This is a genomic window from Georgenia sp. TF02-10, from assembly GCF_022759505.1.
Lineage (GTDB): Bacteria > Actinomycetota > Actinomycetes > Actinomycetales > Actinomycetaceae > TF02-10.
Window position 1 is genome coordinate 2,344,834 of sequence record NZ_CP094289.1, and the last position, 54,668, is coordinate 2,399,501.

Genomic DNA, 54,668 nt, shown 5'->3' on the forward strand with positions numbered 1-54,668 from the left:
TACAACCTGGCCGGCAACGGCCGCAGCCAGATCCTGGGCACCAGCGGCTTCGTGAAGCTGGTCCGCCAGCAGGACGGCCCCATCGTCGGGGTGCACATGCTCGGCGCGCGTGTCGGGGAGCTCATCGGCGAGGCGCAGCTCATGGTCAACTGGGAGGCCTACCCGGACGACGTCGCCTCCCTCGTCCACGCCCACCCCACGCAGGACGAGGCGCTGGGCGAGGCCGCCCTCGCCCTGGCCGGCAAGCCGCTGCACGTGCACAACTGACCTGAAGGAGACACCAGGACAATGTCTGAGTCCGTGAAGATGCCCGCACTGGGCGAGTCCGTCACCGAGGGCACCGTCACCCAGTGGCTCAAGGCCGAGGGCGACCGCATCGAGGTGGACGAGCCCCTGCTGGAGGTGTCCACCGACAAGGTCGACACCGAGGTCCCCTCCCCGGTCGCCGGCGTGCTGGAGAAGATCCTCGTCCAGGAGGACGAGACCGTCGAGGTGGGCGCCGAGCTCGCCGTCATCGGCGACGGCAGCGGTGCCGGCGACGGCGCGGCGGAGACGGAGAACGCCCCGGCCACCGACGGCGAGCCCGACACCGCCCCGGCGCCGCAGTCCGCCCCCGCCTCGGAGACGGTGGAGGCGGCGCAGCCGGCCGCCGAGGACGCCAAGCCGGCCGCGGAGGCCAAGGCCGAGGTCACCGGCGACGGCGGGACGGCCGCCGACGGCGGGACGGCCGGCGACGGCGAGCCCGCCGGGCAGGCCGTCACCATGCCCGCGCTCGGGGAGTCCGTCACCGAGGGCACCGTCACCCAGTGGCTCAAGGCCGAGGGCGACACGGTCGAGGTCGACGAGCCCCTGCTCGAGGTGTCCACCGACAAGGTCGACACCGAGGTCCCCTCGCCCGTGGCCGGGACCGTGCTGAAGATCCTCGTCGGAGAGGACGAGACGGTCGAGGTCGGCGCGCAGTTGGCGATCGTGGGCGAGCCCGGCGCGGCACCGCAGGCACCCGCACAGCCGACGGCGGAGCCGGCCCAACAGGCGCCGGCCCAGCCCGAGCAGCCCGAGGAACCGGCCCAGCAGGCGCCGGCCCAGCCCGAGCAGCCGGCCCAGCCCGAGGAGCCGGCTCAGCCCGAGCGCCCCGCCCGGGCGGAGCAGCCGGCCCAGGCCCAGCAGCCGGGCCAGCCCGAGCAGCGGGAGCAGGCGCGGGCCGAGGCGGAAGCTCCCGAGGCCGTCAAGCCCGCTCCCGTCCCGCCCGGTGCCCAGACCCAGCAGGCCGCCGCGCCGAAGGCCGAGGCAGCCGGCGCCGGGTCGTACGTCACCCCCCTGGTGCGCAAGCTCGCCGGCGACCTGGGCGTAGACCTCGCGTCGGTCACCGGGACCGGGGTCGGCGGCCGGATCCGGCGGCAGGACGTCGAGGCAGCCGCCGAGCGGGCGGCAGCGGAACGGGCGGCAGCGGAGCAGGCCGCCCAGCCGGCCCCCGCGGCCGCGGCGCCCGCCGCACCGGCCCGCAAGCCGGTCGAGCCCTCCCCGCTGCGGGGCACCACCGAGAAGATGTCCCGGCTGCGCAAGGTCATCGCCAAGCGCATGGTGGAGTCGCTGCAGACCTCGGCCCAGCTGACCACCGTCGTCGAGGTCGACGTCACCCGGATCGGCGCGCTGCGCAGCCGGGCCCGGGACGCCTTCCAGGCAGCGGAGGGCACGAAGCTCACCTTCCTGCCCTTCTTCGTCAAGGCGGCCACCGAGGCGCTCAAGGCGCACCCGAAGGTCAACGCCACGATCGAGGGCGAGACGGTCGTCTACCACGGCTCCGAGCACATCGGCATCGCCGTGGACACCGAGCGTGGGCTGCTGGTCCCGGTGATCAAGGACGCCGGCGACCTCAACGTCGGCGGCATCGCCAAGCGGATCAACGACCTGGCGGCCCGCACCCGGGACAACAAGGTGACCCCCGACGAGCTGTCCGGCTCGACGTTCACCATCACCAACACTGGCTCCGGCGGGGCGCTGTTCGACACGCCGATCATCAACCAGCCCGAGGTGGCGATCCTCGGCGTCGGCACCATCGTCAAGCGGCCCATGGTGGTCAAGGACGCCGACGGCAACGAGACCATCGGCGTCCGGTCGATGGTCTACCTCGCCCTGAGCTACGACCACCGCCTGGTGGACGGGGCCGACGCAGCCCGGTACCTCATGGCGGTCAAGGCCCGGCTCGAGGAGGGCGCGTTCGACGCGGAGGTCGGCCTGTGACGATCGCGGCGCCCGACCGGCGCTGACCTCCTCGTGGGCCCCGTACCGCACGCCGGTACGGGGCCCACGTCGCTCTTGTCGCGCCTCACCGTGGCCTGCCGGCCACCGCGGACAGCTCCCCGCCGCCGGCCGACAGCTCCCCGCCGCCGGCGGACGGCGGGCACGGTCGCGCCTCCTGGACCCGCCACGGCTCGGGGCCCACCAGCGTCAGCCGTGCGCAGCGCTGCCCGGTCGCCGGCACCTCCCGGACCCCCTCGCCGACGAGCCGGTAGGGCCCCTGCCGAGTCACCACCTGCACCACGGCCGTCGCGCTACCGCCGCCCGCCGCCGCGCCGTCCCCGGTCGGCGCCTCGACCAGCGCCACGTCCACGAGCTCGGTGCGCAACCCCTCGACCCGCTGCCCGTCCAGCCGCTCCCACAGCCGGGTGTCCTCCAGCGCCGCCGGTGACCCGGGCACGGTGAGCCCGGCGAGGGCGTCCCGGTCGCCCTGGGTGATGACGGCGTCCCGGCGCTCCAGGAGGTCACCGACGGTCTGGCCGTCGGGAGGGTCGACGGCCGCCTGGCCGTCGGGAGCGTCGGCGGCCGTCTGCCCGTCCGGAGCGTCGGCGGTCGCCGCGTCCTCCTTGGTTCCGTCGGGCTGCTCGTCAGTACCGGCCTCCTCGCCGCTCTCCCGGTCTTGCGAGGCGCGCTCCTCGCTCGCTCCACCCCCCGCACCTGGTCCGCCGCCCTCACCAGTCCCGCTCCCCCGGCCGGGGTCGGCGCCGCCGGCGGCGGGCAGCAGGTCGGCCAGGCTGACCCGGCCGCCGTCGGACGCCCCGACGACGACCCCGCCGGCGACGGCCAGGGCGACCGCCGCGACGATCCCCCACCGCGGCCGTCGCCGCTGCGCGCGGCGCCGTGGGCGGCCGCCGCCCTGCCGCCGGGTCGGCTCGAGCCCGGCGCCCGCCCGCAGCTGGGCGCTGGCGAGCTGGGCGCCCTCGGGCAGGTGCACCGGTTCGGCCGCGGCCAGCTCCAGCGCACGGGCGGCGAGGTCCCGGGGCGAGGGCCGGGCGCCCGGGTCGGCGGCCAGCGCCGGCGCCACCGCCCGGCGCACGTCTGGGTGGTCGTCGGTGGCCCAGAGCAGCAGGCGGGCCAGCGCCCACACGTCCCCGGCCGCCGAGGCGGGCTGCCCAGCGGCCCGCTCCGGGGCGACGAACCCGGCCGTCCCCCGCTCGCCGGTTACCTCGCCAGCGAGGTCCACCAGGACCGGGACCCCGCCGGGGGCGAGCAGGACGTTGGTGGGCGCGACGTCGCCGTGGACGACGCCGCGGGCGTGCAGGTGCCCGAGGGCGGCGCCCACCGCCGCGAGCACGGTGGCGGCCTCGGGCGGGGTCAGCGGGCCGCGGGCGGCGTGCACCGTGGCCAGGCTCGGGCCCGGGACCACCTCGCTGACCAGCGCGCACCGGCCGCCGTCCAGGCCGACGACGTCGCGGACCCGGGGCAGGTGGGGGTGGACGACGGCGCGCAGGGCCCCCAGGCGGCGCAGCTGAGCGGTCCCCCGCTCCCCCGGCGCCAGCGCCAGGAAGGCCACCGCGACGGCCCGGCCGGTGGTGTCGGTGGCGGCCCACACCGCCCCGCCCGCACCGAACCCGACGGGCGCAGTGAGCCGGTAGCCGGGCACCTGCGGCGCCCGCCCCTGCCGGCCGGCCGACTCCATGGCTCGCAGCCAACCAGGTCGCCGCGGCGCCCGACGGCGTCATCCACAGGCCGCCGCTGTCATCCACGGCCGGCCGGTGTCATTCACGGCCGGCCGGCGTTGGCCGCTCCGCTCCCCCGCCGCACGCCTCCCGACGATCCGGTCCGGCAGGACGGGTGCCAGACTCGGCGTATGGCAGACAGCACCGGTCACGACGGCGCGCCGACGCCTGGCCAGGACCCGCCCGCGAATCGCTACGGTTCGCTGCCGGCCTGGCGAGCCGTGGACGACTACTTCGTCCGCTCCCTCGTGGCGGAGGACGAGGTGCTCGCCGCGGCGCGCGAGTCGGGCCGGTCGACCACCATGCCCGGCGCGGAGGTGACCCCCAACCAGGGCGCGCTGCTCGGGCTCATCGCGCAGCTCGCCGGCGCCCGGCGGGTGCTCGAGCTCGGCACGCTCGCCGGCTACTCGACGATCTGGCTCGCGCGCGCCGTCGGGGAGACCGGCAGGGTCGTGACGCTGGAGCTCGAGGAGACGAACGCCGCGATCGCCCTGACGAACCTCGAGCGGGCCGGGCTGGCCGACCGGGTCGACGTCGTCCGGGGGCCGGCCGCGGAGTCCGCGCGCCGGCTGGTCGAGGCCGGTACCGAGCCGTTCGACCTCGTGTTCATCGATGCGGACAAGCCCAGCAACCCGCGCTACCTCGAGGCGGCTCTCCGGCTCACCAGCCCGGGCGCCGTCATCGTCATCGACAACGTCGTCCGGGACGGGGCGGTGATCGACGCCGACAGCGACGATCCGCGCGTCCGCGGTGTGCGGCAGGTCGTCGAGGACATCGCCGGTAACCCCGAGCTCGACGCGACCGCGGTGCAGACGGTGGGAGTCAAGGGGTGGGACGGGTTCATCGTGGCCAGGCGCCGGTCGGCAGGGTCGGCCAGTGGCGCGTGAGCTGCCGTTCCCCACCCCGTCCCGGCCCGCGGCCCGCCCGCAGGACGTCCCGCTCGGGTACCTGGACTACTTCCGGTCGGTGCTGGCGGCCAAGCTCGACGGCCTGTCCGAGACGGAGTTGACCAGCAGCCGGCTGCCGTCGGGATGGACCCCCCTGCAGCTGCTCAACCACCTCATCCACGTCGAGCGGCGCTGGCTGGAGTGGCGGTTCGAGGGGCAGGACATCCCCGAACCGTGGGGCGAGAACCGGGGCGGGTCCTGGCACACCGGCCCGGCCCAGACCCTGCCCGTCCTGCTGGCCGAGCTGGCGGACCAGGCCGCCCGCAGCCGGGCCATCGTCGAGCGGCACGACCTGGCCGAGTTCGGGCGACCGAGCGAGCGCTGGGACGGGGAGGGACCGGCCCGGCTGGACCGCATCCTGCTCCACCTGGTGCAGGAGTATGCCCGCCACCTCGGCCACCTCGACATCGTCCGCGAGCTGGCGGACGGCGTCGTCGGCGAGTGAGCCTGCCGGCGGAGGGGCGCAATCTCCTGTCCGGTCGGGCGGCACGCTCTCCTTCCTCTCCCTCCCCGGTCCTCGGCGCCGCCCGCGCCGCGGGCGACGTAGCATCGGCCTCGTGCACTTCGAGCGGGTTCGCCTCGGGTCGGCTCTCGTCGACTACCACTGGGCGTGGGACCTGCAGCGACGGTGGCACGCGGAGGTCGCCACGGGTCAGCGGCCGGACACCGTCCTCCTCCTCGAGCACGCGAGCGTCTACACCGCCGGCAAGCGCACGGCGGCGCGCGAGCGGCCCACCGACGGCACACCCGTCGTCGACGTCGACCGCGGCGGTCGGATCACCTGGCACGGACCCGGCCAGCTCGTCGGGTACCCGCTGGTCCGGCTGGCCGAGCCGGTCGACGTCGTCGCCTACGTCCGCGCCCTGGAGGCCGCGGTCATCGCCGTCGCCGCCGGGTACGGGCTGCCGACCACCCGGGTGCCCGGCCGGTCCGGGGTGTGGGTGCCGGCGGACGATCGCGGCCCGGACCGCAAGCTGTGCGCCATCGGCGTCCGGGTCGCCCGCGGCGTGACGATGCACGGGTTCGCGCTCAACGTCGACGTCGACCTGAGCGCCTACGCGCGGATCGTGCCGTGCGGGATCAGCGACGCCGGGGTGACCTCCCTGGCCGCGGAGACCGGCCGCACCCTGACCCCGCTCGCCGTCGCCGACGCGGTTCAGGCCGAGCTGACGACGGCGCTCGCCCCGCTCACCGCTGGCCGCGCCGCCATCCGGCCGGCGACCCCGACGCGCGCCGCCCCGCTGCGCACCGCCGTCGACCCCGCCGCCCCGGTGCCGGCCGCCGTCGGCCCCGTCACCCCGGTGCCGGCCGCCGTCGGCGTCGCCGCCCCGCTGCCGGCCAGCGTCGGCGTCACCATCCCGGTGCCCACCGCCCGGGCCGACGCCCCGGTGCCGACCGCCGTCGGCCCCGCCACCCGGACGGTCCCCGCCGTAGGATCGCCGCAGGTCCAGCCCCAGCCCCAGCCCAAGCGAGAGGTGCCCGCGTGACCATCGCCCCTGACGGCCGCAAGATGCTCCGGGTGGAGGCCCGCAACGCCGCCACCCCGATCGAGAAGAAGCCGGCCTGGATCAAGACCCGGGCGACCATGGGCCCGGAGTACCGGGACCTCAAGCAGCTCGTCCACGGCGGCGGCCTGCACACCGTGTGCGAGGAGGCCGGCTGCCCCAACATCTTCGAGTGCTGGGAGGACCGCGAGGCGACGTTCCTCATCGGCGGATCCCAGTGCACCCGGCGCTGCGACTTCTGCCAGATCGACACCGGCAAGCCCTCCCCGCTGGACGTCGCCGAGCCGCGCAAGGTGGCCGAGTCCGTGCGGACCATGGGCCTGCGGTACTCCACCATCACCGGCGTCGCCCGGGACGACCTGGACGACGGCGGCGCCTGGCTCTACGCCGAGACCGTCCGGCAGATCCACGCCCTGAACCCCGGCACCGGGGTGGAGCTGCTCATCCCGGACTTCGACGCGATCCCCGGCCACCTGGCCGAGGTCTTCTCCTCCCGGCCCGAGGTCCTCGCCCACAACGTCGAGACGGTGCCCCGGATCTTCCGGCGGATCCGCCCCGGCTTCCGCTACGAGCGGTCCCTGTCCGTCCTCACCGCCGCCGCCGAGAACGGCCTGGTCACCAAGTCCAACCTCATGCTCGGGATGGGCGAGACCACCGAGGAGGTGCTCGAGGCGATGCAGCTGCTCCGCGACGCCGGCTGCGACCTGCTCACCGTCAACCAGTACCTGCGCCCCTCGGTGCGCCACCACCCGGTCGAGCGCTGGGTCCGGCCGGCGGAGTTCGTCGAGCTCGCCACCGCCGCGGAGGAGATGGGCTTCCTCGGCGTGATGGCCGGCCCGCTGGTCCGCTCGAGCTACCGGGCCGGCCGGCTGTGGGGCCAGGCCATGGCCCGCAAGGGCTGGCCGGTGCCCGACCACCTGGCCCACCTGTCCGAGCCGCGGGTCTCCCGCCAGGAGGCGGCCACGCTCGTCAGCTGATGCCGACCAACCCGCTCCGCTCCCTCCGGCACTACCGCGAGCTCCCCGGCATCCTCGGCCGCTCCTTCCTGCCCGTCGCGTTCGTCGCCCGGCTGCCGACGGCGATGGTGGTGCTCGGCGTGCTCACCCTGCTCGCCGCCGCCACCGGCTCGGTGGGCGACGCCGGGGCCGGCTCGGCCTCGCTCGCCGTGGCCACCGCCGTCGCCGGCCCGCTGGTCGGCCGGTGGACCGACCGGCGCGGGCAGCGCCTGCCCCTGCTGCTGCTCGTCCCGGTCAACGTCGCCGCGCTGGCCGGCCTGGTCCTGGCCGCCCGGGCCGGCGTCCCGTTGGCCGCGCTGTGCCTGCTGTGCGCGGTGGTGGGCGCCACCTCCGTCCCGGTGGGCTCCCTCGCCCGGGCCCGGTGGCTCGCCCGCCCGCTCACCCCGGCCCAGACCCAGGCCGCGCTGAGCTATGAGTCCATGGCCGACGAGCTGGTATTCGTCCTCGGCCCGGCCCTGGTGGGCGTGGCCGCCTCGGTCCTCACCCCCGCCGTGCCGCTGATCCTCGCCGCCGCCCTGGTGGCGGTGTTCGTCACCGCCTTCGCGCTGCACCCCTCGGTGGCCGGGACGGCGTCGCCGCCCGCCGCCACGCCGCGGCCCGGCGCCGCTCCGGGCACCCCGACCGTCCCCGGCGCCACGACCGTCCCGCCCGCCGTCCCACCGACCCCCGCCCCGCGGCGCGGCGCGGCGCCGCCGCTGCCCACCGTGCTCCGCGCCGTCGCGGTGCCGGCGGCGGCCATGGTCGGGGTCGGGATGTTCTTCGGCGCCACCCAGGCCGGGGTGACCGGGGCCGCCGCCGCGGCCGGCGAGCCGGACCGGGCCGGGCTGGTCTACGCCGCCATGGGCGTCGGGTCCGCCCTGCTCGCGCTCGCCGTCGTGGCCCTGCCGGCGGGCTTCGGGCTGCGCGCCCGGGTGGTGGTCGGCGGCGGCGGGATGGCCGCGTGCGCCGCGGCGATGACGACGGCGGGCGGCCTGGGCACGCTGGCCGGGACGGTCGCCGTCGCCGGCTGCTTCGTCGGGCCGACCCTGGTCACCCTCTTCGACCTGGCCGAGCGGCGCGCGCCGGCCGGCGCGACGGCCGTGGCGATGACCGTGCTCAGCTCGGCGAACGTGGTCGGCGTGGCCGCCGGCGCGGGCCTGGCCGGGCGCCTCGCCGACGCCGACGGCGCCCCGGCCGCCTTCGTCGTCAGCGCCGTGGCCGCCGTCGGCGTGGCGGTGGTGGCCGCGCTCGCCCCCGCCGGCGGACCGGCCCGCCGGGGCGGGCCGGTACCCTGATCCATCATGGCCCGGAAGAAGAAGGACGGCGTCGAGGGCGCCCCCGCGGAGAAGAAGCAGCGCTGGTACCACAACATCCGGGATGCCTACCGCCTGACCCGGCGGGCCAACCCGAGGATCCCCTGGATCCTGCTCGGCGTCTTCGTCCTCGTGCTCGGCCTCGCCCTGGTGGTCGGGTTCCTCTGGGGCCACCCGTGGTACATGGCGTTCTTCGGGGTCCTCCTCGGCCTCGTCCTGGACATGGTCATCCTGGCCCGGCAGACCCAGAAGGCCGGCTACGCCCAGATCGAGGGCCAGCCCGGCGCCGTCGGCGCGGCCCTGGGCACGATCCGGCGCGGCTGGACCGTGGAGGAGCAGCCGGTCGCGATCAACCCGCGCACCCAGGACCTGGTCTTCCGGCTGGTCGGCCGACCGGGCATCGTGCTGATCTCCGAGGGGCCGCCGCACCGCGCCCAGCGCCTGCTCGAGGACGAGCGGAAGCGGGTCGCGTGGGTGGCGCCCAACGTGCCGGTCCACCTCATCCAGAGCGGCCGGGAGGAGGGGCAGGTCCCGCTGCCCCAGATCGTCTCGCGGGTGCAGAAGCTCAAGGGCCGGCTCACGACGGCGGAGGTCGCCCAGGTGAACAAGCGGCTGCAGGCCCTCGGCGGGGCCCGGATGCCCATCCCCAAGGGCGTGGACCCGATGCGCGTCCGGCCGGACCGCAAGGGGATGCGGGGGCGCTGACCCGCCGGCCGCCTCGGCCGAGCTCGCCGGGGCGGCGGGACCGGGCCGGCGGCCCGGGCTCACCCGGTCCCGGGCGACCGTCCTCACCGCGTGCGGCGGCCGCTCCCGAGTCCGGCTGCCGCTGACTGCCCGCGGCCGTTGCTCATTCGCACGGCTGGCGCCCACCGTCCGCGGCCGTCGCTCAACGTCCGCGGCCGTCGCTCAACGCCCGCGGCCGTCGCTCAACGCCCGCGGCTGCCGCTCGCCGTCCGCGGCTGTTGCTCACTGCACCCGGGTGATGGTGGTGCCGGCCCACATGTCGTGCAGCCCGCGCCCGCCCGGTCCCCACACCACCGCGGGGATCACCAGGCAGAGCGCGACCGTGCGGACCAGCGCCCGCCACGGCCCGGGCCGCCGGCCGTCGAGGGTGCGCACCGCGAGCCCGCACACCGCGTGCCCGATGCTCGCGCCCAGCGTCGAGAGCATCAGCCACGTCTCCAGCGCGAACACCGCCAGGGTCGCCCGCTCGTCGAAGCCGAAGAACCCCGCGCTGATCGCCGAGGCAATCCCCCAGTCCAGGAACAGGGCCAGCACGCGCCGGCCGAGCGGGGCGACGGGCGGAGCGGCCGAGGGGGCAGGGACGGTCGCGGGCACCCTGGCAGGGTACGCGGGACGACGGCGCCCGAGCGCCGCCGTCGGGCCGTGCGGTGGCGCCGGCGCGCCGGTGCCCGCCCCCGGTGCCGCCGTCGTCCCGGGCCGTGGCGCCGCTGCTGGGCCGAGCCTTGCCCCGGGATGGTGCGCCGGCCAGGCTCTGGCCCGGTCCCACCATCTCTGTAGTCGTTATGGCGCATGTCTGTAGTCGTTGTGGCGGCTTGCCGGCGCCCGCAAGCCGCCACAACGACTACAGAGTTGCGCGTCGGGGTGTAGCACCTGGGGCGTCCGGGGGCGTAGCGGGCAGGCCAGCGGCGGCGCCTCCGCTCCGCCCAGAACCCCGCCCCCGGACCAGGCGGCACCGGCGCCGACCTGGCCCGGCACGCACGGGCCCGTAACACGCCCGACACATCGCAGTGACACCGGGGAAACCGCCGGACCGTAGCGTCGGCCGCGTTCGCTACCACCAAACCCGAGGAGCACGATGTTCGCCAGCGCCGAAGAGGCGATCGCCTTCACGCGGAACGAAGGCGTGCGGTTCGTCGACGTCCGCTTCTGCGACCTGCCCGGGGTCATGCAGCACTTCAACATCCCCGTGGAGGCGTTCACGCCGGACGCGTTCACCGAGGGCCTCATGTTCGACGGCTCCTCCATCCGCGGCTTCCAGGCGATCCACGAGTCGGACATGAAGCTCGTCCCGGACGTGAGCAGCGCCTTCGTCGACCCGTTCCGCAAGCAGAAGACGCTCGTCGTCAACTTCTCCATCGTCGACCCGTTCACCGACGAGGCCTACTCCCGGGACCCGCGCAACATCGCGGCCAAGGCCGAGGCGTACCTGGCCAGCACCGGCATCGCCGACACCGCCTACTTCGGCGCGGAGGCCGAGTTCTACATCTTCGACGACGTCCGGTTCCAGACCAGCCAGCACTCCAGCTTCTACTACCTCGACTCCGCCGAGGCCGCCTGGAACACCGGCCGCGAAGAGGACGGCAAGAACCTGGGGTACAAGACCCGGTACAAGGGCGGGTACTTCCCGGTCTCCCCCAACGACCAGATGGCCGACCTGCGCGACGACATGGTCCGGGTGCTGCACGAGGTGGGCCTCGACGTCGAGCGGGCGCACCACGAGGTCGGCACCGCGGGCCAGCAGGAGATCAACTACCGGTTCAGCACGCTGCGCGGCGCCGCCGACGACCTGATGAAGTTCAAGTACGTCGTCAAGAACGTCGCCTGGCAGGCCGGGAAGTCGGCCACGTTCATGCCCAAGCCGCTCTTCGGGGACAACGGCTCGGGTATGCACTCCCACCAGTCGCTGTGGAAGGACGGCAAGCCGCTGTTCTTCGACGAGCGCGGCTACGGGGGGCTGTCGGACATCGCCCGCTGGTACATCGGCGGCCTGCTCACCCACGCCCCCGCCCTGCTGGCCTTCACCAACCCGTCGGTGAACTCCTACCACCGGCTCGTGCCGGGCTTCGAGGCGCCGGTCAACCTGGTCTACTCCGCCCGCAACCGCTCCGCCTGCATCCGCATCCCGGTGACCGGCTCCTCCCCCAAGGCCAAGCGGATCGAGTTCCGGGTGCCGGACCCCTCGTCGAACCCGTACCTGGCCTTCTCGGCCATGCTCCTGGCCGGCATCGACGGCATCCGCAACCGGATCGAGCCGCCGGAGCCGATCGACAAGGACCTCTACGAGCTCCCGCCCGAGGAGCACGCCCAGATCGCCCAGGTGCCCGACTCCCTGCCCAAGGTCCTCGAGGCCCTCGAGGCCGACCACGACTTCCTCACCGAGGGCGACGTGTTCAGCCGGGACCTCATCGAGACCTGGGTGGACTACAAGCGCACCAACGAGATCGACCCGCTGCGCCTGCGCCCGCACCCGCACGAGTTCGAGATGTACTACGACCTGTGACCATGTCAGGCCGCTGACCTGGGAGAACGCCCGGCAGGGCGGCTGCTGGTCCCCAGCGAGTCCGCACGATCGGCCGGCGCAATCGCGCCCGCCGTGCGTGCGGGCTCGTCTGCGCTCGGGGCCAGGTGACCGGGCACGTCCGGCCGTCCACCCGTACGACGGCGGCCGAGCTCGTCGGTCACGACGGCGGCCGAGCTCGTCGGTGACGATGTCCCGTGCCCCTCCCCTGCGGTGTCCTGACCCGCAGGCCGTGCGGCGCCCGGCCTCCACCGCCACACTGGGCCGCGCGCCGCGTGGACGGCGGTCAGCAGTTGGCGGAGCGTGAGCGGACGGAGGCACCAGGTGGCGGGTCCGGCGGGCGGAGGTCAGATGGCGGAGCACGAGCGACGGACCGTCGTCGTGAGCGGGGCAGGCGGCCGGATCGGCGGATACCTGCGCCGTGCCGACGGCGGCCTGGCCGCCCGGGGGTGGCGGCTGCACCTGCTCGACGCCGCCGCCCCGGCCGACCTCGGCGCGGACGAGCCGTTCACCCAGGCCGACATCTCGGTGGAGGAGTCGACGGAGGTCCTGGCCGCGGCGATGGCCGGCGCGGACGCCGTCGTCCACCTCGCCGGCATCCCGAGCGAGGACGCCTGGACCCGGATCCGACGTACGAACATCGACGGCACCTACCGGGTGCTCGAGGCCGCCCGCCGGACCGGGGTGCGGCGGGTGGTGCTGGCCAGCTCCAACCACGCGGTCGGGTTCTACCCCACCGGCGAGGTGGCCCGCACCGACCGGCCGGTCCGCCCGGACTCCTACTACGGCGTCTCCAAGGCCGCTATGGAGGCGCTCGGCAGCCTCTACGCCGACCGGTACGGGCTCGAGGTCGTCTCGCTGCGGATCGGGCTGTGCGCGGACCGCCCCGCCACCACCTTCGACCTGGGGATCTGGCTCAGCCCCGGCGACGCGGTGCGGCTGGTCGACGCCGCCCTGCGCGGGCCGGTCGACGGGCCGGTGGTCGCCTACGGCATCTCCGCCAACACCCGCGCCTGGTGGGACCTGAGCACCGCCCGGGCCCTCGGCTACGCCCCGGAGGACGACGCCGAGCGGCTTGCCGACGAGGTCGAGGAGTACGCCGGCCCCGACGGCGTCCTCGGCCACACCATGGTCGCGCAGGAGCCGACCCCGTAGCGCCGGGGTGCGAAGCGTCATGCAGGCCAGACCGCCCAGCGTCATGCAGCGCAGACCGCCCAGCGTCATGCCGGCCAGACCGAACAGCGTCATGCGGGCCAGGCTGCCGCCCGTCCCTGTGGTACTTGTGGCGGTCGCAGGCGCCGTGGGACCGCCACAAGTACCACACGGACGCGAGCCTGCCGACGGTGCGGCGAGCCTGCTCCGAACCGCTCGTCAGCAGCGACGAGCCTGGCCCGAGCCGCACGTCAGCACCGGCCTGCCCATGCATAGTCATGCACCCGTACGTATACACTGGTGCGCGTCCCGCGGCGGACCGCCCGCCCCGGAGCACCCTGGCGCCCCGCCGGGAAGCGCCACCGTCCCGCCCGGCACCGCCGGCCCGCCCGAAAGGCCCACCATGCGCCCCAGGCCCACCACGCGCCGCCTGACCCTGCTGCCCCTGCTCGCCGCCGCCGGGGCGCTGACCCTGGCCAGCTGCACCAACGCCGCCGAGACCGGCGGCGGCGGCGACGGCGGCGGCGACGGCACCGACAGCCCGGTCGCGGAGGAGACCGCCGAGGCCGTGCCGAGCTTCGACGCGTCCAGCGTGACCACCGTGGACGAGATCGCCGCGATGCTGCCCGCGGACTTCGACGGCACCCTCACCCAGGGCGTGAACCTCGCCTACGCGCCGGCGGAGTTCCGTGACGAGAACCAGGACCCGGTCGGCTACGACGTCGACCTCGCCCGGGCGCTCGCCAACGTCCTGGGCGCCGAGCTCGAGGTCTCCCACGCCGAGTTCGCCTCGATCATCCCCGGCATCGGCACCCAGTACGACATGGGCCTGTCCTCCTTCTCGGTCACTCCCGAGCGGCTGGAGCAGGTCAACATGATCACCTACCTCGAGGCCGGCTCGACCTTCTCCGTCCAGGCCGGCAACCCGCAGGACCTGGACCCGGAGAACCTCTGCGGGGCCACCATGGGGGTGCAGACCGGGACCATCCAGGACGAGCAGTCCGCGGAGATGGCCGCCCAGTGCGAGGCCGACGGGGAGGAGCCGCTGGAGGTGCTGCGGTACAACTCCCAGGCGGACGTGACCACCAACCTCGTCGGCGGCAAGATCGACGTCATGTACGCCGACTCCCCGGTGGGCCAGTACGCCGCGCTGCAGACCGACGGCCAGGTCGAGCAGCTCGGCGAGGTGACCGACGCCGCCCCGCAGGGCATCGTCGTCGCCAAGGACGACGCCGAGCTCACCGCCGCGCTCCAGGCGGCGATGCAGCACCTGATGGACGAGGGCACCTGGGCGGAGATCCTGGACGCCTGGGGCATCACTGGCGCGCTGAGCACCGCCGAGCTCAACCCGGCGCTCTGATGGACCGCCGGCAGGCCCGGGGCACGGACGACGGCGGCGCGCCCGAGCTCATCCGCGCCCACCGCGTCCGCCGCCCGGGCCGGCTGGTCTCCGCCGTCGTCGTCGTGGTGCTGGCGGCGATGGCGGCCAACGCGCTGATCACCAACCCCAACTTCCGGTGGGACGTCGTCTGGCTCTACCTCCGCGACGTCACCGTCGTGCGCGGGGTGGGCTGGACGCTCCTGCTCACCGCCGGCGCGATGGTCATCGCCATCGTCCTGGCGGTGGCGCTGGCCATCATGCGCCGCTCGGACAACCCGGTGATGCGCTGGGTGGCGTGGGTGTACATCTGGTTCTTCCGCGGCACCCCGATCTACACCCAGCTGGTGTTCTGGGGCCTGATCGGGGTGCTCTACCCGCGGCTGAGCCTGGGCATCCCGTTCGGGCCGGAGTTCGTCACCTTCACCACCCGCGACGTCTTCTCGGCGTTCTACGCCGCCCTGCTGGGCCTGGCCCTGAACGAGGCGGCCTACCTCTCCGAGATCGTCCGCTCCGGGCTGAACAGCGTGGACGTCGGCCAGTCCGAGGCGGCGCGCGCGCTCGGCATGACCGAGCCGACCATCCTGCGGCGGATCGTCATCCCGCAGGCGATGCGGGTGATCGTGCCGCCCACCGGCAACGAGACGATCTCCATGCTCAAGACCACCTCGCTGGTCCTGGCGGTCCCGTTCACCCTGGACCTGACGTTCGTCACCAACGCCGTCGGCAACCGGCTGTTCCTGCCCGTCCCGCTGCTCATGGTCGCGGCGCTGTGGTACCTCGCGATCACCTCGATCCTGATGGTCGGCCAGCACTACCTCGAGCGGTACTACGGCCGCGGCTTCGCCGGCGCCGGGGGCCACGGGGGGCGCGGCGGCCGCCGGACGATGGGCCGCAAGCAGCAGGCCATCCTGGCCGCCGGCACCACCAAGGAGGACCCGTTCGTGGAGTTCACCCCGTGACCGCCGGGCCCGACGGCGCCCGCGCCGGTTCGGCGTCGGCCGCCACCGCCCCGGCCGCCCGCCCCGGCCAGCAGGCCACCGGCCCGGACGCCGAGCCGATGGTCCGGGTGGCCGGCGTGCACAAGTTCTTCGGCGAGCTGCACGTCCTGCGCGGGGTGGACCTGACCGTCCCGCGCGGCTCGGTCTGCGTCATCCTCGGCCCGTCCGGGTCGGGCAAGTCCACCCTGCTGCGCTGCGTCAACGTGCTGGAGGAGATCGGCGCCGGCCGCATCTACGTCGCCGGCCAGCTCATGGGCTACCGCGAGGAGACCCGCCGCGGCCGCCGCGAGCTCTACCAGCTCCACCCCCGGGCCGTCGCCCGGCAGCGCGCGCGGGTGGGGATGGTGTTCCAGCGCTTCAACCTCTTCCCGCACATGACCGCGCTGGAGAACGTCATGGAGGCCCCGGTCCGGGTCAAGCACGCCGACCGGGCCGCCGCCCGGGACCGGGCCCGGGAGCTGCTCGACCGGGTCGGGCTGGCGGAGCGGGTGGACCACTACCCGGCCCAGCTCTCCGGCGGGCAGCAGCAGCGGGTCGCGATCGCCCGGGCCCTGGCGATGGACCCCGAGCTCATGCTCTTCGACGAGCCCACCTCGGCGCTGGACCCCGAGCTCGTCGGGGAGGTCCTCGGCGTCATGCAGGACCTGGCCGCCTCGGGGATGACGATGATCGTGGTGACCCACGAGATCGGCTTCGCCCGGGAGGTCGGGGACCACGTGGTGTTCATGGACGACGGGGTCATCGTCGAGCAGGGGCCGCCCGCGGCGGTCCTGGACCACCCCCGGCACGAGCGGACGCGGGCGTTCCTGTCCAAGGTCCTCTGAGCGGGCGGGTCAGCGGAGCACGACGGCGTCCCCGGCCGTGCCGTCCGCCTCCGGGTGGTCCACCGCCGGGCCGCCGAGGGCGTGGCCCTCCCAGTCCTCCACCGTCCACCCGGTCGGGGCGGACGCGACGACGACCGCGCCGGTGTTGGTGATCGGCCGCCGGGCGGCGTACTCGGCGGTGACGTTGTCCGCGCGCATGGCCACCCAGGCGCGGATCACCGCGCCGTGGCTGACCAGCGCGGCGGTGGCGACCCCGCTGGCGCGCACCTCGGCCACCACCTCGTCGAACCGGGCCAGCACCTCCGCCCCGGTCTCCCCGCCGGGCAGCCCGGTGCCCAGCCCGCGGTCGGGCCAGGTGAAGATGGTCATCACGTACCGGCGCAGGGAGTCCGGGTCGTTGGCCATCTCCAGCTCCCCGGCGGCCACCTCCCGCAGCCCCGGCCGCACCTGGACGGCGAGCCCGAGCGCCTCGGCCAGCGGGGCGGCGGTCTGCCGGGCGCGGGCCAGGTCCGAGGCGTAGACCGCCTCGATGCCCGTCCCGGCCAGCGCCGCGGGCAGCGCGGCCGCCTGCTGGCGGCCCAGCTCGGTCAGGTCCGCCCCCGGCGGGGCGGTGTCGAGGTGGTTGCCGACGTTGGAGGTGGTCTGCCCGTGCCGGAGGAGGATGAGCCGCATGGGCCCATCCTCGCCCATCACCCGTAGAACAGGTCGTCCACCACCGCCCGGGCCCGGCGGGCGGCGCGCAGGTAGTCCTCCTCCAGGTCCAGCCGGCCGCCGGGCGGGTAGCCGAGCAGCCGGGCCACCGGCTCGAGGTCGGCCGGGGCGTGCGGCAGGACGTCCGTCCGCTGCCCGGTGGTGCGCCCGGTGGCCAGCACGACGGCGTCCCGGACCCGGGCGGCCAGCGTCCAGGCCGCCGCGAGCCGCTCGGCCTCGGCGGCGGTGACCAGCCCGGCCTCGCGCAGCGCGGCCAGCGCGGCGGTGGTCGACGTCGTGCGCAGCGCGGGCACCGCCCCGGCGTGCCGGAGCTGGAGGAGCTGGACGGTCCACTCCACGTCGGCCAGCCCGCCCCGGCCGAGCTTCAGGTGCCGGGTGGGCGGCACCCCGCGGGGCAGCCGCTCGGCCTCCACCCGGGCCTTGACCCGCCGCAGCTCGCGCAGGTCGGCGGGCGCCAGCCCGCTGGCGGGGTAGCGCACCGGGTCCACCAGGGCGGCGAACCGCTCCCCCAGCCCGGCGTCCCCGGCCACCGGCCGGGCCCGGAGCAGCGCCTGGCGCTCCCACGGCTCGACCCACCGGTCGTAGTACTCGGCGTACGCGGCCAGCGTGCGGGTCAGCGGCCCGGACCGGCCCTCCGGCCGGAGGTCGGCGTCCACGGCCAGGGACGGCTCGGGGCCGGTGCCGCCGAGCAGGCCGAGCACCCGGGTGGCCACGGCGACGGCGACCCGGGTGGCGGTCTCCGGGTCCGCGCCGGGCACCGGGTCGTGCACGAAGAGCACGTCGGCGTCGGAGGCGTAGCCCATCTCGGCGCCGCCGAGCCGGCCCATGGCCACCACCAGGTACCGGGACGGGGGCTCGGCCAGGCCGGCGTCGGCCGTCGCGTCGGCGACCGCCACCCGCAGGGCGCCGGCGACGGCGACCTCGGCGCCGGCGGTGACCAGCGGCGTGCCGGTCCCCACCCCGTGGAGGACGTCCGCCAGCGCCGCCCGGGTGAGCTCGCGGCGGCGCAGGTACCGGGTGGCCTGCGCTCCGCCGGTCGGCTCGTCCCGGCGGGCCAGCAGCGCCGCCAGCTCGGCGTCCAGCGCCGGGCGGGCCGGGCCGGCGAGCTCGCCGTCGTCGTCCAGCCAGGCCACGGCCTCGGGCAGCCGGGCGAGCGCGTCGGCGGCGTAGCGGGAGGCGGCGAGCACGTGCGCCAGCCGCTCGGCGGCGACGCCGGAGTCGCGGAGCAGCTTCAGGTACCAGTGGGTGGTGCCCATGGTCTCGGAGAGCCGGCGGAAGCTGAGCAGCGCCGCGTCGGGCTGGGCGCCGTCGGCGAACCAGCCGAGCATGACCGGCAGCAGGTGCCGCTGGATCGCCGCGCGGCGGGAGACCCCCTCGGTCAGGGCGGCGATGTGCCGCAGCGCCCCGGCCGGGTCGCGGTAGCCGATGGCGGCCAGCCGGGCCCGGGCGGCGTCGGGGGCGAGGGAGACGTCGGCGGCGGAGAGCCGGGCGGTCAGCGGCAGCAGCGGGCGGTAGAAGATCTCCTCGTGCAGGTCGCGGACCTCCCGGCGCACCTGCCGCCAGCGCTCCTCCAGCGCGGCCGCGCCGTCCACCCCGTCGGCGTGCAGGCCCCGGCCGAGCCGGCGCAGGTCCTCCTCGGCGGTGGGCACCAGGTGGGAGCGGCGCAGCCGGTAGAGCTGGATCCGGTGCTCGAGCAGCCGGAGGAAGCGGTAGTGGTGGCCCAGGGCGTCGGCGTCGTCGCGGGCGACGTACCCGCCGGCGGCGAGCTCGGCCAGGGCGTCGAGGGTGGCGGCGGAGCGGACGGTGGGCTCGGTGCGGCCGTGCACGAGCTGGAGGAGCTGGACGGTGAACTCCACGTCCCGCAGGCCGCCGCGGCCGAGCTTGAGCTGGCGCTCGGCGTCGGCGGCGGGCAGGTGCGCCTCCACCCGGCGGCGCATCGCCTGGGCGTCCTCGACGAAGTGCTCCCGCTCCACCGCCGTCCACACCAGCGGCGCCAGCTGGTCGCGGTAGGCCGCGCCCAGGGCCAGGTCCCCGGCGACCGGGCGGGCCTTGAGCAGGGCCTGGAACTCCCAGGTCTTGGCCCACCGCCGGTAGTAGGCCAGGTGCGAGGCGAGCGTGCGGACGAGCGGGCCGTCCTTGCCCTCCGGGCGCAGGTTGGCGTCCAGCGGCCACAGCGCCGGCTCCGGGCCGGGGGCGGAGCAGACCTTCGCCAGCGCGGCGGCGAGCCGGGTGCCGGTGGCCAGCGCCTGCGCCTCGGCGGCGCCCGGGGCGGGCTCGGCGACGTAGACGACGTCGACGTCGGAGATGTAGTTGAGCTCGCGCCCGCCGGTCTTGCCCATGGCCAGCACCGCCAGGCGCACCTCCTCGGCGCCGCCCAGGTCGGCACGGGCGACGGCGAGGGCGGCGTCGAGCGCGGCGGCGACGATGTCGGCGAGGGCGGCGGCCACCAGGGGCAGGTCGGCCAGCGGGTCCGGGCTGGTCAGGTCCGCGGCGGCGATCTCCAGCAGCCGGTCGCGGTAGGTGCGGCGCACCGCGGCGGTGCCCTCGGCGCCGGCCAGCCCGGCGACCGGGACGTCCGCCGCGGGGTCGGCGCCGACGGCGCGCAGCGCCCGGTCCCGCTCGTCCGCCTCGGTCAGGTCCAGCACGGCGGGCTCGCCCGGGCGGTCGGCGAGCAGCGCCACCGCCGCGGGGCGGGCGACGAGCAGGTCCCCCAGCGCCGTGCTGGCGCCGAGGACGGCGAGCAGGCGCCGGCGGTGCGGGCCGTCCGCGGCAAGGACCGCCGCCAGGCCCGGGCCCTGCCCGGCGGCCTGGGCGGACTCGGCGAGGCGGAGCAGGGCGAGCAGGGCCAGGTCCGGGTCGGCGGTGGCGCCGAGCGCCTCGGCCAGCGGGGCGCCGGCCGCGTCGGCCGCCGCCCGGACCCCGGCCAGCGCACCGTCGTCGAGGAGGTCCGCCGCCCGCTCGGCCCGGACGAACCCGAGCCGGCGCAGCCGGGCGGCCGGGGAGACCTCACGCGCCATGGCGCTCCCGCACCGTCCCGGCCGTGCGCACGATCCCGGCCCCGCCCGCCGCGGCGGCCCGGCCGGACGCCGTCGCCGGGCGCACCGTTCCGGCCCCGCGGTCCGTCACCGTCGCGCCCACGGACCCGGCCGCGCGCGCCATCACAGCCCCGGGATGAACCGCTGGAGCTCGAAGGCGGTGACCTGGTTGCGGTACTCCTGCCACTCCTCGTGCTTGTTGCGCACGAAGTAGTCGAAGGCGTCCTCCCCCAGGGTCTCGGCGAGCAGCTCGGAGGACTCCATGAGCTCCACGGCCTCGCGCAGGGACGCGGGCAGCTCCTGGATGCCCAGCGCCCGCCGCTCCGCCCGGGTCATCGCGCACACGTCGTCGTCGGCGCCCTCGGGCAGCTCGTACCCCTCCTGGATGCCCTTGAGCCCCGCGCTCAGCAGCACCGCGAAGGCCAGGTAGGGGTTGGCGGCGGAGTCCAGCGCCCGGTACTCCACCCGCACCGAGTTGGCCTTGTCCGGCTTGTACATCGGCACCCGGACCAGGGCCGAGCGGTTGTTGTGCCCCCAGCACACGTAGCTCGGGGCCTCGCCGCCGCCCCACAGCCGCTTGTAGGAGTTGACGTACTGGTTGCAGACCGCGGAGATCTCCCCGGCGTGGTGCAGCAGCCCGGCGATGAAGGCCCGGGCGGTGGCGGAGAGCTGGTACTGCCCGGCCGGGTCGTAGAAGGCGTTGCGGTCGCCCTCGAAGAGGGAGAGGTGGGTGTGCATCCCCGAGCCGGGCGCGTCCACCAGCGGCTTGGGCATGAAGGTGGCGAAGACGCCCTGCTGCAGGGCGACCTCCTTGACCACCGTGCGGAAGGTCTGGATGTTGTCCGCCATGGACAGCGCGTCGGCGTAGCGCAGGTCGATCTCGTTCTGCCCGGGCCCGGCCTCGTGGTGGGAGAACTCCACCGAGATGCCCATCGCCTCCAGCGTGGTGATGGCGTCGCGGCGGAAGTCGTGGGCGGTGCCCCGGGCCACGTGGTCGAAGTAGCCGGCGCGGTCGATGGGCTCGAGGTTGAGCGGGTCGGCGTCCTTGAAGAGGTAGAACTCGATCTCGGGGTGGGTGTAGAAGGTGAAGCCGGCCTCGGCGGCCCGGGCCAGCGCCCGCTTGAGCACCCCCCGCGGGTCGGACCGGGCGGGCTCGCCGTCGGGCGTGAGGATGTCGCAGAACATCCGGGCGACGCCGTTGTGCTCCCCCCGCCACGGCAGCACCTGGAAGGTGGCCGGGTCGGGCTTGGCGAGCATGTCGGCCTCGTAGACCCGGGTCAGCCCCTCGATAGCCGAGCCGTCGAAGCCGATGCCCTCGGCGAAGGCGCCCTCGAGCTCGGCCGGGGCGACCGCGACGGACTTGAGCACCCCGAGGACGTCGGTGAACCACAGCCGGATGAACCGGATGTCCCGTTCCTCGATCGACCTCAGGACGTACTCCTGCTGCCTGTCCATCGCTGCCCTCCGGTGTCGGCGCCCCCGCCGCGGCGGGGACGGCGCGGCCGGTGCGCCGCACGCCCCCATCATGGCGCACCCGGGGTCGCGGTCTGCAGCGGCGCCACCGGGGCGGGACGGGCCGACGGCGGGGTGGCCGGTCCGGTGGTCGCGGCGGCGCCGGCCGACGGCGGTGGCCGGTCCCGGCCCCGCCGTCAGCCGGTCTCGTCCTCGCCCCAGCCACCCTCGGGCTGCGTCGGCCGGGGTCCGCAATAGGGTGACGTCCATGAAGATCCGGATCGCGCTCGGCCAGCTGAACCCACGCGTCGGGGACCTGGACGGCAACGCCGAGATCGTCCGCGGCGCCGTCGCCGCGGCGGTCGCCCGCGGCGCCGACGTCGTCCTGCTGCCCGAGATGGTGCTCACCGGGTACCCGGTGGAGGACCTCGCGCTGCGCGGGTCCTTCCGCGACGCCGCCGCCGAGCGGCTCGAGCGGCTGGCCGGCGAGCTCGCCGCGGACGGCCACGGCGCCGCCCACGTCGTCCTCGGCTGCCTGGGCACCGCCGCCGACGGGCGCCCCACGAACGTCGCCGCCCACGTCACCGGCGGCGCCGTCGCCGACGTCTACACCAAGCACCACCTGCCCAACTACGGCGTGTTCGACGAGCACCGCATCTTCGCCCCGGGCACCGGCGCCGTCGTGCTGGAGGTGGGCGGGCAGCGGCTGGGCGTGGTCATCTGCGAGGACATCTGGGTCGACGGCGGCCCGCTGGCCGAGCTGGCCGGGCAGGGCCTGGACGCCCTCCTCGTCCTCAACGGCTCCCCCTACGAGCACGGCAAGGGGAAGGTGCGCCAGCGCCTCGCCGCCGACCGGGCCGCCGAGCTGGGCTGCCCGGTCGCCTACGTCAACATGGTCGGCGGGCAGGACGACCTGGTCTTCGACGGGCACAGCTTCGTGCTGGACGCCGACGGCGCCCTGGTGGCCGCCGCGCGGGGGTTCGGCACCGACCTGCTCGTGCTCGACCTGCCGGGCGGCGGGGCGCCGCCGCGGGCCCTGCCCGCCGAGGGGGCGGCGGCGGGCGAGAGCGCGTCCGACCGTCCGGAGCTCGGGGCACCGGCGTTCGCCGACCGCGCCGCGGCCGCCGACGCCGCCCCAGGCACCGCCCCGCGGCTGCCCGGCGCCGGGCTGCCCGCCGACGCCGACGACACCGGCCAGATGTACCACGCCATCACGCTCGGGCTGGCCGACTACGTGCGCAAGAACGGCTTCACCTCGGTGGTGCTCGGCCTCTCCGGCGGGATCGACTCCGCCCTGGTGGCCGCCGTCGCCGCGGACGCGCTCGGCGGCGACCGCGTCATCGGGGTCTCGCTGCCCTCGGCCTACTCCTCGACGCACTCGCGGGACGACGCCGCCGACCTCGCCGACCGCCTCGGCCTGGACTACCGGGTCCAGCCCATCGCCCCGATGGTGGACGCCTTCACCGGCCAGCTCGCGCTCACCGGCCTGGCCGAGGAGAACCTGCAGGCCCGGCTGCGCGCCGTCGTCCTGATGGCGATCTCCAACAGCGAGGGCCCGCTCCTGCTGGCCACCGGGAACAAGAGCGAGCTCGCGGTGGGGTACTCGACCATCTACGGCGACGCCGCCGGCGGGTTCGCCCCGCTCAAGGACGTCCTGAAGACCAAGGTGTGGGAGCTGGCCCGGTGGCGCAACGCCGTCGCCGAGGCGGCCGGCGAGCGCCCGCCGATCCCGCCGAGCTCGATCGAGAAGCCGCCGTCGGCCGAGCTGCGGCCGGGCCAGCAGGACAGCGACTCCCTGCCCGAGTACCACCTGCTCGACGGCGTGCTGGCCGGGTACGTCGACCGCAGCATGGGCCGGGCCGAGCTGCTGGCCGCCGGCTTCGACGCCGAGACGGTGGAGCGGGTGGTCACCCTGGTCGACCGCGCCGAGTGGAAGCGCAGGCAGTACCCGCTCGGCCCGAAGGTCACCGCGGTGGCCTTCGGCCGGGACCGCCGCCTGCCGGTGACCAACGGCTGGCGCGAGCAGCCCGCCGCCGAGGTCCCGGTGAACGCCGAGCCCGCCCGCGAGCCGGCCGGCTGACCCGGCCGGCCGCCGGCCAGCGCCGTCCGGCGTGGCCCGGGCCGCCGTCGTCCTGGCGAGCCGTCGGACGAAGCTCCGGCCGCCCGGCTCCCGCCGGCCCAGCCAGCCCCAAACCCTCCGCCGGAGCCCCAGCCGCCGATCTGCCCCGTCCGACCGTCCCAGCCGCCCGTCCCAGGAGCCAGCCCCATGCCGAACCCCGACGCCGCCGGCGTCCCGGCCGCCGACCGCACCAACCCGTCTGCCGGAGCCCCCGGTCAGGGTGGCCCCGTCGCCCAGGGCCAGGCGGGCCACGCCGCCCAGGGCCAGGCGGGCCACGCCGCCCAGGGCCAGGGCGTGCCCGTGCCCAAGCGGGTCCGGGTCCAGCACCTGCGCCAGGCCAAGGAGCGCGGGGAGCCGCTGACCATGCTGACCGCCTACGACGGCGTCACCGCCCGCATCTTCGACGAGGCCGGGATCGACCTGCTGCTCGTCGGGGACTCCATCGGCAACACGATGCTCGGCTACGACACCACCCTGCCGGTGACCGTGGACCAGATGGTCGTGGCGGTGCGGTCGGTCGCCCGCGCCACCCGCCGGGCGATGGTCGTCGCCGACCTGCCGTTCGGCTCCTACGAGGCCTCCCCGGCGCAGTGCCACGCCACCGCGGTGCGGATGCTGAAGGAGGGCGGCGCGCACGCGGTGAAGTTCGAGGGCGGCGCGCACCTCGCCGAGCACGTCCGGCTGCTGTCCCGTTCCGGCATCCCGGTCGTCGGGCACCTCGGCTTCACCCCGCAGTCCGAGAACATCCTCGGCGGCAAGCGGGTGCAGGCCCGGGACAACGACGCCGCCGAGCGGCTGGTCAGCGACGCCCTCGCCCTGGCCGGGGCGGGCGCCGTCGCCGTCGTGCTGGAGATGGTGCCCGGGCCGGTGGCGGCCCGGGTGACCGAGGTGCTGCCGGTCCCCACCATCGGGATCGGGGCCGGGCTGGAGGTGGACGGCCAGGTGCTGGTGTGGACGGACATGGCCGGGATGACGTCGTGGTCGCCGCGGTTCGCGCAGCGGTTCGGCGAGGTCGGCGCCGAGCTGTACGGCGCCGCCCGGCGCTACGCCCGGGAGGTGCGGGAGCGGACGTTCCCCGGCCCGGAGCACACCTTCAGCCAGTAGCCCGGCCGGAGCCGGGAGGCGAGCCGGGGCGAGGCGCCCGCCGCAGTGCCGGCCCGAGCACGCCGGGCCGCAGCTTGGCGCCCGGCCGCAGCATGGCGGCCGCCCGGATGCGGCGCGGCGTCACCGGCCCCGCCCCTGCTCCTCCCGCCAGGCGGCGTCCTCGGCGTCCCACTGCTCGTTGCGGGCCCGGGCGCGGGCCATCGCCTCCCGGGCCGCCTCGGCGGTGGGGTAGGGGCCCATCCGCCGGGTCCAGCCGGACACCTTGCCCCGCTCCACCTGCCCGGTGGCGAGGTCGTAGTAGTACTCGTCCTGCTCGCTCACGCCGGCCTCCCGCCCGGCCCCGACCCGGGGCCCTCCGACCTGTCCGTCCTCAATACACTGGCACTCATGCTTGCGCCCATGCTCGCCGACCGCGCCCCGCGGCACCCTGACCAAGGGCAGGGTCTCCCCCCGCCGCCCGGTCCCGGCCGGGATCGGCCGGCCCGAGTACGTCGGGCGCACCGGGCCGGAGCGGATCACCGCCCCGGACGTGAAGCCCCCGGAGACGGTCGAGCGGATCCGTCAGGCCTCCCGCATCGCCGCCCAGGCCATGGTGGAGGTGGGCCGGCACGTCGCGGCCGGGGTCACCACCGACGAGCTGGACCGGGTGGGCCACGAGTTCCTGGTCGACCACGGCGCCTACCCCTCCACCCTGGAGTACCAGGGCTTCCCCAAGTCGTTGTGCACCTCGGTCAACGAGGTCATCTGCCACGGCATCCCGGACTCCACGGTGCTGGCCGACGGCGACATCCTCAACGTGGACATCACCGCCTTCGTCGACGGCGTCCACGGCGACCTGAGCGCGATGTTCGAGGTCGGCACGGTGGACGAGGAGTCCCACCTGCTCGTCGAGCGGACGCGGACCGCGATGGAGCGCGGGATCAAGGCCGTCCGCCCGGGCCGCGAGGTCAACGTCATCGGCCGGGTCATCGAGTCCTACGCCCGCCGGTTCCAGTACGGCGTCGTCCGGGACTTCACCGGGCACGGCGTCGGGGAGGCGTTCCACTCCGGGCTGGTCATCCCGCACTACGACTCCGCTCCCCGCCACGACACGGTCATGGAGCCGGGGATGGTGTTCACGATCGAGCCGATGCTCACCCTCGGCGACATCGACTGGGAGATGTGGGAGGACGGGTGGACGGTGGTCACCAAGGACCGTTCCCGCACCGCGCAGTGGGAGCACACCCTCGTCGTCACCGACGACGGCGCCGAGGTCCTCACCCTGCCCTGACCGGGCCGACCGGGCGGCGCACCGCACCCCGGCCCCGCCCGAAGCCCCACCGCCTACGCCCGCCTGCCACGTCCGCCTCCCCCCGCCCGCGTCCGCACCCCGTCCCCTCTGCCCGGCTCTGCACCTCGTCTCCCCCGCCCCGGCACTCCCCCGCCCGTCCCGCCTTCGAACCGAACCTCCCCGCCGTGGCCCCGCCGCGACCACCACACCAAGGAGCGTCATGACCCCCTCCCTCGGCTTCGGCATCGACATCGGCGGCTCGGGCGTCAAGGGCGCCCCGGTGGACCTCACCACCGGTGCGCTCACCGCCGAGCGGCTGCGCCTGCCCACCCCCAGCCCGTCCAAGCCGCAGCCGGTGGCGGAGACCGTCGCCGAGCTGGTCGCCGCCTTCGACCTGCCCGCCGACCTGCCGCTCGGGCTGACCTTCCCGGCGCCGATCAAGCACAACGTGGTGGGGTTCATCGCCAACCTGCACAAGTCCTGGAAGGGCGTCGACGTCGACGAGCTCTTCACCGAGGCGATCGGCCGGGACGTGGTGGCGGTCAACGACGCCGACGCCGCCGGCGTCGCCGAGGCCGCGTTCGGGGCGGCCCGGGGCGTGCCCGGCGTCGTCATCGTCACCACCCTCGGCACGGGCATCGGCTCCGCCCTCCTCGTCGACGGCACCCTGGTGCCCAACACCGAGCTCGGGCACCTGGAGATCGACGGCCACGACGCCGAGCGCCGCGCCTCCTCGGGAGTGCGGGAGGCGGAGGACCTGAGCTGGCGGGAGTGGGCGGACCGGCTGCAGCGGTTCTACGAGACCGTCGAGATGCTGTTCTCTCCCGACCTGCTCGTCGTCGGCGGCGGGGTGAGCCGCAAGCACGAGAAGTTCCTGCCGCTGCTGCGCACGAAGGCCCCGATCGTGCCGGCCGAGCTGCGGAACTCGGCCGGGATCGTCGGGGCGGCGTACCTGGCGGCACAGACGGACGGCTGAGGCGGGGGCCGGCGGCCGAGCCCGGGGGCCGGGAACTGAGCCCGGCGCGAGCAGTTGAGCCAGGCGCGAGCAGCTGAGCCCGGCGGCCGACGACGGCCGGTACCGCTGGTCGTGCGCACCCGCGGCCCGGGTCGGGACCCGAGTCAGGGACCGGTCAGGGTCAGCCCCCGATGCGACCGGCGGGCCGCTGGGTCAGGCTAGAGGTCAGCGGCTAGCCGCCAGACGACCGCTAGAGAGAGGCGACAATGTCCGACATCAAGAGTGCGTTCCGCCGCCAGGGACTCGTCCGTCCGGTCCAGGGCCGCGTCCTCGGCGGGGTCTGCGCCGGGCTGGGGCAGCGGTTCGGGCTCGCGCCCTGGCCGACCCGGTTCCTGTTCCTGGTCCTGCTGTTCCTGCTCCCGGGCAGCCCGTTCATCATCTACCCGGTGCTGTGGGTGCTCATGCCGAGCGAGTACTGACCCGCCCGGTCTCCGGCGACGGCCGACGGGGCCCGCTCCGGAGCGGCGCGTCTTGCCTCCCGACACGCGACACGTGTCGCTGGTTCCCCTGCGGACCGGCCGTCACACTCGTATCATTCGTAACAGTTGTCGGGTCGGCGGGCGGAGGGGGACATGAAGGCGGGACGCTGGATCGCCGTTGGTGCCGTGGCGGCTGCCGGGCTGGCGGTCGCGACGACGGCCGCCACCTCCGTCGCGCGCAGCGGCGCGGACGTGGACGTGACCGTCGTCGTCTCCGACGCCGCCACCTCCGGCCGGTCGGACTGCCCGCCCGAGCGCTACGAACGGACCTTCTTCGACGGCGCCGCTGTCGAGCTGGCGGACGACGCCGGAGACGTCCTGGGCGCGCAGGACCTCGAGGGCGCCCCGACCGCCTCGGAGCGGGGCTGCGCCTGGTCCGCCACCTTCACCGAGGTCCCGCAGTCCCCGGCGTACACCGTCACGCTGACGACCACCGACGTCCCGGCCCGCACACACACCTTCGAGGTGGACCGGGAGCGGCTGGCGGGCGACGACTGGACGTTCTGGGTGAGCGCGGTCAGCTGACCCCCGGCTGGCGGCGGCTCCGGTGACGAGCCCGGCACGGCGGTTGGGGCTGTGACTGTGGATGGGCGGATGAGTCAGCCGGTACGCCGGGTTCTGTCCCGGGGCGCCGTCGCCAGCGCCCCGGTGGCGGCCATCCATCTACGGCGTGCGTTGCCGCACGCCTCCAGCGACCTACCCGCAGACTCGGGCGGGCAGCCCTGATCACGTCTGCTGTCTGGTCTTGCTCCGGGTGGGGTTTGCCGAGCCACGACGGTCACCCGCCGTGCTGGTGGTCTCTTGCACCACCCTTTCACCCTTACCGGCGGGCCGGAGCCCGCCGGCGGTCTGCTTTCTGTGGCACTTTCCCGCGGGTCACCCCGGGTGGGCGTTACCCACCACCCTGCCCTGCGGAGCCCGGACGTTCCTCGGCACCGGTTGGTTACCGGTGACGCGGCCGCCTGGCTGACTCATCCGCGCCGACCATGATACCGGGGCGGCCCAGGTCCCGGCCTCACCCAGATCCGGCCTCACCCAGATCCGGCCTCACCCAGATCCGGCCTCACCCAGGTCCGGCCTCATCCAGGTCCCGGCCTGGCCCTTGTGCCGGCGCTGCCCGCCCCCGTGCCGGTGCCGTGCCACCTCTGGCCGGCCCGCGGCCAGGGGCTGGATCGGGGGCGGTGGCGCGCTGGCTAGGATCGCCCGGTGCTCGTGCTCCTCCCGCCCTCGGAGGCCAAGACCCCGCCCCGCTCCGGCCCGCCGGTGGACCTGTCGACCCTGTCGGCGCCGTCGCTGGCCGGCCCCCGGGAACGGCTGCTCGACGCCGTGGCCGGGCTCGCGGCCCGGCCGGACGCGGGCGAGGTCCTCGGGGTGGGACCCGGCGCCGCGGCCGACGTCGCCCGCAACGCCGCGCTGCGGACGGCACCGGCCGCGCCGGCCGCCCGGCTCTACACCGGGGTGCTCTACGCCGCGGCCGGGCTGCCGGGTCTGACCGGTGCCGCCCGCGCCCGGGCGGCCCGCGTGGTGCGGATCTTCTCGGGCCTGTGGGGCGTCCTCACGCCCGCGGACCGGATCCCCGCCTACCGCCTGGCCATGGGGGTGGACCTGCCCGGCGTCGGGCGCCTGGCCAGCTACTGGCGCCACCACCTGCCGGCGGTGCTGGCCGAGCAGGCCGCCGGGCGGGTGGTGGTGGACTGCCGCTCGGCCGCCTACGCCGCGGCCTGGCGGCCGCCGGCGAGCGCCACCCACCTGCTGGTCCAGGTGGTCCGGGAGCGGGACGGCCACCGGCGCGTCGTCTCCCACCACGCCAAGCACGCCCGCGGCCTGCTCACCCACCACCTCCTGACCCGGCCGGGCCGGCTCCCCCGCTCGGCCGAGGAGGTCGCCTCGGCCGCGGCGGAGATGCCGACGACGGCGGCCGGGACGGCGGGCGGGCTGCACGCCGTCGAGCTCGGCGACCCGGTGCGGGGGCGGCGCACGCTCACCCTGGTCACGCACGGCTGAGCGGGCGGCCTTCGCGCAGCACGTCGGGCTGCCGGCGTGGCTGCCGTTGGGCTGCCGGCGTGGCCGGACGGCTGCCGGCCGGGCGACGGCGGGCGGCCAGCGCGTCTAGCCACGGGCTACCGGGGTGGCGTGCGGGCTGCCGACCGAGGCCGACGGCGGCTACGTCACCCCTCCCCCGTCGTCCACCTCGGCAGGTCCTCGACGTCGCGGTGGTGCCGGAGGGCGGTCCACACCGGCAGCGGTGCCAGCACCACGAGGATCCCGCACACCCACAACGTGGCGCGGACCCCGACGAGCTCGCCGAGGACGCCGCCGAGGAGCGCGCCGAGCGGGAAGGAGCCCATGATGACGAACCGCACGGTCGCGCTCACCCGGCCGAGCAGCCGCGGCGGGCACAGCCGCTGCCGGAGGCTGACGCTGGTGACGGCGTAGACGATCTGGCCGAGCTCCCCGGCGCCCAGGCCGAGGACCAGGAGGGCCACCCACCAGCCGCTGCCGGGCTGGGCGAGCGGGGTGAGCAGCGTGCCGGGGCCCGTGATCACCAGCGCGAGCCAGACGATGCGCGCGGTCCCCACCCGGGCGGCGAGCCGGGACGTCAGCGCGGCGCCGAGCAGGACCGTCACCGAGCCCGCCGCGACGACCGCGCCGACCGCCGTCGCCGGCAGCCCCAGCGTCCTGGACAGGAAGATGAAGGTGACCGCGGAGGCCAGCGCGAAGGAGAAGTTGCACGCCGCGCTGGTCAGGGCCATGGCCCGCAGCACCCGGGTGCGGGCGACGAAGGCGAGGCCCTCGCCGATCTCCCGGCGCAGCCGGGGTCGGCCCGCCGGCGCCGGGCGCGGCTCGCCGGCCCGGATGGCGAGCAGGGAGGCGGCCGACACCACGAAGGTCAGCGCCTGGACGAGGACGACGTTGGCGGCGCCGACCAGCGTGACCAGCCAGCCGCCCAGGCCCGGGCCGACCACCTGCCCGGTCGCCCGGACGGTCTCCACCGCGGAGTTACCCGCCAGCACCCGGTCGGTGCCGATCACCGAGGGCAGGTAGCTCTGGTAGCCGACGTCGAAGAAGACCCGGGCGACCCCGGTCAGCAGGGAGACGATCACGAGGTGGGAGACCGTCAGGACGTCGGTGGCGGCGGCGACCGGGACGGTGGCCAGCAGCACGGCCCGGACCAGGTCGCTGGCGACCAGGATGGGCCGCCGGCGGAACCGGTCCAGCCACGCCCCGGCGGGCAGGCCGACGAGCGCGAAGGCGGCGGCGCCCGAGGCGCTGAGGACGCCGACCTCGAGCGGGCTCGCCTGCAGGGTCAGGACGGCCAGCAGGGGGATCGCCACCCCGCTGACCTGCGTGCCGAGCTGGCTCGCGGCCTGGCCCAGGAGGAGGAGTCGGAAGTCGTGACGGGAAGGGAAGCTGAGGGAGCCGCTGGACACGAGGTGCCTCTCGTCGTTCTGGTGGGGGAACCCCACCGGATCGACGCGGGCGTCTCTCAGCTTGCGTTTAAACCTGTGAGGTCTGCTGGTCCTTGGCGTCGTTGAGGATGAGTGCGGTGGCCTTGGCGGCTACCTGGCGCATCTGGGCGACGATGTGGCGGAGCTGGCGGTCGTTGTCGATCCACTCCTGGTAGAGGCCCGCCTCGGTCGGGGTGAGCCGTCGGGTGACGGTCTTGCCGTCGACCTTGGCGGTCCACTGCCAGTAGGGCCCGTGCATCTGTGGCGGGTCGGCCCGGCAGCGGCAGCCCGGGGTGGCGCACCTGGTGTAGCGGCGGGTGATGCTGCCCGCGCTGATCAGGCCGAGGTCGGCGATGCGGGCGGCGAGCTCGCGGTAGCGGTCTTGGTGGGCAGCGAGCTCCTGGGCTGTCGATGAGTTCATCGTGGTTCCTCCGGCGTGTCGGACGAGGTCTCCATCCTCTGCCAGACAGTATGGCTACTGTCTGGCGAAGGAGGCAGCATGGTCCACGACGACAGATCGCTCAGCGTCCCGGGCGGGGCCGGGCTGGTCGGTTTCCGGGAGGGCTTCTACCAGGCCTGGACCGGCTGGGCGGACGCCGCCTTCGAGCTGACCGAGGCGGTGCTGTGCACGCCCGGCCCGGTGACCTCGGTGCCGGCGCTGTCCCTGGAGCCGGTGTTCCGCCGCTCGCACGGCAGCCTGTACAAGGCCCTGGCCCGGGGGCGGGTCGACGCCGGCGCGGTGCGTGACCTGCTCGCGGCCCACCGTCCCGGCGGCTGGCCGCTGGTCTTCGCGATGGACGCCACGACCTGGCCGCGGTGCGATGCCGAGACCAGCCCGGGGCGCGGGTTCTACTACTCCGCCTCCACCCACTCCGCCGGGCAGCCCATCGTGGCCGGCTGGTCCTACCAGCACCTGGTCCAGCTCAGCTGGGCCAAGGACTCCTGGACCGCGCCGGTGGACGTGGTCCGCCTGGACCCCACCGCCGATGCCACCACCGTCACCGCCGCCCAGGTCACCGGCCTGGTCGCCCGGCTGGGGGCCACCGAGCAGGTCCCGGTCGTGGCCTTCGACGCCGGCTACGACGCCCCCGGCCTGACCCACGCCCTGGCCGGGGTCCGCGCCGGGATCGTGGTCCGGATCCGGGACGACCGGGTGTTCTACGCCGACCCCGAGCCGGCCCCGGCCGGGCGGGCCGGGCGGCCCCGCCGGCACGGGGCCCGCCGCGCCCTGCGCGAGGTCGCCTCCTGGCCCACCCCCGACCACAGCATCACCGCCACCGACGACCGGTACGGCACCGTGCGGGTGGACGCCTGGCACGACCTGCACCCCAAGCTCGGCCGCCGCGGCCCCTGGAAGGACAGCGACGTCGTCCCGATCGTGCGCGGGACGATCATGCGGGTGGACGTCGAGCACCTGCCCAAGCCCACAAGCCGCACCAAGAAGGTCCTGTGGCTGTGGGTCACAGGCCCCCACGGCACCGACCTGGACGTCTGCTGGCGGGCCTACCTGCGCCGCTTCGACATCGAGCACACCTTCCGCTTCTACAAGAACACCCTGGGCTGGACCGCGCCCTCGCTGCGCACCCCCGAGCAGGCCGACCGGTGGACCTGGATCATCACCGCCGCCTACACCCAGCTCCGCCTGGCCCGCACCCTCGTCGAGGACTGCCGCCGCCCCTGGGAACGACCCCGACCACGCCCCAAGCTCTCCCCGGCCCGGGTCCGGCGAGGATTTCGCCAGCTCCAGCCCCACCTACCCCCCATGGCCAGGGCACCGAAATCCCGCACCCCCGGACCCGGACGACCCCCCGGCACCCGAACCGGCCCACGAACCCGACACCCAGCCATCAAGAAGGCCGCGTAGAGGTTAAAACGCAAGCTCAGGGCGAGCAGAACGTACCGGGCGCTGGCGGCGCGTGTCCAGGCCCGCGGGGCCTGTCCGGCGGCGCGGGCCCAGGCCCGCGGCGCGTGCCCGGGCCGGCGGCGTGCAGCGGGCCGGCGATCGGCAGCAGGGCCCGGCCCTACCTGGCCGGGTCCGGCCCTACCCGGCCGGGTCCAGCCGCACCAGCACGTACCCGTGGTCCTCCGAGATCAGGACCTCCTCCGGGTTGGCGGCGTCGATGGCCGCCAGCTCGCTGAGGGTGAACTCCACCTGTACCCCGTCCGTGCGGTGCCCGCGCAGGGCCACCGCGCCGAGGCCGCCGGTGCGGGCCCGGGCGTGCTCGTACAGCGCCACCAGCTCGGCGTCCAGGTCGGCCGCCAGTGCGTCCCGGGCCTGCCGCACCTGCGCGAGCTCGGCGTCCAGCCGGCTCAGCTCCGCGTCGCGGACCGCGGTGTGGTGGGCGACGTCGGCGGTGATCGACCGCTCCTGCTCGGCCAGCGCCGCCTCCCGGGCCTCCAGCCCCTCCACACGCTCCATCACCTCCAGCTGGGCCTCCTCCAGCACCGCCTGGCGGTCGGCGAGCTGGGCGAGCTCCTTCTGCAGGGCGACGAGCTCGCGGGACAGGCCGGTGCCGGCGTCGAGCTGGGCGCGGTGCCGAGCCGCACGGTTGCGGACCTGCTCGACGTCGGCCTCCGCCCGCGCCAGCTCCCGGCGGGCGTCGCCGGCCTCCGTGCGCGCCTCGACCTGGGCGCGGTGCAGGTCCGCGGCGCGGCCCTCGAGCTCGGCCAGCGTGGCCAGCACCGGCAGGGACCGCCGCTCGTGCGCGAGCCGGGCGGCCCGGGTGTCGAGGGCCTGCAGGTCGAGCAGCCGGCGCTGGTCCTGCACGGGGGCTTTCACGGGCGGGCTCCTTCGGTGGGGGCGGTCAGCTGCAGGTCCCACGGGTCGGTGACCAGGGTGGAGACGTGCGTGACCAACGTAGCGCCGCGCTCGACGGCGCCGGCCCGCAGGACGGCCGCGGCCCGGGGCAGCCACGGCCACTCGCTGGCCCAGTGGGTGGTGTCGACGAGGTAGGGCCGGCCGCCGGCGAGGTGCTCGCTGGCGGGGTGGTGCCGCAGGTCGGCGGTGACGTAGACGTCCGCGCCGGCCCCGCGGGCCGCGGCCAGCAGGGAGTCCCCGGCGCCGCCGCAGACGGCGACGGTCGCCACCTCGCCGTCGAGGTCACCGCCGACGCGGACGCCCGCCGGGGTGGCCGGCAGCGCCGCGGCGACGCGCTCGGCGAAGGTCCGCAGCGTCGTCGGCCTGGGCAGCCGGCCGACCCGGCCGGTGCCGGTCGGGCCGCCGGTGTCCGGCTGGGCGATGAGGGTGAAGGCCGGCTCCTCGTAGGGGTGCGCCGCGCGGAGGGCGGCGAGGACCGCGGCGCGGCGCTCGCGGGGCAGGACCATCTCCACCCGGTCCTCGGCGACGGTCTCGGTCAGCCCCACCCCGCCGACGGCGGGCCGGGCGCCGGGCAGCGGCCGGAACGTCCCGGTGCCCGGGGAGGTGAACGCGGCCCGCTCGTAGGCGCCGAGGCGGCCGGCGCCCGCGGCGGCGAGGGCGTCGAGCAGGTCCTGGGTGCGGTCGGCCGGGACGAAGGTGACCAGCGTGTCCAGCGCGGTGGGCAGCGGCTGCAGCGGCCGGCACCCGGTCAGGCCGAGCGCGTCGGCCAGGGCCGCGGCGACGCCGTCCGCCGCGGCGTCGGCGTTGGTGTGCGCGGCGTACAGGGCGCACCCATCGCGCAGCAGCCGGTGCACCACCCGGCCCTTGGGGTTGTCCGCGGCCACCGTGGAGGTGCCGCGCAGGTACAGCGGGTGGTGGGTCAGGAGCAGGTCCGCGCCGCGGGCGAGGGCCTCCTCGGCGACGGCCTCGGTCGGGTCCACGGCGAGCAGGACGGTGCGGACCTCGGCCGCCGGGTCCCCCGCCACCAGTCCGACGGCGTCCCACGGCTCGGCGGTCCCCGGCGGGTAGCGGTCCTCGAGGATGCCGACGACGTCGGCCACGGTCAGCGGCATGCCTCGACCCTACCGAGGGCGACCGGGCCTGCCGCCCCGGGGCGGCCGCCGTCGCACGCCGCTCAGGAGGGTGCCGTCGCGAGCCGGGCCGCCGGGCGTCGTCGCACGCCGCGCGAGGTGCCATCGCAAGCCGCGCGAGGCGCCATCGCAAGCCGCGCGGGACGGGCGCCGTCGTGCCCCACGCCGCCGGCCGCCGTCGCGAACCGCCCGGGTCAGAGCCGGCCGGCCGTACGGCGCAGCCAGCGGCGCTGCCACGGGGTCTCCGCCGCGCGCGGGTGGTAGTGCGCGCGCACCCACGGGACGGCCTCGTCGACCGGGACGCCGGCCATCACCGCCAGCAGGGCCAGCGCCGTCCCGGTACGTCCGACGCCGCCGGCGCACGCGACCTCCACGCGCTCGTCGGCCGCCCGCGCGTAGGCCTCGCGCAGCGCGGCGACCGCCTGGGGAGTGGAGGCGGGCAGGCCGAAGTCCGGCCACCGCACCCAGCGACTCTCCCAGCCCACCCGCTCCGGCGGGCGGCCCAGCAGGTACACCCCGAAGTCCGCCGCGGCGACGCCGTCCGCCTGCTGGCGCAGGCCCCGGCCGCGCACCCGCCGGCCGTCCGGCAGCTCCACCACGCCCGGTCCGCGGGCCCACGTGGTCACGCGGCACACCGTAGCCCGGTGGGGGCGCCGGCCGGAGGGGTCGGCCCGTCGGCACGGGTCGCGCGCCGCGCCGTTGCCCTCGACCGACGCCCCTCGCTAGCCTTCGTGCGGCGCCACGTCGCGCCGGACCTCCACGTCGGCACTCGCGCTGCCGGCTTCGCCCGAGGGCGAGGAGGCAAAGGGGACCTCGAGTGCTCGACGGAAGTTCCGGACGACGTGCACCGGTGCGGCGGGCGGGCGCGAGCCGTCGGCCTGTGCCGAAGACACGGAGTCCCGATGACCACGCAAGAGTCCTTCAAGCGCCGCATCCGCAGCCGGATGGCCAAGACGCACGAGCGGTACAACGCCGCGCGCCGGGCCCTCCTCGCGCAGGCGACCCGTCCGCCGGCCGCCGGGCGCGGGTGGGTCGCCGCCCCGCAGCTGAGCGACGAGGCGGTCCGGGCCGGCACCGACCGCTCGTGGGAAGAGTGGGTCGACCTCATCGACGCCGGACCCGGGCGCGCCGCCGGTCACACCGCGATCGCGACGTGGCTGCGGGAGGCGCACGCGGTGGACGGCTGGTGGGCGCAGGGCGTGACGGTCGGGTACGAGCGGATCACCGGCATCCGCCTCCCCGGTCAGATGCCCGACGGCACGTTCACCGTCAGCCGCAGCCGCACCCTGCCCGGCGACCTCGACGCGCTGCGGGCCGTCCTGCTCGACGACGACGCCCGCGCGTCGCTCTTCCCCGGCCTGAGGACCAGCCTCCGGTCCTCGCCGACCGCCAAGCAGCTGCGCTTCGACGTCTGGGACGCTGGCAGCGGTGAGCCGGCGGGGGTGCTCGCGGTGTCGGTCGACCGGGCCAGGGCCGGCATCAAGCTCGTCGTGACGCACGAGAAGCTGGCGTCCGTGCAGGCCGCCGACGTGTGGAAGGCCTTCTGGGGCGACTGGATCTCGTCGCTCGACCCCACCTGACCCGGCAGTGGCCGTGCCGGTCGTTCGGATGGCCGGCGGCCGGCACGGCGCCCTCTCCCCACGGTCAGACGCAGATCTCTGCCGACCGACGGGCGCGCACCTGGCAGGGCCGGTGGTTCGGTGGATTCATGGCACGTTCAGCACCGGCCGCGGCCGTCACGACGGATGCCGCATGACCAGCGCCGCCGCCGTCACACCGCCCGCCGTAGCACAGCTGCAGTACCTGCACCTGGAGAAGCTCTACGGCTACCTGCCCGGCCTCACCGGCGCGCTCCCGGCGATCTTCGGGTTGAGCCCGGAGGAGTACGCCGGCATCCGCGACCGGTTCGACGCCGAGGCCCGCCACGCCGCCGAGGACCTGCTGGCCGACGCCGACCTCGCCGGTCGCGTCGCGCGGCTCCCGTTCCCGCCCGGCGCCCGCATCCTCGCCGTCGGCGACTCCATCACCGACGACCTGCGGTCCTGGGCGGAGATCCTCCGGCACCTCCTCGCCACCGCGAGACCCGCGGACCACCTCGTCGTCGCGAACGCCGGGCTCTCCGCGCACACCACCGCGATGGTCCTGCGCCGCTGGCCCTCCCTCCTCGACCCGCCGCCGGACTGGATCCTCTGCCTGCTCGGCGGCAACGACGTCACCCGCGTCGCCGGCGGCAAGCCCCAGGTCTCGCTCGCCGAGAGCGTCGCAAACCTCCGCGAGCTGCGCCGCATCGCGGGCGAGCGGACCCGGGCGCGCTGGGTCTGGCTCACCCCGGTGCCGGTCGACGAGGAACGCGCGGACGGTAGCCCGGCCTTCCGGTACGGGGCCAGCAGCTGGCGCAACGGCGACATCACCGCGCTCGCCGACGCCGTCCGGGGCTTCGACGACCCGGTCGTCGACCTCGTCGACGTGTTCGGCGTCCCCGCCGCCCCGGAGCTGCAGGGCCCGGACGGCGTGCACCCCTCCCTCGCCGGTCAGCAACGGATCGTCAGGGCGCTCGTCCAGTCCCTGACGGCGTGAGCGAGGACGACGCAGCGGTACTCCCCGATCCGCACCGCGGACGCTAACCTGTACACCACTGTTCAAGACAGTCGCAGAAGGAGAAGGCACCGTGGCCGAACTGATGATCGACTTCATCACCTCGCTCGACGGGTACGCCGCGGCGGAGGGCTGGCCGGGCTGGTGGGGCCTGGACGGCCCGGAGTACCTCGCCTGGCTGGAGCAGGACTCCGCCGCGGACCGCACCCTCCTGATGGGCGCGAACACCTACCGGCTGATGCACGGCTTCGCGTCGGCGGGGGCCGGGGGCGAGGAGCGGGAGGCGACCGACAGCCTCGGCGCCGCCCGCAAGGTGGTCTTCTCCTCCACCCTCCGCGAGCCGCTGGAGTGGAGCAACACGCGGCTGGTCTCCGGCGACGCGGTGCAGGCGGTGCGCGCGTTGAAGGAGGAGAGCGAGCACCCGCTGTCCACCCTGGGCAGCCTGTCGCTGTGCCGGTCGCTGCTCGCGGCCGGGGTGGTGGACCGGTTCCGCGTGGTCGTCTTCCCGGTGATCACCGGGAAGACGGGCAGCGAGCGCATCTACGACGGCTACCCGGACGTCGCCCTCGAGCTCGTCGAGTCCCAGGTCTTCGACGGCCGCACCCAGCTTCTGGACTACGTCCCGCGGCTGCTCGACCGCCCCATCGGCACCACCGGCTGACAGGACCAGCATGAACAAGGTCATCGCCCACCAGAGCATCACCGCCGACGGCCACGCGGCCGGCACCAACCAGACCGAGGCCCGCCCGTTCGGAGCCGACGGAGGCGATGGATGGGGCAACAGGCTGCACGCCTGGATGTTCGACGACGCCGACGAGAACCGGGCCGAGATCGACCAGATGGCGGGAGCGGCGGCCCACATCATGGGGCGAAACATGTTCGGCCCGGTGCGCGGCGAGTGGGACCGTGGCTGGAACGGCTGGTGGGGCGACGATCCCCCGTTCCACGGTCCAGTGTTCGTGCTCACCCATCACCCGCGCTCCCCGCAGCCGATGAAGGGCGGCACGACCTTCCATTTCGTCACCGGTGGGATCGGTTCGGCGCTGACCCGGGCACGCGACGCCGCCGGGGACGGCGACATCTCGGTCCAGGGCGGCGGGAGCACCATCAATCAGTTCCTCGCCGCGGGCCTGGTCGACGAGCTGCGGCTGCACATCGTGCCCTTCACGCTCGGCGCCGGCGTCCGCCTGTTCGACGACGTCCCTCCGCTGGACCTGGAGCAGGTCTACGCCCGGGCGTCGAGCTCGGTCGTGCACGTGACCTACCGCGTGCTCCACCGCGAGACGCAGCTCCCGCGAGCGCTGACGCCGTCGACATCGTTCCGGCCGCCCGCAGGAGTCCGAGGTGCCAAGTGACAGTCCCCGTCTCGCGCCGTTCCCCCGGCTGCCGGGCCGCCGGCCAAGCGATCGGGGCGTCGAGGACGGCCAGCAGCGTCCATATTCCCTGCTCCACCGTCGTCCACCAATATCGCTTGACCGCCGAAATCCTGGGGCGCTTCGGTTGATGACGTCATCGCTCGACCGTGAAGGACCAAGATGAGCACACCACCCACTCTCGACAACGGCAGCCTCCCGGAGAACGGATTCCGGACGTTCCTGCAGGTGCTCGGCAACACCCTGGTCGCGAACGTCACCACCAGCTTCCTGTGGTTCGCCCTGATCTTCTGGATCTACGCCGAGACGCGCAACGTCATCGCGACGGGTGTGGTCGGCGCCTCCTACATGCTGTTCATCTCGCTGTTCAGCATGTTCTTCGGAACGGTCGTCGACCGCTTCCGGAAGAAGGCGGTCATGGTCCGGGCGACCCTCGCCGCCCTGGCTGTCTTCGTGCTGGACGCCGCCTTCTTCTTCATCGTCGGCGAGGATCAGATCGTGAACCTGGGCGGCCCGTGGTTCTGGATCTTCGCGGTCGTGCTGCTGGCCGGCGCCGTCGTGGAGCAGCTGCGCTCCATCGCGCTCTCGACGACCGTGACCCTGCTCGTGCCCGACGAGCGGCACGCGAACGCGAACGGCCTCGTCGGCACGGTGCAAGGGGTCGGGATACTCGTCACGAGCGTGTTCAGCGGCCTGTCGGTAGGGCTTCTCGGCATGGGCTGGACCCTGCTCATCGGCATCACCGCGCTCACGCTCACCCTGGTCCACCTGGCCGCCCTCGACATTCCCGAGCGGGAGATCGTCCGCACCGACCAGCAGGTGCGGTGGGTCGACATCCGCGGCGGCTGGCTGGCCGTGCTGGCAGCGCCCGGCCTGCTCGCGCTGGTGCTGTTCACCACGCTCAACAACCTGTTTAGCGGCGTCGCCATGACGCTCATGGACCCCTACGGCATCGACCTGTTTGGCGTGCAGGCCTGGGGCATATGGTTCGCCGTTCTACCTCGCTAGGCGCTGTGCAGATCGGCGTTCCCCCAGGTGGCCATACGAGCGCTGTGGTGCGAAATATCCTTCACTAGGAGCGCACCATGCACCGCCTCACCGAACGCCACCAGCCCGCCCTCTTCGGCGGCGAGGTCGTCACCGGCCTCGTCCGCCAGCCCGGCCCCGCCGACGTCGCCATGACCATGGCCGTGGTGGAGGTCGGCTCGGAAGCCGAGTACCTCACCGCCGACCAGGTGCGCCGCCTCGGCAGGCACCTCCTCTACCTGGCCGACATGCTGGACGGGGAGGGGCCGACCATGTACGAGCGTTGGTTGGGGCCTCGCCCATAGGTTCAGCGCGGCCGTCGCCGGTCGTCACCGCGGCGGGCCACCACGGGGTCGTCGTCGCCTCGCCCGGCCTCACAGGCAGCGTGGCCATGGTCGCCGCTGTGGCCGGCGGGTAGTGCGCCCGCCCGGCCGCGCGGCTCGGGTCCAGCGGTCGCCATCATGGCCTCGGGTCCGGTCGTCGCAGTGGCGGGCCACCACGGGCATCGTCGCCTCACCGGCAGTATGGCTCCCCGTCGCCGTCCCGGGTCCAGCGGTCGCCGTCGTGGCCGGCGGGCAGTGCGGCCCCTGGCCGTCCTCGGGACCAGCGTGGCCACCGCGGGCGTCGTCGTCCCACCGGTATAGCGCGGCCCTCGTCGTCGCCGGCAATGGCCGGTCACAGCGCGGGGCATCGTCGCCTCGCCCACCGGCAACGTGGCCGGCAGCGTGGCCGGGCCACAGCGCGGTCACCTCGTGGTCATCGGGCCAGTGTGCCGGCCGGTTGGCACGCCGGCTCCTAGGTCATCCTGGCGCCCGCGCCTAGCATCGGAGGTAGGTCCCGGCCGGGACGTGAGACCAGCCACCGTCCCGGTCGGGGCTCATGCTTTGCGGTCAGTGTGGCCGGTGCCACCCTCGCCCCGGCCGGGACCTCGCCGCTCCTCGCCGGATCACCGCCACCGTGTGGCCGACCGGCAGCGTTGCCTCTTGGAGATCGCGGGCACGCCCGGGGAGGATGGGGCACGACAGCGGCCCGCTCTCCACTGTCGCACGCGATGCCCGAACCGCGGCGTCGTAGCCCTGGCCAGGGCTAACCCACCAGTCATCCTTGGCCAGGGCTCTTCCCTTGCTACCCGTGGCCACCCACTGTGGTGGGCCACCATGCCCAGCCCCTGCTGTCCTGGCCCAGCCCTGCCCTACCTGGCCAGCCTCTGCTGGTCCCGCTGTCCTGGCCCCGCCCTGCTGTCCTGGCCCCGCCCTGCTGTCCTGGCCCCGCCCTGCTGTCCTGGCCTGGCCCTGCTCCACTGCTGGTCCTGCTCCACCTGCTCAGTCATCGAGCGCGGGCTCGGGTCATCGAGGTTGGCTCAGTCATCGAGGTTGGGCTCAGTCATCGAGCCATGCATGTTGGTCATCGAGCCGCGGCCCATTGGTCATCGAGGGCATCGAGGGCATCGAGGAGGCATCGAGGGGCACCGAGCCGCCCTCGGTCAGCGACGGCGAGGCGCACCCAGCCGGCAGGGACAGCGGGGCAAGCAATGGTCAAGGTAAGGCAGCCTCGCTTTACCTTGTGCGCATGGTTATACGGTCCAGCGGATAGGCGAGCATCGCCTCGCCGTCCTCGCGGCCCACCACTACCCCTGGGGGTAGACCCCCTCGCCTGCCGTTCGCCCCCGTACCGTAACGCTATGCATGGCCGAGCGGGAGCGATCTCAAAGGCTCCTAGGATTCGGGCCGATCTGACGGGAGGACGCCCATCCGTCAGCATCCCAGGCGCCTCACAGTGCATGGTCGTGCATTACTCACGCTTGACCTTGCGCCTCATCGACGCCGCGACGGCGGGGCCACCTCGGCACCGGGCTCCACCTCGACACCCATGGCGCCGGGGCTCCACCTCGCCAACCGCGCCTCACGGACAGACTCAGCCCGCAGCCCGGCGGCGAGCCGTGAGCCTGGCGAACAGCTCCTCGGCGGACGGGCCGTCAGGGTCACCGGCAGCGATCCGCTCGGCGGACTCGCGCAGCATCTCCTCGACCGTGGGCACTTCGACGGGCTCGGTCACCGGCACGACGACAGGCTCGGCGGCGATCTCCTCAGCGGTGCGACGGATACCGTGGCGGGCCTCAGCGGCGGCGACGATCTCAGCCACGGTGGCCCGCGCCCGGGCCTTGATCTCCTCGTCACTCACGCGCGGGGGTACCACGACGGCAGCGGCCAGACGATCGTGGTAGGCCGCCTCGCGGGCCGCTCGCCGCTCCTCCCGCTCCGCCTCGCGCTTCTCCCGCTGCCGGTCCAGCGTCGGGCGCACCCGGGCGATCCCATCAGCCATCGCGGCGGACCACTCGGGGTCCCGGCCGGCGAGGCGGTCCTCGCGGACACGGCGGCGACGCTCGGCGTCACGCTCCGCAGCACGGGCACGGTCGCGGGCGCCCTGCTGGCGCTGCCGAGCCTGCTCACGGCGCTTCCGCTCGGCGTCGTTGCGCTGCTGCCGGCGTCGCACCTGCTGCTCCTTCTTCCGGCGCTCCTCGCGCTGCTCGCGTGCCCGGTCAGCCGTAGCGGCCTTGCTCACCTTCTCCTCGACCACCGGGCCGATCATCCGCGGCTCGACTATGAGCTCTTGATCTCCGATCATGCCCAGGATCGCGGCGGGCTCTATCTCGGCGCGGTAGAGCCGCGTATCTCCCCGCCCGAACGCAGCGGCCGTGGCTCGGTTCGGGCTCCAGCTCATGCCGCGCTCACCACCTGGCCCCGCCGCCCGCCATGCCGTCACCGGCTCCCGTGGCGTATCGAGCGGGCGTCCGCACCACTGCCAGAGCCGGACCCAATCTTCCTCGGGCAGTACGCCCGCTGGCGCGCCGACGTTCACCCATACCGCCGGCACGTGCTCGCGCGCCGATTCACGCGACAACTGGCCGGCCTTGCGTAGGTCGCGCAACAGGTGCGCCTGCTCGCGGGCGGAAAGTCCTTCGAGCGCCTCGGTAACTTCCTGGGGGTCCTTCACCTGCCTTCTCCCTTTCGTTGACCAGTCTCACTCACAGCGGGGTCGGTAAGGCAGCCGGGCCGCAAGGCCGCGCACGGAACGCCGCGGAAGCCCGCGACGTGCGGGCGTCCTCGATAGCGGCGAGGTTCCGGACCTCCCTCGTCGGTCACCACGTGTGGCCCTCCAAGGTCATGAGGTTCTCGGCGGTCGCCAGAGCGCCGCTGGCGTCGTCCAGGCCGGCTTCGACCTCGGCAACGGCGACATGGGCCGCGATCTCCGGTGGCGAGCCGGGCTCGTGGTCCTCCACCCACTGCCAGAGCACGTCCAGCCGCTCCACCTCATCGAGACCGGCGAGATCCGGGAACGGCAACAGGGAAGCCTGCTGGGCAGGACGTCGCCGCCGCACCTAGACCACCGCAGACAGGCCGCGCGGCTGGTAGGCGCCTCTTGGGGCGCCACGACGTTGCGGGCGGTGCTCGCCAGCGTCGTCGTCAGGCAGCCGCAGCGCAGCGAGCAACCGGGCCAGCACGATCTGCTGCTGCCTGGCCTCGACCAGGTACGGCGAGGCGACGACGTCGCCCCTGGCGTTGGTCGTCGTGAGCGCCGCGCCGGCCTGGGCCTCTGCCAGCGCATCGAGCCGGTCGGCCACCCGGCACGCCTCGATCAGCACCAGGAGCTCGTGCTGCTGCAACTCCCATTCATCAGCCACCGAACGAAACAACTTCCGACCCGCCGGTCCTAGTCCCTTCGGCGTGCGAACCTTCTTCTCGTCATTCGTGCTCATGGTGGGCCTCCTCGAATCAGGGCGGGGTGGGCGACGGCGGATACCGCCGCCCACCTCGCGGATCAGAAGTAGCGGGCAGCCGCCTTGATCTCGGCGGATTCCACGCTCTCCTTCACGGTGCGCTGCTCCTCGCTAGTCTCAGCGGCGCCGTAGGCCAGGCCGGACGGCCCCACCTCGGAGATATGGCGGTACCCGCGGGTGAACGCGGTGCGGGTGAAGTCCTCGGCTCGTTCGATCCGGTTGAGCTCTTCGAGATACTTCGGGTTCCCGGCCATCAGCTTTCGGGTCCGGTAGTCGGGGTCCATGGCGCCCTTGATCACCGGGTCGATGAACTGCTCCTCGCGGTCGGCCAACCACTTGTCGGCGGCATCGAGATGACCCATGCCGTCCACCGCGGAGCCGGGCATCGGGCGAGAATGCGTGTACGGGTCAGCCGCGGTCAGGCGCTCGACAGCGACCTCGTGCGCAGTGGTCAGCCGGGACAGCGCCGACCGCGCCGCCGCGATGGCGTCCACCGCAGCGGTGTAGAGCTCGGGAAGCTGGGCAGCGTCCCGCTCACCCGCAGCGCCGACGTCCGCAGCCACCTGGGCGTCCAGGCGGCGCCGGGCGTCCTGGGCCTGGCCGAGAAGAACCTCGGAGCGGATACGCGCCGCCTTTCTCAAGCCGTCCCAGTCCTGGCCCTTCACCGGCTTGGGCTCGCGACCCTCGGCGGCGGCCGCCTCGGCTTCCTGGCGCACCTTGGCGTTGTGGCTGGCCTCGGCGTCGTCAATGGCTCGGAGGTCTTCGACCGCGGCGACGTACTGGCCCGCGGCCTCCTCGACCGCGGCGATCTCGGCGGCGACCGCCTCCGTTTCCGGCAGCTCACCGGCGAATCGGAGAAGTCGCTGGGCCGGCGTTGCCAACGGGTCGTTGAGCCAGTCCGAGGGAACGCGGGTCAGCTTCGGGTTGGTAAACATTTCGTGCTCCTATCTGGTCAGCCCCGCGCGGGCGCGCTGGGCAGCTTCGGTGTGGACCCGTCAACCACGATCGTGGCTCGGTCCCACGGGTAGTCCAAAAGCGCGGGAAGGTTTCCCAAGCCGCCTGGGATTCTCTTGTAATGCACAGTCCCGCGCGACCCATGGCGCTTGCATGGCACCCCGATCAGGACAGCCCGGGGGTAGCTGGGCGACGGGTCCCGCGCGATCCACGCGGCCCGCACCAGCGGCGGGACCTCCACCGACGACGACGGCGCCGCGGAGACCTCCCCGCCCGTCGTGTACGCCCCGGGAACCTCGACCGACGACGCCACAGGCTCGACCGCCGGCTCAACCGGACCCGCAGGCGCCACGCTCGCGACCTGGGAAGCCGCCGGGCGTGCCGGGCTACCCTCGACCGCCGAACGGCCGGGAGCGGAGGAGCGGGACCCCTTCCCGGTGGCCGTCTCGGGCGGGGACAGCGCCGCTCGTGCCTTGGCCCACCAGGCCGGCTCGGTCGCGGAGTACTTCTCCATGACGTCCAGGCGGACCCGCAGCGGCACCGCGTCCAGCGCCCGCCACAGCTCCTCGTACGACCGGGGCGCGGGGGAGAGCTGGAGCGTCTCCGCGAACAGGGCGAGGTAGAGCTCGTCGGTCTCGGTCACCGGGTCACCTCCGAATCTTCCGCGCCCATATGGTGGCACCGGGGCACGCTGGCGTCGGGCACGTCGGTCCAGACGACGTCGCCGGCCGGCGGCTTGGGCAGCAGACGGGCGATGATGCCGTCGACCTCGGTTCCCGCCACCGTGATGATGACCAGGGCCGAGCGGATCTTCGACGGCGCGACGTAGACGTTCAGCCGGGCGACGGCGGCGAACCCCCGGACGTACTCCTGGGCGTTCTCGCGGACCCAGGACAGCGACTCGTACACGTCCGCCATGAGCCACTTGCTGCCCAGCACGCTGTAGACGCGGGCGTGGTCGCGGACGTCGCGGAAGTTCCCGCAGTAGGGGTCGTAGTCGCCGGTGCGGTGCGGGCCGACCAGCGGGTGCGCACACGTCCCGCTGACCTTGCGCGACACCTTCACCAGCTGTGCGATCTCCGCAGCGGCCCGGGGGTCCGCCGGGGCCATGTCGGTCTTGCTTGCCATGATCGTCTCTCCTCAGTGCTCGGGGTGGAACGTGCCGACGTAGAGCTCAGACCACGACGGCAACCAGTCGACCCCATGGGCTCCATGGCTCGGTCCGTCGACCGCCGGGCGGCGGTCGGTGTTGGCGAACACGGTCCGTGTCGGGTACGGCTCGAACGGCTTTCGGTCGACGTCGTGGCGCTCTTGCGTCAGGACCGCCGGGCAGGGCTCGGCGTGCACGGCTCCGTCCTCGCACTCGTACACGTTCACCCACCCATCGGGCAGCGGCGTCGTGGCGACCGTCACCCAGTCGGGGCCACGGTCGGGCATCTGGCCCATGCGGCGCTCGGGCATCTTCTTCGTGGCCCCGTTGGGGCCTGCCACGTTGTAGTCGGCCATCTTCTTCTTCTCCTTCTTCGTGGCCTTCTCGGGACCTGCCACGTTGTAGTCGCTCATTGCTCCTCCTCGATCTTGCGGGTATGCGGGTATGTGCGGGGTCTCCACTGTCAGCACTGGAGATTTTTCCTATTAGGATCTAGTGGGTTCTGACACGGTATGTGTGTTTGCTACGGTATGTGTGGCGGTTCTGACACGGTATGTGTGGTGAGCCTCGGGAAAAAGTGTGGGCCAGCGATCTGGCGAACCCCGCGATACCCGCATACCCGCAACCTCACTCCACCTCCTCACCGGCGACGACGACGCGCCAGAGGACGACCTTGGAGTGGGCGTCACGGCCGGCCCGGCGGATGGAGTACTGGCCGGCCCACCGCCCCTCGCGCTTGGCGATCCACTGGCCGAACGCTCGGCTCGCCATCCCCTTGGACATGAGGACGGCGACCTCTTCGGGGACGACGTCCATCGGGATCTTGTCCAGGACGTTGCCCTCGACCTGGGCGATCTCGGCGTAGACCTGGCCGGCCCGCCACGGCTTCGACCCCATCGCCCGGTAGATCGCCTCGTAGAACTCCTCGGCGCTGTCGCTGTCCAGACCGGCGTCCTCCGGCGCGGCCTCGTCGCTGTCGAACCGCCCCTCGAACCCGGCATGGCGGACGACGCCCTCGACCGACCGTTTCCAGGTGGAGAAGTCATCCGTGGTGCGCAGCGGCCCCATCGGCCGGCCGGCGACCACCCATGCCCGCGTGAGCGTCAGCAGCGCCCACAGGAGATCGCCGCGGTGCTCCTCGACCCACGCCAACAGGTTGTTGATCTTGAACCCGACGCGGCGCTCAGGGTGCGGCATCCCCGGGTCGATCGTGACGAACACGGCACGCCGGGAGATGTCCCCGCCGGTCCGCACGTTGTTGCCCGTCACCGTCCAGAGGCGGTCGTTGGGCCGGGAGATGTTCTCGGAGTTCCCCAGCCGGCGAGAGCTGTAGACGTTGACGGTCAGCAGCGCGGCCAGCGTGGGCGACCGTACGACGCTCTCGACGTTGTCGAACACCACGACCGGCGCCGTGGTCGTGTCCAGCGTCGCCATGATGCTCTTGTCCATCTCGGCTTCGCCCGCGGGCAGCGTGGCCCGTGTGGTCGAACCGTGCAGGATGCCGAGGATCTTCGCTAACAACCCCTTGCCCGAACCGGGCTGGGGAGCGTTCAAGACGCACAGCTTGTACGGCGGCGGCACCAGCAGCCGCAGCAGCGGCGTCAGCAAGAACCCGATGTAGCTGGCACGGTGGTCGGCCGACACGAAAGGGAAGTCGGCCAGCATGTCCTCGACCAGCCCGCGGGCCTTCTGCCGGTCCGCCTCGCTCGGTACCGCAGGCACCTTCGGCACCGTCAGCGTGTCGGGCGGCAGGTACAGGAACCCGCTGGCGTCGTCGTACCCGGGCTCGTCCAGCACCGTCCCGTCCGCCCGGACGATGGGCGAGTGCGTCACTCCCCGCAGCGGGCGGACGCCGGCCAGCAGGTCCGGCGCCTTGACGGCTTGCTGGGCCGCGACCTGGGGAAACAACATCGGCTTCTTCTTCTCGTCCACCACCCGGTAGCAGCTGTAGGTGCCATTGAGCCGGGCGGTGAGGTCCATCGTGTCCAGGCGGTGCACCTGGGCCGGTCCGTCGTCGTCCTCGCCCTTCGCCGGCACGTAGCCGTCCTCGCCCACCCGGGGCGTGTAGACCAGCTCGCGCAGCCGCCGGAAGATGCCCGCCGTTGGCCCGGTCCCCAGGTTCGCTCGCAGGTAGGAGAGCGTCACGGCGGCGTTCGACGTGTTGAGCTCGGGACGCTCCCCGGCGGACGTCTTGCTCGTGCCCGCCTTGGCCGGGCTCGCGGGCTCGGCGTCGAACATCCCCTCGTCGTGGTCCGGCCCGTAGTCCCGGGCCTTGTCGCCTACCTTCGCGTGCGCGCTCTTGAGCTTCTCGTGCACGTCCTCGTCGGTAAACCCGGCGTCTCGCGGCGCCTCCGCGAGGATCAGCCGGTCGGCCTCGCCGGGGTCCAGGAGACCGGCGTTCTCGTGCTCGATCAGGGTGCACGCGACCGCGAACGTGGTGGCGTCCCAGGGTGGGCCGGTGTAGCCCTTGCCGTCCGGCGTGGCTAGGCGCCGGCACTCCCGCAGCCGCTCCAGCTCCGGTTCCACCGCCGACCGCAGCAACCCCGCCTTGCGGGCCGGGGACAGCGGGCGCGCGTTGGCCTTCGTGGTCGTGGTGGTAGTGGTCGGCACCTTCCGCGAGGCGCGGACCATCTCAGTGATGGCCGCTCCGCTGTCGTCGTCGGCGCCCTCGGCGGCAAGGCGCGTGAGGTCGGGGACCATGGTCCAGCGGTACGGCCGGACCTTACCGTCCGCCTTCGACGCGCGCTCGGTCGGGGCCAGGAACAGGATGCCGCGCCCCTTGTCACCGGCGCCGCCCTTGTAGTCCAGGCCGGGCCGTAGACCGTCCTTCGACCGCTCGCCCAGCGGCGCGATGAGGCCATGAATCCCGCCGGACGGCGTGGTCTGCCGGCCGTAGACCGTGGGCAGCATCCCGGCCGCTCGCAGCGCCTCGAACGTCGCACGACCGCCATTGCGGGGGTCAAAGTCCAGGCCGTCCACCGCCTGCCCCATGAGGGCGCACACCGCCATGCCGGGCGTCCACCGGTCCAGGACGGCGGGGTCGGGCTTCGTCATCTCCCACCCGGCCGGCAGCCAGTACCCACAGCCGTTGTGCCCACCCTTCGGGTCCCACTTCCCGCTGCCGTCCACCGCGCGCCGCGCCAGGAAGATCGGCACACCAGCGGCGGCGAGGTCGCGCGCAACGTCCAGCGCGGCGGCGGTCTCGTCGGTCGTCGTCGGGGTCGCAGTCGCAGTCACCGAGCACCACCGCCCGCGCACTCAGTGCAGAGGTTCTCCACAGCCACGACGCGCCGCCCGATCCGCTCGAACCGCAGCCGCACGGCCGGGTCGTCGCCGCACCGCTCGCAGACGTCGGCCGGGGTCGTCGGGGCGCAGTCCAGGCACACCAGGCGATCAGGCGCCGCGGCACACAGGAACAGGACGGTAGAGCGGCGCCGTGCATGTGGGCACGCGGCGTTTACACGCTTTACCTTGTCGGCCAGCGTGTCGGGTTCGGTGCGGGGGTTAGTTGTTGCTACCATGGTTCTCGTCGTTCCTTTGGTGATCCTCGTCCGGTCATCAGCGCGGGCGCTCGGGTTGGTCCCCGGGCGCCCGCTCTTCTTTACGGGCGCCCGGGCCTGCCGGGCGGGGCGGATCACGAGGTCTCTCCCGTGAGGTTGGCGACGGCAGCGTGAAGCGCGGCCTCAGCGGCCAACGTCGGCAGGCCGGCGTGCGCGGCCGTGGCGTAGGCGCTCATGGCGTCCAGCACCGCCGCCCCGGCCGGCGAGCGGTCGGCGTGGGCGGCCAGCACGGCATCCTTCTCAGCCTCGGTCAGGTCTAGCCGCGCCCATGCGTCCCACGGGCTCATCGGCGGCCAGGCGGCACCGCGCTCGGCGCGCCAGGTCTGCCACTCCTCGGGCGTGAAGTCCAGCTTCTCGGCGTTGCAGCGCTTGCAGGCCGCAACCAGGTTGTCCCGGTCGTACGTGCCGCCCCGGGACAGCGGCACCACGTGGTCAACCTCGGTTGCGAATGGGTGGCCGCAGTAGGCGCACACGTCATCGAGGATCTCGCGGCGCAGCGACGCCGGGATGCGCTCTCGGAGCTCGGACGTGGCGCTCATGCGTCACCGCCCGCGAGCTCAGCCTCGGCGGCCTGGGCCTTCGCCATGTACTCCGCAGCCAGCCGGCGGTTACGGGCAGACTTCAAGGCCAGCCGTTGGAAGTAGGCGCTCTTCGCGTGCTCAGCGCGGCGGGCGCGCTCCTCCGGCGGCAAGGTGCCCTCGGGGTCGACCTGGCGCTCGAACCTGGCCAGCATGGCCGCGCGGGCCGGCGCGGTGCGCGCGGCGCGGTCGGGCGTTCCGGCCCAGGACTCGTGCGCCGCGATCTGCGCCGCGAGGCGGCGTTCGGATGGGCTTACAGAAGGCATGGCAGGTGCTCCCCTTTACGGGTCACACCGGCTGCCTATCTTCCGGTTCCGCGGTTCCACCGCAGGCGATGTGCGCTCAGCGTATCACACACTGAACCTAATAGGTTCGACGGCCGCTGTCGGCGTGTCGCCAGGAATGCCGGCGTTTACACGCTATTAGCGTGGCCTACTATCGGGCCCGGTCCCACCAGGAAGTCGGCGGGGTCGGCCTCCACCACGACGACACCGCGGCGCCGGCGCACGTCGCCTTCTACGTCCTCGGCGGGCAGCCCGCCGTCGTAGTGCTGGCAGCGGGCCGGCAGCCGGCCACCGCCGCCGCTCGCGGCCCGCAGCGTGGCCAGCCAGCCCGCAGCCGGCGGCGCGACCGCCGGCAGGCCGTCGTGCGCCGCTTGCTCCGGTGAGCGCTCCACCCTCGGCGTGGCCCACAGGATGCCGTCCGGCGTAGCCCAGGCTTCGAGCATGGTGCACCCGCCACGGCCACCCTTACCGCCGGCCGGGCACAGGTAGCGCACGCTCGCCTTCCGGCCCGTGCTGTGCAGCGCCCGCACCAGGGCCAGGGCTTCCGGGCGCTCCTCGGCGGCTCGGCGCCGCGCCTTCGTCACGTCCACTACAGGTCCCCAAGGTTCAAGGTCCGAGCCTCCACAGCGGCGCGCTCGGATGCGCGGGCTCTCGTGTACCTCATCAGCATGTCGGGTTGCGACCAGCCGGCTACGGCCATCAGCCCCTGCTCCGAACCACCGGCGGCGAGCCACCGATGGGCGGCGGTGTGACGCAGCCGGTGCGGGTGAAAGCCGGCGATCCCCGCCAGTCTCGCCCGATAGGTGAGGGCCTTGTAGAGGGCGGTGTAGCCAAACCCGCTGCCCCGTTCGCCCAGCCACAGCGGCGGCGTGGCGGCGAGCCGGTGGCCGGCCCGCAGTCTCTTGTACCGGTCGATGGCCCGCGCGGTCTGCGGACCGAACGGGACCACGCGGCCCTTGCCGCCCTTGCCCCGGCGCACGACGGCGGTTCCGGCGGTCAGGTCGACGTCAGCCACCGCCATGCCGACCACCTCGCCGGCCCGTGCTCCCGTCTCCACCATGAGCCGGACGATTGCCTCGTCCCGGCGGTCGCGCAGGCTCTTGCCCTGGCAGGCCCTGATCAGCGCGCGAATCTGGTCGTCGGTCAGCGGTACGACGACCTTGGAATCGAGCTTCGGGGCCTTGACGCCGACCAGCGGGTCGGCGGCGATCTCGCCCTCGTCTGCCAGCCACGCGGCGAACTGCCGGACAGCCTGCACGCGGACCTTCACGGTAGTGGCCTCGCGGCCCAGGTCATCGAGCATGTGGGCAGCCCACGCGTTGACCGTCGCCCGGTCCAGCGCCGCCGCCGTCCCGGTCTCCTCGCACCAGGCGATGTACTGGCGCACGCCTTCCGAGTAGGACTGCACCGTCCGAGGGCTCAGGCGCTCGGCGCGCAGGGCCAGGACCCACGATTCGAGCAGCAGCGGGAGGTCAACCGTCATGGCTCGCAGCGTACCAGATATCTAGACCAGCAGCGCTGTGCCGTGCTACGCTCGGCGGGTCAGGCACCACAGATCGTTGGTATCCCGCGGGAAACGGGCAGCCATGGACAGCGTGCTCAGGGAAGATACTTCGCCGTCATCTCGACCGGCTTCATCGCCGGCGGCGCGGTCGTCGCCGCGAGAGGCCTCGGCCGCAACCCGATCCGCACCATCCTGCTCGCCGCCGCGGCGATCGGGGTGTTCGGCGCGTTGTCCACCATCCGCGAGTGGGGCTGGCTCTACATCGCCGGGGTCTGGCTGTTCATGGCACTCATCCCCGCCGCCGAGGCGGCCGAGCAGACGGTCATCCAGCGCGTCGTGCCCTACGAGAAGCAGGGGCGGGTGTTCGGCTTCGCGATGACCTTCGAGGCCGCCTCCGCCCCGATCACCGCGCTGCTGATCGCCCCGCTCGCCGAGCTGTGGATCATCCCCTACCTGCGCACCGACTCCGGCCAGCGGCAGTGGGAATGGCTGCTGGGCACCGGGGACTCCCGCGGCATCGCCCTCATCCTCCTGGTCGCCGGGGTGGCGTGCGCGCTCTTCGCCCTGGCCGCCTCCCTCACCCCGCAGTACCGGCTGCTGTCCACCCAGTACCGGACCGCCGAGCCGACCACCGACAGCGACGACGGGCAGCTCATCACCGAACCGAGCTCAGGCGGCGGCGCCACCACCTGACCTGTTCGCCTGACCTGGTCGCCGGACACAGGGCGCAGTGCGCGATGCACCGCCGCCGCACCACGAGAGAGAGCAACCATTCATGAAGCTGATGACCAATACGCAGGTCTCCGTCGACGGAGTGTTTCAGGCGAATGGCGGCCGGCACCCGCTCCTTGCACTCGCGGCCCAAGTACGTCGCATCCACCACGCTCACGAACCCGACGTGGGCGGGAACGACGGTGCTCTCCGGAGACCTCGCCGCGGCCATCCGTGAGCTGAAGGCGAAGCCCGGAGGCGAGCTGCAGGTGCACGGCAGCGGCACCTTGACCCGGTGGCTGCTCGAGAACGACCTCGTCGACGAGCTCACCCTGCTCGTCTGCCCCGTGATCGTCGGCCAGGGCAGGCGGCTGTTCCCCGACGACGGCCCGGACCTGGCGCTCGACCTGGTGAAATCGCGCCCCTTCCCGAAGGGCATCACGCTCCGGACGTACCGGCCCGCCGGCCGACCGCAGTACGCAACCTGACCGAATCAGCAACGGAGGAGCACCTCATGACCACTACCTATACCTTCGACGTCTTCTGCAGCCTCGACGGCTTCGGCTCTTACGGGCCCGACGGCGATTGGGGCGGGTACTGGGGCAAGCAAGGATCCGAGTTCCTGGACCACCGCGCCGCCCAGTACGGCGAGGACCTACGGCTGGTCCTCGGCGCGAACACCTTCCGGCAGTTCCTGGAGTACCTGGGCCCGATCACCCGGGAGTCCGAGGCGAGCGACCCGGTGAACACCAGGATGAAGTACCTGCCGACCACTGTGATCTCGACGAGCCTCGACGGACCCCTCGACTGGCCGGACGCCACGCTCGAGCGCGGCGACGCCGTCGACGTCGTCGCCCGGCTCAAGGCGGAGTCCGCGGTGCCGTTGCGCTCGCACGGCAGCCTGTTGCTAAACCGGGCGCTGATGGCCGCCGGCCTGGTCGACCGGGTCCAGGTGACCATCTTCCCCGTCATCACCGGCCAGACCGGGACCGACCCGATCTTCCGCGGTGCGGCCGACTTCGACCTCGACCTGATCGAGACCCGGACGTTCGACGGCCGCACCCAGGAACTGACCTACCGACCGAGCCTGCACCGACGAGCCGACTGAGGAGCAGCGATCATGGGCACGACCTACCTGCACGCGGTGGCCTCGCTCGACGGGTACATCGCCGACGAGCACGACGACGTCCGCTCGCTGCACGACTGGTACTTCAGCGGCGACCATCCGATCGCCGTCGACGATCATCCCGACGACCACGGTGGCGCCCCGTTCCGGGTGTCGGCCGCCTCCGCGGAGTACGTGCGCGGCATGTGGGAACGGCAGACGGTGCTGGTCATCGGCCGGCACCAGTTCGACCTGACCAACGGGTGGGAAGGCCACCCGCCGGCGAGCGACCACGTCGTGGTCATCTCGCACCGCCCAGCTTGACCCTCATGCACTCCCTGCTGGACGCCGGCCTCGTCGACGAGGTCCGGCTGCTGGTGTGCCCGGCGGCGCGCGGCACGGGAACCCGCATCTTCGAGGACCGGCACGACCTGGGCCTGGTCGAGGCCACCGGGTTCGACAACGGCGTGGCACTCCTGCGCTACGACATCAAGAACAGGAGCTGATGGCAATGACCACCCGGATGGACCACGTCGGAGTCGTGGTCGAAGACCTCCGTGCTGCTGTCGCGTTCTTCGGCGAGCTCGGCCTGGAGCTGGAGGGCGAGGCGGTCGTCGGGGGTGCGTGGGCGGACCAGCTCCTCGGGCTGGACGGCGTCGAGGCGGACATCGCGATGATGCGGACCCCGGACGGCAGCGGCCGGGTCGAGCTGTCGACGTTCCGCACCCCGCCGAGCCCCGCAGCGCCGCCGTCGGCGCCGGTGAACACCCCGGGCATCCCGCGCCTCACCTTCGTCGTCGACGCGCTCGACGGCGCCCTGGACCGCCTGCGCAGGCACCGTGCAGAGCTCGTCGGCGAGGTCGCGCAGTACGAGGACGTCTACCGGTACTGCTACGTCCGTGGGCCTGCCGGGACGCTCATCGGGCTGGTGGAGGAGCTGCGATGACCGTCAGCCTCGCCGGTCGTGGGGGTCGCCCGGCCGCACCAGCCCGTGGTCGAAGGCGAAGACCACGGCCCCGGCCCGGTCGCGGAGGCCGAGCTTGGTGAAGATGTGCCCGATGTGCGTCTTGACGGTGCCCTCGCCCAGGAAGAGGTGGGCCGCGATCTCGGCGTT

Annotated in this window: 56 protein-coding genes, 1 other RNA gene and 1 pseudogene (2 of these 58 only partly in view); 33 read left to right on the forward strand and 25 right to left on the reverse strand. The window is 74.2% G+C overall.

Annotated features, from left to right (window positions below):
- Together lpdA and sucB are read left to right on the forward strand one after the other, a co-directional pair.
- Nucleotides 1–267: the final stretch of a dihydrolipoyl dehydrogenase gene (gene lpdA, locus MF406_RS10535; protein WP_242893010.1), read on the forward strand. It extends 1,113 nt beyond the left edge of the window; the window shows 267 of its 1,380 coding nt (coding positions 1,114–1,380); its start codon lies beyond the left edge, outside the window; its stop codon occupies nt 265–267.
- Between the two features lie 21 nt (nt 268–288).
- Nucleotides 289–2,241, forward strand: a complete 1,953-nt coding sequence (gene sucB, locus MF406_RS10540; protein WP_242893013.1) for a 2-oxoglutarate dehydrogenase, E2 component, dihydrolipoamide succinyltransferase — start codon at nt 289–291, stop codon at nt 2,239–2,241.
- A gap of 85 nt (nt 2,242–2,326) precedes the next feature.
- On the opposite strand, the gene MF406_RS18890 is transcribed toward sucB, so the two are convergent.
- On the reverse strand, nt 2,327–3,937 hold the full coding sequence (locus MF406_RS18890; RefSeq protein WP_305852952.1) for a serine/threonine-protein kinase: 1,611 nt from the start codon (nt 3,935–3,937) through the stop codon (nt 2,327–2,329).
- A 171-nt stretch (nt 3,938–4,108) separates the two neighbouring features.
- On the opposite strand from MF406_RS18890, the gene MF406_RS10555 reads away from it, so the two are divergent.
- From MF406_RS10555 to MF406_RS10580, 6 genes and pseudogenes are all read left to right on the forward strand, one after another.
- Nucleotides 4,109–4,864: a class I SAM-dependent methyltransferase gene (locus tag MF406_RS10555; RefSeq protein WP_242897768.1), complete on the forward strand. Its 756-nt coding sequence runs from the start codon at nt 4,109–4,111 to the stop codon at nt 4,862–4,864.
- Nucleotides 4,854–5,369, forward strand: a complete 516-nt coding sequence (locus MF406_RS10560; RefSeq protein WP_242893015.1) for a DinB family protein — start codon at nt 4,854–4,856, stop codon at nt 5,367–5,369. The genes MF406_RS10555 and MF406_RS10560 overlap by 11 nt, the downstream gene beginning before the upstream one ends.
- 112 nt (nt 5,370–5,481) lie before the next feature.
- A pseudogene (gene lipB, locus MF406_RS10565) lies at nt 5,482–6,165 on the forward strand (lipoyl(octanoyl) transferase LipB); the annotation flags it as partial.
- Nucleotides 6,166–6,407: 242 nt separating this feature from the next.
- Nucleotides 6,408–7,406, forward strand: coding sequence for a lipoyl synthase (gene lipA, locus MF406_RS10570; RefSeq protein WP_242893018.1), 999 nt, complete (start codon nt 6,408–6,410; stop codon nt 7,404–7,406).
- Nucleotides 7,406–8,719 carry an MFS transporter gene (locus MF406_RS10575; RefSeq protein WP_242893031.1) on the forward strand — a complete coding sequence of 438 codons (1,314 nt, stop codon included), beginning with the start codon at nt 7,406–7,408 and terminating at the stop codon, nt 8,717–8,719. Before lipA ends, MF406_RS10575 begins: the two co-directional genes overlap by 1 nt.
- Before the next feature lie 6 nt (nt 8,720–8,725).
- On the forward strand, nt 8,726–9,442 hold the full coding sequence (locus tag MF406_RS10580) for a DUF4191 domain-containing protein (RefSeq protein WP_242893034.1): 717 nt from the start codon (nt 8,726–8,728) through the stop codon (nt 9,440–9,442).
- Between the two features lie 261 nt (nt 9,443–9,703).
- Here MF406_RS10580 and MF406_RS10585 read toward each other — a convergent pair whose 3' ends face one another.
- Nucleotides 9,704–10,075, reverse strand: coding sequence for an RDD family protein (locus MF406_RS10585; protein WP_242893035.1), 372 nt, complete (start codon nt 10,073–10,075; stop codon nt 9,704–9,706).
- 481 nt (nt 10,076–10,556) lie between these two features.
- On the opposite strand from MF406_RS10585, the gene glnA (MF406_RS10590) reads away from it, so the two are divergent.
- From glnA (MF406_RS10590) to MF406_RS10610, 5 genes are all read left to right on the forward strand, one after another.
- Nucleotides 10,557–11,981, forward strand: a complete 1,425-nt coding sequence (gene glnA, locus MF406_RS10590) for a type I glutamate--ammonia ligase (protein WP_242893037.1) — start codon at nt 10,557–10,559, stop codon at nt 11,979–11,981.
- Nucleotides 11,982–12,350: 369 nt separating this feature from the next.
- Complete coding sequence (locus tag MF406_RS10595) at nt 12,351–13,154, forward strand: NAD(P)-dependent oxidoreductase (RefSeq protein ID WP_242893039.1); 804 nt, start codon at nt 12,351–12,353, stop codon at nt 13,152–13,154.
- 400 nt (nt 13,155–13,554) lie between these two features.
- Nucleotides 13,555–14,511, forward strand: a complete 957-nt coding sequence (locus tag MF406_RS10600) for an ABC transporter substrate-binding protein (protein ID WP_242893041.1) — start codon at nt 13,555–13,557, stop codon at nt 14,509–14,511.
- Entirely contained in the window at nt 14,511–15,491 is a 981-nt protein-coding gene (locus MF406_RS10605; protein ID WP_242893043.1) for an amino acid ABC transporter permease, read from the forward strand. The genes MF406_RS10600 and MF406_RS10605 overlap by 1 nt, the downstream gene beginning before the upstream one ends.
- A gap of 98 nt (nt 15,492–15,589) precedes the next feature.
- Complete coding sequence (locus MF406_RS10610; RefSeq protein WP_242897769.1) at nt 15,590–16,354, forward strand: amino acid ABC transporter ATP-binding protein; 765 nt, start codon at nt 15,590–15,592, stop codon at nt 16,352–16,354.
- Nucleotides 16,355–16,363: 9 nt separating this feature from the next.
- Here MF406_RS10610 and MF406_RS10615 read toward each other — a convergent pair whose 3' ends face one another.
- From MF406_RS10615 to glnA (MF406_RS10625), 3 genes are all read right to left on the reverse strand, one after another.
- Entirely contained in the window at nt 16,364–17,026 is a 663-nt protein-coding gene (locus tag MF406_RS10615) for a histidine phosphatase family protein (RefSeq protein WP_242893045.1), read from the reverse strand.
- A 17-nt stretch (nt 17,027–17,043) separates the two neighbouring features.
- Nucleotides 17,044–20,082, reverse strand: coding sequence for a bifunctional [glutamine synthetase] adenylyltransferase/[glutamine synthetase]-adenylyl-L-tyrosine phosphorylase (locus MF406_RS10620; protein ID WP_242893048.1), 3,039 nt, complete (start codon nt 20,080–20,082; stop codon nt 17,044–17,046).
- Between the two features lie 141 nt (nt 20,083–20,223).
- Nucleotides 20,224–21,555, reverse strand: a complete 1,332-nt coding sequence (glnA, locus tag MF406_RS10625) for a type I glutamate--ammonia ligase (protein ID WP_242893051.1) — start codon at nt 21,553–21,555, stop codon at nt 20,224–20,226.
- A 265-nt stretch (nt 21,556–21,820) separates the two neighbouring features.
- Here glnA (MF406_RS10625) and MF406_RS10630 point away from each other — a divergent pair, with 265 nt between their 5' ends.
- Nucleotides 21,821–23,632, forward strand: a complete 1,812-nt coding sequence (locus tag MF406_RS10630; protein WP_242893054.1) for an NAD+ synthase — start codon at nt 21,821–21,823, stop codon at nt 23,630–23,632.
- A 186-nt stretch (nt 23,633–23,818) separates the two neighbouring features.
- Entirely contained in the window at nt 23,819–24,775 is a 957-nt protein-coding gene (panB, locus tag MF406_RS10635; protein ID WP_242893057.1) for a 3-methyl-2-oxobutanoate hydroxymethyltransferase, read from the forward strand.
- A gap of 120 nt (nt 24,776–24,895) precedes the next feature.
- Here the strand turns inward: panB and MF406_RS10640 are convergent, their stop codons facing one another.
- Nucleotides 24,896–25,096, reverse strand: coding sequence for an SPOR domain-containing protein (locus MF406_RS10640; protein WP_242893060.1), 201 nt, complete (start codon nt 25,094–25,096; stop codon nt 24,896–24,898).
- A 70-nt stretch (nt 25,097–25,166) separates the two neighbouring features.
- On the opposite strand from MF406_RS10640, the gene map reads away from it, so the two are divergent.
- From map to MF406_RS10660, 4 genes are all read left to right on the forward strand, one after another.
- Nucleotides 25,167–26,045: a type I methionyl aminopeptidase gene (gene map / locus MF406_RS10645; RefSeq protein WP_242893063.1), complete on the forward strand. Its 879-nt coding sequence runs from the start codon at nt 25,167–25,169 to the stop codon at nt 26,043–26,045.
- 220 nt (nt 26,046–26,265) lie between these two features.
- Nucleotides 26,266–27,021 carry a polyphosphate--glucose phosphotransferase gene (gene ppgK, locus MF406_RS10650; protein ID WP_242893066.1) on the forward strand — a complete coding sequence of 252 codons (756 nt, stop codon included), beginning with the start codon at nt 26,266–26,268 and terminating at the stop codon, nt 27,019–27,021.
- A gap of 245 nt (nt 27,022–27,266) precedes the next feature.
- Nucleotides 27,267–27,479 carry a PspC domain-containing protein gene (locus MF406_RS10655; protein ID WP_242893068.1) on the forward strand — a complete coding sequence of 71 codons (213 nt, stop codon included), beginning with the start codon at nt 27,267–27,269 and terminating at the stop codon, nt 27,477–27,479.
- Between the two features lie 153 nt (nt 27,480–27,632).
- Entirely contained in the window at nt 27,633–28,064 is a 432-nt protein-coding gene (locus MF406_RS10660) for a hypothetical protein (RefSeq protein WP_242893071.1), read from the forward strand.
- 66 nt (nt 28,065–28,130) lie between these two features.
- On the opposite strand, the gene rnpB is transcribed toward MF406_RS10660, so the two are convergent.
- Nucleotides 28,131–28,513, reverse strand: an RNA gene (rnpB, locus tag MF406_RS10665) — RNase P RNA component class A.
- A 232-nt stretch (nt 28,514–28,745) separates the two neighbouring features.
- Here rnpB and MF406_RS10670 point away from each other — a divergent pair.
- Nucleotides 28,746–29,543 (forward strand): YaaA family protein, encoded by a 798-nt coding sequence (locus MF406_RS10670; RefSeq protein WP_242893073.1) that lies wholly within the window; start codon nt 28,746–28,748, stop codon nt 29,541–29,543.
- Nucleotides 29,544–29,707: 164 nt separating this feature from the next.
- Here MF406_RS10670 and MF406_RS10675 read toward each other — a convergent pair whose 3' ends face one another.
- Together MF406_RS10675 and MF406_RS10680 are read right to left on the reverse strand one after the other, a co-directional pair.
- The gene (locus MF406_RS10675) at nt 29,708–30,970 is read right to left on the reverse strand and encodes an MFS transporter (protein WP_242893076.1); all 1,263 of its coding nucleotides are present in this window, start codon (nt 30,968–30,970) and stop codon (nt 29,708–29,710) included.
- Nucleotides 30,971–31,037: 67 nt separating this feature from the next.
- Complete coding sequence (locus MF406_RS10680; RefSeq protein ID WP_242893078.1) at nt 31,038–31,409, reverse strand: DUF6788 family protein; 372 nt, start codon at nt 31,407–31,409, stop codon at nt 31,038–31,040.
- 78 nt (nt 31,410–31,487) lie between these two features.
- Between MF406_RS10680 and MF406_RS10685 the strand changes: the two genes are divergently transcribed.
- Nucleotides 31,488–32,852, forward strand: coding sequence for an NF041680 family putative transposase (locus MF406_RS10685; RefSeq protein WP_242893081.1), 1,365 nt, complete (start codon nt 31,488–31,490; stop codon nt 32,850–32,852).
- Nucleotides 32,853–33,029: 177 nt separating this feature from the next.
- On the opposite strand, the gene MF406_RS10690 is transcribed toward MF406_RS10685, so the two are convergent.
- The 3 genes from MF406_RS10690 to MF406_RS10700 form a co-directional block, all read right to left on the reverse strand.
- Complete coding sequence (locus MF406_RS10690; RefSeq protein WP_242893090.1) at nt 33,030–33,767, reverse strand: zinc ribbon domain-containing protein; 738 nt, start codon at nt 33,765–33,767, stop codon at nt 33,030–33,032.
- Nucleotides 33,764–34,918: a Nif3-like dinuclear metal center hexameric protein gene (locus tag MF406_RS10695; protein ID WP_242893105.1), complete on the reverse strand. Its 1,155-nt coding sequence runs from the start codon at nt 34,916–34,918 to the stop codon at nt 33,764–33,766. The genes MF406_RS10690 and MF406_RS10695 overlap by 4 nt, the downstream gene beginning before the upstream one ends.
- A 212-nt stretch (nt 34,919–35,130) precedes the next feature.
- Nucleotides 35,131–35,562 (reverse strand): protein-tyrosine phosphatase family protein, encoded by a 432-nt coding sequence (locus MF406_RS10700; protein ID WP_242893108.1) that lies wholly within the window; start codon nt 35,560–35,562, stop codon nt 35,131–35,133.
- A 276-nt stretch (nt 35,563–35,838) separates the two neighbouring features.
- Between MF406_RS10700 and MF406_RS10705 the strand changes: the two genes are divergently transcribed.
- The 6 genes from MF406_RS10705 (at nt 35,839) to MF406_RS10730 (ending at nt 40,235) form a co-directional block, all read left to right on the forward strand.
- Entirely contained in the window at nt 35,839–36,516 is a 678-nt protein-coding gene (locus MF406_RS10705; RefSeq protein WP_242893110.1) for a hypothetical protein, read from the forward strand.
- Between the two features lie 172 nt (nt 36,517–36,688).
- The gene (locus tag MF406_RS10710; RefSeq protein WP_242893112.1) at nt 36,689–37,513 is read left to right on the forward strand and encodes a GDSL-type esterase/lipase family protein; all 825 of its coding nucleotides are present in this window, start codon (nt 36,689–36,691) and stop codon (nt 37,511–37,513) included.
- Nucleotides 37,514–37,616: 103 nt separating this feature from the next.
- Nucleotides 37,617–38,192 carry a dihydrofolate reductase family protein gene (locus MF406_RS10715; protein ID WP_242897770.1) on the forward strand — a complete coding sequence of 192 codons (576 nt, stop codon included), beginning with the start codon at nt 37,617–37,619 and terminating at the stop codon, nt 38,190–38,192.
- A gap of 10 nt (nt 38,193–38,202) precedes the next feature.
- Complete coding sequence (locus MF406_RS10720) at nt 38,203–38,886, forward strand: dihydrofolate reductase family protein (protein WP_242893115.1); 684 nt, start codon at nt 38,203–38,205, stop codon at nt 38,884–38,886.
- Nucleotides 38,887–39,066: 180 nt separating this feature from the next.
- Nucleotides 39,067–39,912: an MFS transporter gene (locus MF406_RS10725; protein ID WP_242893118.1), complete on the forward strand. Its 846-nt coding sequence runs from the start codon at nt 39,067–39,069 to the stop codon at nt 39,910–39,912.
- 77 nt (nt 39,913–39,989) lie between these two features.
- Entirely contained in the window at nt 39,990–40,235 is a 246-nt protein-coding gene (locus MF406_RS10730) for a hypothetical protein (RefSeq protein ID WP_242893120.1), read from the forward strand.
- A 1,609-nt stretch (nt 40,236–41,844) separates the two neighbouring features.
- Here the strand turns inward: MF406_RS10730 and MF406_RS10735 are convergent.
- From MF406_RS10735 to MF406_RS10790, 12 genes are all read right to left on the reverse strand, one after another.
- On the reverse strand, nt 41,845–42,924 hold the full coding sequence (locus MF406_RS10735) for a hypothetical protein (RefSeq protein WP_242893122.1): 1,080 nt from the start codon (nt 42,922–42,924) through the stop codon (nt 41,845–41,847).
- Nucleotides 42,925–43,069: 145 nt separating this feature from the next.
- A complete protein-coding gene (locus tag MF406_RS10740) occupies nt 43,070–43,273 on the reverse strand; it encodes a hypothetical protein (protein WP_242893125.1) in 204 nt (67 codons plus the stop codon).
- 36 nt (nt 43,274–43,309) lie between these two features.
- Nucleotides 43,310–43,687 (reverse strand): terminase, encoded by a 378-nt coding sequence (locus tag MF406_RS10745; protein ID WP_242893127.1) that lies wholly within the window; start codon nt 43,685–43,687, stop codon nt 43,310–43,312.
- A gap of 62 nt (nt 43,688–43,749) precedes the next feature.
- Nucleotides 43,750–44,643, reverse strand: a complete 894-nt coding sequence (locus tag MF406_RS10750) for a hypothetical protein (RefSeq protein WP_242893130.1) — start codon at nt 44,641–44,643, stop codon at nt 43,750–43,752.
- Between the two features lie 17 nt (nt 44,644–44,660).
- Nucleotides 44,661–45,305 (reverse strand): hypothetical protein, encoded by a 645-nt coding sequence (locus MF406_RS10755; protein WP_242893133.1) that lies wholly within the window; start codon nt 45,303–45,305, stop codon nt 44,661–44,663.
- The gene (locus MF406_RS10760) at nt 45,302–45,790 is read right to left on the reverse strand and encodes a hypothetical protein (protein ID WP_242893134.1); all 489 of its coding nucleotides are present in this window, start codon (nt 45,788–45,790) and stop codon (nt 45,302–45,304) included. Before MF406_RS10760 ends, MF406_RS10755 begins: the two co-directional genes overlap by 4 nt.
- Before the next feature lie 12 nt (nt 45,791–45,802).
- Nucleotides 45,803–46,225, reverse strand: coding sequence for a hypothetical protein (locus MF406_RS10765; RefSeq protein WP_242893135.1), 423 nt, complete (start codon nt 46,223–46,225; stop codon nt 45,803–45,805).
- A 214-nt stretch (nt 46,226–46,439) separates the two neighbouring features.
- Nucleotides 46,440–49,049, reverse strand: coding sequence for a hypothetical protein (locus tag MF406_RS10770; protein WP_242893136.1), 2,610 nt, complete (start codon nt 49,047–49,049; stop codon nt 46,440–46,442).
- A gap of 397 nt (nt 49,050–49,446) precedes the next feature.
- Nucleotides 49,447–49,911 (reverse strand): HNH endonuclease, encoded by a 465-nt coding sequence (locus MF406_RS10775; protein ID WP_242893137.1) that lies wholly within the window; start codon nt 49,909–49,911, stop codon nt 49,447–49,449.
- Nucleotides 49,908–50,216 carry a hypothetical protein gene (locus MF406_RS10780; protein WP_242893138.1) on the reverse strand — a complete coding sequence of 103 codons (309 nt, stop codon included), beginning with the start codon at nt 50,214–50,216 and terminating at the stop codon, nt 49,908–49,910. Before MF406_RS10780 ends, MF406_RS10775 begins: the two co-directional genes overlap by 4 nt.
- Nucleotides 50,217–50,362: 146 nt before the next feature.
- Nucleotides 50,363–50,824 carry a hypothetical protein gene (locus MF406_RS10785; RefSeq protein ID WP_242893139.1) on the reverse strand — a complete coding sequence of 154 codons (462 nt, stop codon included), beginning with the start codon at nt 50,822–50,824 and terminating at the stop codon, nt 50,363–50,365.
- The gene (locus MF406_RS10790) at nt 50,824–51,717 is read right to left on the reverse strand and encodes a tyrosine-type recombinase/integrase (RefSeq protein ID WP_242893140.1); all 894 of its coding nucleotides are present in this window, start codon (nt 51,715–51,717) and stop codon (nt 50,824–50,826) included. Before MF406_RS10790 ends, MF406_RS10785 begins: the two co-directional genes overlap by 1 nt.
- Before the next feature lie 42 nt (nt 51,718–51,759).
- On the opposite strand from MF406_RS10790, the gene MF406_RS10795 reads away from it, so the two are divergent.
- The 6 genes from MF406_RS10795 to MF406_RS10820 all read left to right on the forward strand — a co-directional run bounded on the left by MF406_RS10795 (nt 51,760) and on the right by MF406_RS10820 (nt 54,500).
- Nucleotides 51,760–52,431: a hypothetical protein gene (locus MF406_RS10795; protein WP_371744470.1), complete on the forward strand. Its 672-nt coding sequence runs from the start codon at nt 51,760–51,762 to the stop codon at nt 52,429–52,431.
- 134 nt (nt 52,432–52,565) lie between these two features.
- Entirely contained in the window at nt 52,566–52,937 is a 372-nt protein-coding gene (locus tag MF406_RS10800; protein ID WP_242893141.1) for a dihydrofolate reductase family protein, read from the forward strand.
- A 26-nt stretch (nt 52,938–52,963) separates the two neighbouring features.
- Nucleotides 52,964–53,557 carry a dihydrofolate reductase family protein gene (locus tag MF406_RS10805; RefSeq protein WP_242893142.1) on the forward strand — a complete coding sequence of 198 codons (594 nt, stop codon included), beginning with the start codon at nt 52,964–52,966 and terminating at the stop codon, nt 53,555–53,557.
- Nucleotides 53,558–53,569: 12 nt separating this feature from the next.
- Nucleotides 53,570–53,878 carry a hypothetical protein gene (locus MF406_RS10810; protein ID WP_242893143.1) on the forward strand — a complete coding sequence of 103 codons (309 nt, stop codon included), beginning with the start codon at nt 53,570–53,572 and terminating at the stop codon, nt 53,876–53,878.
- A 5-nt stretch (nt 53,879–53,883) separates the two neighbouring features.
- Entirely contained in the window at nt 53,884–54,060 is a 177-nt protein-coding gene (locus tag MF406_RS10815) for a dihydrofolate reductase family protein (protein ID WP_242893144.1), read from the forward strand.
- A 5-nt stretch (nt 54,061–54,065) separates the two neighbouring features.
- On the forward strand, nt 54,066–54,500 hold the full coding sequence (locus MF406_RS10820) for a VOC family protein (protein WP_242893145.1): 435 nt from the start codon (nt 54,066–54,068) through the stop codon (nt 54,498–54,500).
- Between the two features lie 3 nt (nt 54,501–54,503).
- Here MF406_RS10820 and MF406_RS10825 read toward each other — a convergent pair whose 3' ends face one another.
- On the reverse strand, nt 54,504–54,668 hold the end of the coding sequence (locus tag MF406_RS10825; protein WP_242893147.1) for a response regulator transcription factor. 519 nt of this gene lie beyond the right edge of the window; the window shows 165 of its 684 coding nt (coding positions 520–684); its start codon lies beyond the right edge, outside the window; the stop codon is at nt 54,504–54,506.

What these genes read in the sequence shown, in the direction of transcription:
- MF406_RS10605 (WP_242893043.1), top strand. Translation starts at nt 14,511, where the DNA reads ATGGACCGCCGGCAGGCCCGGGGCACGGACGACGGCGGCGCGCCCGAG.
- MF406_RS10730 (WP_242893120.1), top strand. Translation starts at nt 39,990, where the DNA reads ATGCACCGCCTCACCGAACGCCACCAGCCCGCCCTCTTCGGCGGCGAG.
- MF406_RS10745 (WP_242893127.1), bottom strand. Translation starts at nt 43,687, where the DNA reads ATGAGCACGAATGACGAGAAGAAGGTTCGCACGCCGAAGGGACTAGGA.
- MF406_RS10765 (WP_242893135.1), bottom strand. Translation starts at nt 46,225, where the DNA reads ATGAGCGACTACAACGTGGCAGGTCCCGAGAAGGCCACGAAGAAGGAG.
- MF406_RS10815 (WP_242893144.1), top strand. Translation starts at nt 53,884, where the DNA reads ATGCACTCCCTGCTGGACGCCGGCCTCGTCGACGAGGTCCGGCTGCTG.
- MF406_RS10705 (WP_242893110.1), top strand. Translation starts at nt 35,839, where the DNA reads ATGACCACGCAAGAGTCCTTCAAGCGCCGCATCCGCAGCCGGATGGCC.
- ppgK (WP_242893066.1), top strand. Translation starts at nt 26,266, where the DNA reads ATGACCCCCTCCCTCGGCTTCGGCATCGACATCGGCGGCTCGGGCGTC.
- MF406_RS10710 (WP_242893112.1), top strand. Translation starts at nt 36,689, where the DNA reads ATGACCAGCGCCGCCGCCGTCACACCGCCCGCCGTAGCACAGCTGCAG.
- MF406_RS10630 (WP_242893054.1), top strand. Translation starts at nt 21,821, where the DNA reads ATGAAGATCCGGATCGCGCTCGGCCAGCTGAACCCACGCGTCGGGGAC.
- MF406_RS10600 (WP_242893041.1), top strand. Translation starts at nt 13,555, where the DNA reads ATGCGCCCCAGGCCCACCACGCGCCGCCTGACCCTGCTGCCCCTGCTC.
- MF406_RS10760 (WP_242893134.1), bottom strand. Translation starts at nt 45,790, where the DNA reads ATGGCAAGCAAGACCGACATGGCCCCGGCGGACCCCCGGGCCGCTGCG.
- MF406_RS10695 (WP_242893105.1), bottom strand. Translation starts at nt 34,918, where the DNA reads ATGCCGCTGACCGTGGCCGACGTCGTCGGCATCCTCGAGGACCGCTAC.
- sucB (WP_242893013.1), top strand. Translation starts at nt 289, where the DNA reads ATGTCTGAGTCCGTGAAGATGCCCGCACTGGGCGAGTCCGTCACCGAG.
- MF406_RS10655 (WP_242893068.1), top strand. Translation starts at nt 27,267, where the DNA reads ATGTCCGACATCAAGAGTGCGTTCCGCCGCCAGGGACTCGTCCGTCCG.
- MF406_RS10750 (WP_242893130.1), bottom strand. Translation starts at nt 44,643, where the DNA reads ATGTTTACCAACCCGAAGCTGACCCGCGTTCCCTCGGACTGGCTCAAC.
- MF406_RS10800 (WP_242893141.1), top strand. Translation starts at nt 52,566, where the DNA reads ATGGCGGCCGGCACCCGCTCCTTGCACTCGCGGCCCAAGTACGTCGCA.
- MF406_RS10575 (WP_242893031.1), top strand. Translation starts at nt 7,406, where the DNA reads ATGCCGACCAACCCGCTCCGCTCCCTCCGGCACTACCGCGAGCTCCCC.
- MF406_RS10810 (WP_242893143.1), top strand. Translation starts at nt 53,570, where the DNA reads ATGGGCACGACCTACCTGCACGCGGTGGCCTCGCTCGACGGGTACATC.
- MF406_RS10610 (WP_242897769.1), top strand. Translation starts at nt 15,590, where the DNA reads ATGGTCCGGGTGGCCGGCGTGCACAAGTTCTTCGGCGAGCTGCACGTC.
- MF406_RS10660 (WP_242893071.1), top strand. Translation starts at nt 27,633, where the DNA reads ATGAAGGCGGGACGCTGGATCGCCGTTGGTGCCGTGGCGGCTGCCGGG.
- MF406_RS18890 (WP_305852952.1), bottom strand. Translation starts at nt 3,937, where the DNA reads ATGGAGTCGGCCGGCCGGCAGGGGCGGGCGCCGCAGGTGCCCGGCTAC.
- MF406_RS10775 (WP_242893137.1), bottom strand. Translation starts at nt 49,911, where the DNA reads ATGAGCGCCACGTCCGAGCTCCGAGAGCGCATCCCGGCGTCGCTGCGC.
- MF406_RS10805 (WP_242893142.1), top strand. Translation starts at nt 52,964, where the DNA reads ATGACCACTACCTATACCTTCGACGTCTTCTGCAGCCTCGACGGCTTC.
- MF406_RS10685 (WP_242893081.1), top strand. Translation starts at nt 31,488, where the DNA reads ATGGTCCACGACGACAGATCGCTCAGCGTCCCGGGCGGGGCCGGGCTG.
- MF406_RS10580 (WP_242893034.1), top strand. Translation starts at nt 8,726, where the DNA reads ATGGCCCGGAAGAAGAAGGACGGCGTCGAGGGCGCCCCCGCGGAGAAG.
- MF406_RS10790 (WP_242893140.1), bottom strand. Translation starts at nt 51,717, where the DNA reads ATGACGGTTGACCTCCCGCTGCTGCTCGAATCGTGGGTCCTGGCCCTG.
- MF406_RS10620 (WP_242893048.1), bottom strand. Translation starts at nt 20,082, where the DNA reads ATGGCGCGTGAGGTCTCCCCGGCCGCCCGGCTGCGCCGGCTCGGGTTC.
- MF406_RS10555 (WP_242897768.1), top strand. Translation starts at nt 4,109, where the DNA reads ATGGCAGACAGCACCGGTCACGACGGCGCGCCGACGCCTGGCCAGGAC.
- MF406_RS10680 (WP_242893078.1), bottom strand. Translation starts at nt 31,409, where the DNA reads ATGAACTCATCGACAGCCCAGGAGCTCGCTGCCCACCAAGACCGCTAC.
- glnA (WP_242893051.1), bottom strand. Translation starts at nt 21,555, where the DNA reads ATGGACAGGCAGCAGGAGTACGTCCTGAGGTCGATCGAGGAACGGGAC.
- MF406_RS10725 (WP_242893118.1), top strand. Translation starts at nt 39,067, where the DNA reads ATGAGCACACCACCCACTCTCGACAACGGCAGCCTCCCGGAGAACGGA.
- MF406_RS10720 (WP_242893115.1), top strand. Translation starts at nt 38,203, where the DNA reads ATGAACAAGGTCATCGCCCACCAGAGCATCACCGCCGACGGCCACGCG.
- glnA (WP_242893037.1), top strand. Translation starts at nt 10,557, where the DNA reads ATGTTCGCCAGCGCCGAAGAGGCGATCGCCTTCACGCGGAACGAAGGC.
- MF406_RS10595 (WP_242893039.1), top strand. Translation starts at nt 12,351, where the DNA reads ATGGCGGAGCACGAGCGACGGACCGTCGTCGTGAGCGGGGCAGGCGGC.
- panB (WP_242893057.1), top strand. Translation starts at nt 23,819, where the DNA reads ATGCCGAACCCCGACGCCGCCGGCGTCCCGGCCGCCGACCGCACCAAC.
- MF406_RS10715 (WP_242897770.1), top strand. Translation starts at nt 37,617, where the DNA reads ATGATCGACTTCATCACCTCGCTCGACGGGTACGCCGCGGCGGAGGGC.
- MF406_RS10780 (WP_242893138.1), bottom strand. Translation starts at nt 50,216, where the DNA reads ATGCCTTCTGTAAGCCCATCCGAACGCCGCCTCGCGGCGCAGATCGCG.
- MF406_RS10615 (WP_242893045.1), bottom strand. Translation starts at nt 17,026, where the DNA reads ATGCGGCTCATCCTCCTCCGGCACGGGCAGACCACCTCCAACGTCGGC.
- MF406_RS10820 (WP_242893145.1), top strand. Translation starts at nt 54,066, where the DNA reads ATGACCACCCGGATGGACCACGTCGGAGTCGTGGTCGAAGACCTCCGT.